The sequence below is a fragment of the Burkholderia sp. YHN3-13 genome (assembly GCF_055810675.1).
Genome location: NZ_JBVVNQ010000013.1, coordinates 1 through 55,642, shown reverse-complemented (window position 1 = coordinate 55,642; position 55,642 = coordinate 1). Strand labels below are relative to the sequence as shown.

The following is a 55,642-nucleotide window of genomic DNA, read 5'->3' as shown; positions in this document are numbered from 1 at the left end:
CGCGATCGTTCGCACGGCGCGTAAGACGGCCGTGAAACTGGGCGACGGATTCGAAAACGGTCGCGCGGATACCCGGTAAAAGCAACAGTGCCGCAACCGCAACGGCAAGGGCGAAATAGGCGACGAGTGCGACGGCAATCAAGGAAATCCCCGGAAATTGGAATTGATTGTGTTTTGCAATGCTTGCTCTTAGAATCAGGCTGCTTCGAGAGGCCGGGCTATATTATCGCGGTGAATTAAACCAGGATTCAATGAGACGCTGAATGAGTGCGCCGGAAAATTCAAATTCGAAAACTCCGCCCAGCCTGCTGTCCGATACTAAACCGGCAGGCGAGGGAGGACCTCAGCAGTCGCGCATTCTCGCGAATCTGGAAGGACGTGTCACGCCGCCCGCCGAACCGCCGCGCCGTTCGCTGAAGGCGCCGATCGCCGCCGTCGTCGCACTGGTGGTTGCCGTCGGCGGCTGGGGTGCGTGGCGCATGCAGCAGCACTCGGGCGAACCGGTCGCCGCCGTGACGGTCGCCGCCGAGCCCGCGGCCGCCGCGCCGGCCAAGGCCGTACCGGCCAGCAACGCCGTCGCGCAAGTCGCGCAGAATGGCGCATCCGCCGCGTCCGCCGTGCAACCGGCCACGATCGTCAACGACGATTCGGCATCCCAGGCCGTTGCCTCCGCATCGTCCGCGTCCGCCGCTGACGGCAGCCGTCTGTCGCGCGCACTGGCCAATGGCGCCGACGACGCATCGGGCGCAGCCACGGCCGGCGCGGCTGCAGCCGCCACGGCCGCAGCAGCCGCGACGACGAAGACCGCGAAGGCCGACGCCACGAAGAGCACGAAGGTCGCGGCGCACGGCAAGGCCGACACCAAGGCCGAGGCCCGCAAGCATCGCAAGGAACAGGAGGCGGAGCTCGCGCAGGCGAAGAAGCGCCGCGACGCGGCCGCGACCCGTACCGCGAAGGCGGCCGGGAAGGACGATCCGGATGCCGACCTGCTCGCGGCGCTCGTCGCGCGCACGAAGCCGGCCGACAAGAAGCTCGCCGCGCAGAAGGGCCAGGCCGTGCCGACCAAGACGGCCGCGACGTCCGGCTCGCTCGCGTCGCGCGTGAAGGAATGTTCGGAGCGCGGCTTCTTCGAAGATCAGCTGTGCCGCTGGCGTGTGTGTGACGGCCACTGGGGCAAGGACCCCGCGTGCCCGAGCGCCGCACAGTCGGAGACGCGGCAGTAACGCGCGTTGCGCCTGCCGCCGCGCTTGGTCCGCGCCGCCCGTTGGGCGGCGCGTTGCTTTTGGGGGCGAGCAAGCTGCCGGTATGATGCGGCCTGATGCTGTCACGAGCGCGTCACGCCCGTCGGGCATACGTCTCCATTCCTTTCCCGGCGCGGGCCCGCGACCCGCGATGTGCGGCGCGTCGCGCGCCGCACGACCTTCGACACGATGGACCTGATCGTACAGACTTACGGCGCCGATACGTCCGGCATGGTGTGCGGCTTCCGCTTCGTGCCCGGCGGCGCCGGCGCGACGCTCGACGCCGACGCGGCCGCCGCGTGGCTGCGCACGTGCCGCGAACACGGCACAGGCGCGTCGGGCGATTTCGTCTGGCTGCATTTCAATCTCGCGCATGGCGCGAGCGAGCGCTGGATGCGCACCCATCTCGGGCTGCCCGACAGTTTCTTCGAATTTCTCCACGAGGGGTCGCGTTCGACGCGCATCGAGCAGGAAGACGGCGCGCTGCGCGCGGTCGTCAACGACGTGATGTTCAACCTCGAGCTGACGCCGTCGGAGATCGCGACGCTGTTCGTCCACGTCGAGCAGCGCATCATGGTGACGGCGCGGCTCAAGCCGCTGCGCTCGGTGGACACGCTGCGCGCGTGCGTGCGCGACGGCGAGCGGTTCAGGTCGCCCGCCGAACTGCTCGTGCACCTGCTGCGCGACCAGGCCGACCTGCTGATCCAGATCATGCGGCGCACGAGCGTCGACGTCGACCGCATCGAGGATCGCTTCCTGTCGCAGCGGCTCACGTCGAGCCGTATCGAGCTCGGCGCGATGCGCCGCACGCTGACGCGCCTGCAGCGCATGCTCGCGCCGGAACCCGGGTCGATCTTCCGGCTGCTCGCGAAGCCGCCCGCGTGGCTGCACCTGGAAGACGTGCAGGAGCTGCGCGAATCGACCGAAGAGTTCTCGCTCGTGCTCGCCGACCTGGCGGGGCTCAACGAGCGGATCAAGCTGCTGCAGGAAGAGATCGGCTCGCGTCTCGACGAGCAGAACAACCGGACGCTGTTCACGCTGACGCTCGTGACCGTGATCGCATTGCCGATCAACATCGTTGCCGGCTTCTTCGGGATGAACGTCGGCGGCGTGCCGTTCTCGGAAAACAAGCACGGCTTCTGGCTGATGGTGCTGCTCGTCGCGGGCTTCACCGCGCTCGCCGCCTGGTGGGCATTCCGGCGTCGCGACGACCGCTAGCGACGCATCGGCGCCGCGGCGCGGTCGCGCGTGCGTCGGGCGGACGAAAAAAGGGCCTCGCATGCGAGGCCCGTCAAAGGTCGGAGAAGCCGGTACGCCGTCCGGCGCCGCAGGCTGCGCGGCGCCGGACGGCTGCGCACCGTTACTGCGTCACTAACTTGCGCGGCTTGAAGATGCCCTGGTATTGCAGTGCCGGGCGTTCCTTCGTCGTCAGCTCCACGCCGCCGAAGGTCGGCGTCTGGCGCAGCTTCATCGCGGCCGGCGAAGCGACCGAGCCGATCGACGTCGAGCGCGAAGCCGGCGCGAGATTGTTCGCGACGAGCAGCGCGGCTTCGCTTTTCAGGTTCGCCAGCAGTACCGGATCGGTCGAGCCGTTGACCTGCGTGAGCAGCCCGCTCCAGGCCGCGTCGCTGTAGTTCACGACGTAGTAGTCGAGACCGCTCGGGTCGGCGACCACGCCCGTGCAGCCGTCGATCCGCGTCTGCGTCTGCGTGTCCTTCAGCGCGAGCGTCGTGCGTTTCGCGAGACCCTGGCCGTACGCGAGCGTGATCGGCACCGTCCACTGCAGGCCCGGATACGCGTTCTTGTTCGGGAACGGCTGCTGTTTCAGCGTGACGATGGTCTGGTTCTTCGTCAGGTCGCACTGCGTGTCGAGCGAGATCAGCGGCACGCCGGTCTGACGCACGTAGCTGTCGCCGATCGGGCCGACCGCCTGGCCGCTTTCCTTCGACAGGGCATCCCACAGGCGCTTCGGCGTACCGTTGCCGAACGAGTAGTCGACCAGGTACTGCTGCAGACCCTTGCGCAGCGTCTGCTCGCCGAGATAGTTCTCGAGCGTCTTCAGCACGTGACCGCCCTTGTCGTACGTGAACGCGCTGGCGCTCAGCACGAAGTCGTTCGACGCCCAGCCGTTGAAGTTCGGCGCGACCGGGAATGCGTTCGGGCCGATGTCACGATTGATCACGCGGTACTTGTTCTTCACCTGGTCGAGCCAGCTGAACTCGTCGGGGAAGAACTGGATCGTGGTCTTCGTTTCGAAGAACGTCGCGAACGATTCGTTGAGCCACACGTTGTCCCACCAGTCGGTCGTGACGAGATCGCCGAACCACTGGTGCGCGACTTCGTGCGTCAGCACCTCGTTGCCGTAGTGCGACATCGGCTGGCCCGGCTGCGGCAGGATGTCGTCGGCGAACTCGAGGATCGACCCCCAGTTCTCCATCCCGCCGAAGTTCAGGTCCTTCTGGTCCTTGAACGCGTCGTTCGCGGCCACCGTGTCGAACTTCGTGAGCGGCAGCGCGATGCCCGTGTAGCGGTAGTAGAAGTCGAGCGCCTGCTTGGTGCGGTCCATCGCCGGCTTCGCCCACTCGCTCATGCCCGGCGGCGTGAACACGCGCAGGTGCAGGCCGCCCTTGCCGCCCGGCAGCGGGCTCGTGAAATCGTCCTCGTAGGTGTCGAACATGCCGCCGCCGAAGAACAGCAGGTACGACGGCATCGGCGGGGTCTTCTCGAACTGCACGAGCTTGTAGCCGCCGCCGACGTTGGTCGACGGCTTTTCGGCCGCGTTCGACACGACGCGCCAGCTCGACGGCACTTCGGCCGTCACTTCATAGGTCGGGCGGAAGGCCGGCTCGTCCCAGCCCGGGAACCACTGGCGCGCCAGGTTGGTTTCGCCCTGCGTCAGGATCGCGCCGCTCGTCTTGCCGTCGGTGCCCTTCAGGTCGACGCGGAACACGCCTTCCGCGGCCGAGCAGCCCGGATACGGATCGTCGCCGCAGCTGCCGCCCGTCTTCGTGCCCGGATCGTCGTACGACTTGAAGTTGATGATGCCCGACCACTCCATGTGCAGCGAATAGGTGCCCGGCGAGATCGTGCCGCTCACGGGCCGCAACTGATAGAAGTCACCCTTGTCCTGCGGCGTCGCAATCAGCTGGATATTGCCCGGCTGCAGCGTGATGCGGCCGTTCGTGAACTTGATCCGGTGGCCGGCGATCACGATGTTGTTGACCGGCTTCAGCACCTTGATTTCGACGTCGGCGCGGCCGTCGAACGCGTTCAGCGCGTCGTTCGGGCGGAACCACAGCCGGTAGTTCACGGGCACCACGGTGTCCGGCAATTCGACAGGCGATACGCTCTTGTCGACGTTCGATGCGCTCGGCGGCGCGGTGACGGCGGGCGACGAGCCTGAATGCGGCGTGCCGGCGGAGCTGAGCGCGGAAGCGGAGCCCGCACCGCCGTCGTCGCCGCCGCACCCGGCGAGTGCCAGTGCGGCGACGAGCGGCAGATAACGCATCTTGCGAATATGGATCGACATGACTGAAACCTCGATTGTTGAAGGAATCGTTCAGTGCTGCGAAAACGCCGGCAAAAACCTTCCCCTCGCCGTTAATCAACGGCGAAAAAATGGCAATGACGGATTATTCGAAAAGACGGTAGCCGACTACGTGAAGGTAATCATGGTTTACTGCCCCCTCTGGATTTCCGGATATTGGTTAACTTGCCAGTTCAAAATGGCCGGACGCGTGTTGTACTGAATTGATTTCGCGCGCACGACACCGGGCCGCGCGCCCGGCGGGGCGCGCAATCCCTTTGAACCGACGACCTACGGGGCTGGCCGGGCCAGGCCGCAGGACGGAAGGAAGGCGGGTTGCCATTCCGTAAATGCGCCGTCATGCGGCTTCAAGGTTTGTCGGCTTGCTCCAAGGATGCGTAAATATACTTGATGGTTTTGGGTAAAGGAAACGAAAAATTTAGAAAGAGCATCTATTGAATTCTCCGCGCTTCATTGAATGCTGGAAGTCATTAATTCGCTTTCCGTTTAGCTGATGATTTCGTAGTTTTAATCTATTAACGATCTTGGGCTGCCGCGAAAACTACGAAATCCGGCGTGGAGCGGCACGCTCGGTACAATGCATCGACGACCCGCTCACCGATCGCCGCGAGGAGGCCCTTCCATGCCACGTACCCTGTTCCGTTTCGCGCCGCTGCGCGCCGTGCCGATGCTGTTCGCCGCCGTGCTGCTGCTGCTCGGCGGTTGCGCGGGGCTGACGCGCGACCCCGTGCGCGTGTCGGTCGCGGGGCTCGACCCGCTCGTCGGGCAGGGGCTCGAGATGCGCTTCAACCTGAAGCTGCGCGTGCAGAACCCGAACGATGCGCCGATCGAGTACGACGGCATCTCGGTGTCGCTCGACCTGAACGGCACGCCGTTCGCGAGCGGCGTCAGCGATCGCGCGGGCACCGTGCCGCGTTTCGGCGAAGCGGTACTCGACGTGCCGGTGTCCGTGTCCGCCTTCGCCGCCGCGCGGCAGGCGTGGAACCTGCCCGGCGCGGCCGCGAACGGCGAACTGCCGTATGCGCTGCGCGGCCGACTCGCCGGCGGCGTGATCGGCACCGTGCGCTTCAACGACGCGGGCACGCTGCGCATGCCGGTCATGCCGGGGTGGGGCGGGTAGGCCATGCGGTTTCCGGTAACGTCGCTCAAATGTCAACGAAAATTGACGATTTGACGGTCTTCAATGCTTATCGTCGCGTGAGGTCGATTTTTGCGGGCGTTGCCCCTACACTTGCCGATGTCCGAGGGCCGGACATTCTTCCAGGAGCAAACCATGGCGGCAAAATTCGAGATCAAGAAAGCCACGAACGGTCAGTACTACTTCCACCTGAAGTCGGCGAACGGCGAGATCATTCTCGCGAGCGAGCGGTACGAAGAGAAGGGCAGCGCGAAAAACGGGATCGCATCCGTGCGGGAAAATGCGCCGCTGGACGAGCGCTATGAGCGCAAGCTCGCCCACAACGGCGAGCCGATGTTCAACCTGAAGGCGGCCAACCATCAGGTCATCGGCACGAGCGAAACTTACAAGAGCGTGCAGGGCCGCGAGAACGGCATCGCGGCCGTCAAGCGCGATGCGCCCGGCGCGGAAGCCATCGATCTCGCCTGACGGTCGATCGCGCCGCGACGCATGCTTTCGGGCGGGTGTCGCGGCGCCTGTTTTGCCGGTCCGGGCAAAGCGCGGTATGGTGTGGTCCGCGCGGTGAATTCCCGCCGCCATCGATGCCAACCGTAACCGAGTTCGCGTGACCGATTTCCCCGTTTTCCACTGGACCGACGCCGACGGCGCCGATCATGCCGTGCGCTGGCGCTCCGAAGCCGGCGTGCCGCCGCCCAAGCGTGCGGTGCCCGCCGACGATCGTCTTGCCGCCGACGCGGCTTACCGCCTTGCTTGCGAGGGCACCGCGCTCGTCTGGCAGGGTGATTTCCAGAATGCGCGCCAGCTCGTGCAGGCGATGGCGCGCCGTGTCGAGCGCAAGCCGAAGAAGGCGAAAGCCGCGGCCGGCGTCGACGCATTCAACCTGCATCGTCTCGCGCAGTCGCAGCGTGCGCGCACGCTCGGGATGCTGCTGATCCCGCTCGACGCCGACTACACGATCCCGCTGCGCCGTGCGCCCGACGTGCGTGCCGCCTGCGAGGAGGCGTATGGCCCCGGCGGCGCGCCGTCGGTCGTGTCGCTGCGCGAACTGCTCGGTCTCGTCGGCGCGCATGAGTGGCGCAAGAAGGGCGTACCGATTCCGGCGCTCGGCGGCGCGCCGATCCACCCGCACTATGGCGTGTTCTCGCCGGTGCGCGGCGAATACGTCGACCTCGTCGCGCGCGCGCCGCTGCCGGCGACATCGCTCGCGTTCGACATCGGCACCGGCACCGGCGTGCTGGCGGCCGTGCTTGCGTCGCGCGGCGTCGAGCGCGTCGTCGCGACCGACCAGGATCCGCGTGCGCTGGCGTGCGCACGCGAGAACGTCGCGCGGCTCGGCCATGCGAGCCAGGTCGACGTCGTCGAAGCCGACCTGTTTCCGCCCGGCCGCGCGCCGCTCGTCGTCTGCAACCCGCCGTGGGTGCCGGCCCGGCCGAGCGCGCCGATCGAATACGCGGTCTACGACCCCGACAGCCGCATGTTGCGCGGCTTCCTCGCGGGGCTCGCCGCGCATCTCGAGCCGGGCGGCGAGGGCTGGCTGATCCTGTCCGATTTCGCCGAGCATCTCGGCCTGCGGCCGCGCGAAACGCTGCTGCAATGGATCGACGAAGCCGGCCTCGTCGTGCTCGGCCGCGACGACATCCGCCCCGCCCACCCGAAGTCGACGGACGCCGACGATCCGCTGCACGCGGCACGCCGCGCCGAAGTCACGTCGCTGTGGCGGCTCGGCGCACGAGCCTGACCGCGCATTTTCGGTAAACTGTCGCCATTCCTCACGAATTCCCGCCGCCGGGCCGTGGTCGACCGACCGTGGCCCGGCGCCGCATCACGATGTCGAACAAGACCCACGAAATCCGTCCGGAGCAGTCCGTCGAGCTGCTGAAGGAACTGCACATCCTCACCCGCGACGGGAAGCTGAACCAGGACAGCCGCCGCAAGCTGAAGCAGGTCTACCACCTGTTCCAGTTCATCGAGCCGCTGCTCGCCGGCGTGCAGGCCGACCAAGGCAACGTGACGCTCGTCGATCACGGTGCCGGCAAGTCGTATCTCGGCTTCATCCTGTACGACCTGTTCTTCAAGCAGCAGCCGGGGCACGGCACGCCGGCGTTCGCGTCGCACGTGTACGGGATCGAGACGCGCGAGGAGCTCGTCACGCGCTCGACCGAGCTGGCCGCGCGGCTCGGGTTCGGCGGCATGTCGTTCCTGAACCTGTCGGTCGCCGACTCGATCACGTCGCCGCGGCTGCCCGAAACCGTCGACGTCGTCACCGCGCTGCATGCATGCGACACGGCGACCGACGACGCGATCCGCTTCGCGCTCGCGAAGCGCGCGCAGCACATCGTGCTGGTGCCGTGCTGCCAGGCGGAAGTCGCGGGCGTGCTGCGCAAGAACAAGGGCAAGTCGCTCGCGAACGCGCTGACCGAGGTGTGGCGGCATCCGCTGCATACGCGCGAATTCGGCAGCCAGATCACCAACGTGCTGCGCTGCCTGCAGCTCGAGGCGCACGGCTACCAGGTCAGCGTGACCGAACTGGTCGGCTGGGAGCATTCGATGAAGAACGAGCTGATCATCGCGCAGTACAAGAACCTGCCGCGCCGGCGGCCCGGCGAGCGGTTGAACGAGATCCTCGGGATGTTCGGCCTTGCCGAACTGAACGAGCGCTTCTTCGTGGCGCAAGCCGCGGGAGCAGGCGGCGAGGCCGCCGAGCCGGCCGAAGGCTGACGCACGGCCCGCGCGGCGCGTCAGACGTCGTCGCCCGGCCTGCGCATCCATTCGCGCCAGCCGTCATGGCCGAGGCGGCGCAGCGTTTCCTGATTCTTTTCGTAGATCGCGGACGCGTCGGGAAACGCGTCGACCGCGCGTGCGATGCTGTCCTCGCGCAGCAGATGCAGGATCGGGTACGGCGCGCGGTTCGTGTAGTTCTCGATGTCGTCGGGCGCGGTGCCTTCGAATCGGTATTGCGGGTGGAAGCTCGCGATCTGCAGCACGCCGTCGAGCCGCAACTGCTGCACCAGCCGTTCGGCAAAGAACAGTGCGTCGTTGTAATCGACGAAATCGGCAAACGCATGCGGGAAGATCAGCAGCGTCGTATCGACCTGCCGCGGGTCCGCCGCATCGAGCGCGCGCAGCTCGGTCTCGAGTTCGGCGAGCGCATCTTCCAGCGTCGTCGCGTCGCTGATCGCGTAGCGCACCTGTTCCTTCACGTAGACGCTTTTCGCGAACGGGCACAGATTGAGCCCGATCACCGCGCGCGCGAGCCAGTGCCGGGTGGCGGCGAGGATGTCGTCGTGCGATTCGGGGCGGGTGTCGGTCATCGTGAAACCAGTCGGGCGGAAGAACGGCGAGGGCCGCATTGTAGCGGGCGCGCCGCGCGCCGGCGCATGCGCCGCGTCAAGCGCAGGCGGCTTCGATCAACTGCGTGACGAGCGCGGGCGCGGCGCCGATCGGCGTTTCGCCGTGCCGGTACGTCTGGCTCGCCGCATAGATGCCTTCGACCACCAGCGCAAGCGCGTCGGCCAGCGCCTTCGGCTGCCGCGCGCCGGCGCCTTCGCATAGCGAGACGAGCCGTTTCATCAACTGTTCCTTGTTTTGCGCGACGCGCTCGCGCGCCGGGTGCGACGCATCCGGGAATTCGGCGGCCACGTTGACGAACGGGCAGCCGCGATAGTCCTTCTGCGTCGCGCGCTCGGCAAGATCGACGAAATACTGGATCAACTGCGCCTTCGGCTGCCCCGGGTGCTTCGCGGCGCTCGTGTCGAGCCGCTCGAAGAAGCATGCGTCCATCCGTTCGAGATACGCGAGGATCAGCTCGTCCTTCGACGAGAACTGGCGGTACAGGCTCATCTTGTTGACGCCCGCGCGCTCCACGACCGCCTCGACGCCCACCGTTCGCACGCCTTCCCTGTAAAACAGCTCCTCGGCGGCACGCAGCAGGTGCTCCTGTGCGGTGGCGCCGTCGATCGGCCGGCGCGTACGCCGCGCCGGCGGTTTGTCGATCTCGATGCCCGACATGATGACCCTCGACTACGTGATGAATTGCTTGACATGTTACCGACTGGTAACTACGATCGCAACACACTTGTGACCGGTCGGTAACAATCGCGCCGGATCGACAGACGAATGCCAAGCGTCGGCCCGGGTCAGCCGACGTTGCAATGCGCGGCGGAGGTGGCCTGATCGGGGCGGAGCAGGTGCGATGGCGCCGGAGCCGCCAACTGGAGAACGCGAAGATGAACTGGGCAGTGACACGAATCAGCGGGCGCTTCCACTACGGATGGCTCGCGGCGGCGGTGGTATTCCTGATCCTGCTGGCGGCAGCCGGCACGCGTGCGACGCCGAGCGTGCTGATGGTGCCGCTCGAGCGCGAGCTCGGCTGGAGCCGGGCGGCGATTTCGCTGGCGATCTCGGTGAACATCGCGCTGTACGGCCTGACGGGCCCGTTCGCGGCCGCCGCGATGCAGCGCTTCGGGCTGCGCCCGACGATCCTCACCGCGCTGGTGACGATGAGCGCGGGCGTCGCGCTGTCGTCGATGATGACGCAGAGCTGGCAGATGGTGGTGATCTGGGGGCTGATGGTCGGCTGCTCGACGGGCGTCGTCGCGCTGACGCTGTCCGCGACCTTCGTCACGCGCTGGTTCCATGCACGGCGCGGCCTCGTGATGGGGATCCTGACCGCGAGCACGGCCACCGGCCAGCTCGTGTTCCTGCCGATGCTCGCGGCGATCGCGCAGCGCCACGGCTGGCGGCCGGTCGTGCTGGTCGTCGCGGTGGCGGCCGCGATAGTGATTCCGCTGGTGGCGTTCCTGTTGCCCGAGCGGCCGGCCGACGTGAAGCTGCGCCCGTACGGCGAGCCGGCCGACGCGCCGCCCGCGCCCGACGCGACGAAGGAGAACCCGCTCGCGGTCGCGTTCCGCACGCTGCTGATGGCGAGCCGTTCGCGCGACTTCTGGCTGCTGTTCTTCAGCTTCTTCATCTGCGGCGCGAGCACCAACGGCTACGTCGGCACGCACCTGATCGCGATGTGCAGCGACTACGGGATGACCGAAGTGCAGGGCGCATCGCTGCTTGCGGCGATGGGGGTGTTCGACCTGTTCGGCACGACGCTGTCGGGCTGGCTGTCCGACCGTTACGACAACCGCGTGCTGCTGTTCTGGTACTACGGGCTGCGCGGGCTGTCGCTGATCTATCTGCCGCATGCGTTCGGGATCGATTTCTTCGGGCTGCCGCTGTTCGCGATGTTCTACGGGCTCGACTGGATCGCGACCGTGCCGCCGACCGTGCGGCTCGCGACCGATGTGTTCGGCAAGGCCGCGGCGCCGGTCGTGTTCGGCTGGATCGTCGCCGGCCACCAGCTCGGCGCGGCGTTCGCGGCGCTCGGGGCCGGGCTGCTGCGCGCGAGCCTCGGTACCTACACGGTCGCTTCGATGATCTCGGGCGGGCTGTGCATCGCCGGCGCGCTGATCGTGCTGCGGATCAACCGCGGCCCGTCGCGCGCGGCCGCGCAGGCAGCCTGATCGCGGTGAACGCGGCCGGCCGCGCAGCCTGCGGCCGGCCAATGCACGCACGGAGATTTGCATAGCGCGGCGGGAGCGGGCGCACCGCCGCTCAAGCGGGTATGCTTGCGGTTCGCCGGGCGTTCGCGCCCCTTCATCGATGTCAGCGAGGAACCGCATGTCCGTCAAACCTGCTCCCACCACTGTTTCGATTCACGATCTGATCGCAGGCCGCTGGAGCCCGCGTGCCTATTCGGACGAGCCCGTCAGCGCCGGCGATCTGCACGCCGTGCTCGAAGCGGCGCGCTGGGCGCCGTCCGCGTACAACGCCCAGCCGTGGCGTTTCATCGTATTCGATCGCGCGCATGACGAAGACGCATTCAAGCGCGCGTTCGCGACGCTGGTGCCGTTCAACCAGGGCTGGAATGCGCCGGCGCCCGTGCTGATCGCGGTGACCGCGCACACGTTGACGCCGAAGGGCGAGCCGGCACCGACCGCGTCGTACGACGCGGGCGCCGCCGCGATGTCGCTGGTGCTGCAGGCGCATGCGCTCGGCCTCGCGGCCCACCAGATGAGCGGTTTCGATACGAAGGCGTTTCGCGACGCGTTCGCGATTCCGGCCGACGTCGCGATCCTGTCGATCATCTCGCTCGGCCACTACGGCAACGTCGACAAGCTCGATCCGGTGCTGCGCGATCGCGAAAAGGCGCCGCGTACGCGCCATGCGATCGGCGAAGTCGTCTATGCGGGCGCGTGGAAGAAGGGCTTCGACGCGGCAGCCTGACCCCGCAGGCGGCGGGCTGCGTCCTGCATCCCGCCCGTGTGTGTCCCTGGCGCGCCGCGGCGCGCGCCGTCGCCTGCCGCGCCCGCCGCGCGGCACCGGTGGCCCTCCCCGGTTGTGATCCAGCGGGCTTCATGTTAAAAAGCCCGTCCTTTCCGTTTTCGCGCCGGCCCTGCTGCGGCAATTTCCCATGACTTACTGCGCGATCGATTTCGGCACGTCCAATTCCGCCGTGGCGCTGCCCGACGGCGACGGCATGCGCCTCGCGCCCGTCGAAGGCGACCACCTGACGCTGCCCACGGCGATCTTCTTCAACAACGACGAGGAAACGGTCGAATACGGCCGTGCGGCGCTGGCTTCCTATATCGACGGTTTCGACGGCCGGCTGATGCGCTCGATGAAGAGCATCCTCGGCTCGCCGCTCGCGGAGACGACGACCGATCTAGGCGACGGCAGCGCGATCGCGTACACCGAAATCATCGCGCGCTTCCTGACCCACCTGAAACGCAAGGCCGAAGCGCGCGCGGGCGCGCCGATCGGCCGCGCGGTGCTCGGCCGGCCCGTGTTCTTCGTCGACGACGATCCGCGCGCCGACCGTCTCGCGCAGGATCAGCTCGCGGCGGCCGCGCAATCGGTCGGTTTCGCGGACGTTCACTTCCAGTACGAACCGATTGCCGCCGCGTTCGACTACGAATCGCGCCAGCAGGCCGAGCGCCTCGTGCTCGTCGCGGACATCGGCGGCGGCACGTCCGACTTCTCGCTGGTGCGCGTCGGGCCCGAGCGGATGGCGCGGCTCGAGCGCAAGGACGACGTGCTGGCGCACCACGGCGTGCACGTCGCGGGTACCGACTACGACCGGCGTGTCGAACTGGCGGCGATCCTGCCCGCATTCGGCTACCGTTCGCTCGACCCGGAAGGGCGCGAACTGCCGAACAAGATCTACTTCGATCTCGCGACCTGGCACCTGATCAACACGGTCTACACGCCGAAGCGGCTCGGCGAGCTGAAGCTGATGAAGCACCTGTACCAGGACGTGCGGCAGTACGACCGGCTCACGAGCGTGGTCGAGCAGCGGCTCGGGCATGCGCTGATGGCGCGCGCGGAAGAGGCAAAGATCGGCGTCGCGGCGGGCGGGGAGACGATGATCGACCTGAACGACGTGGAAGAAGACCTGCTGATCGCGTTCGACGCCGATCGCCTCGTCGATGCGAGCCGTGACGACACCACACGCATCGTCGACGCCGCGCGCGAGACGGTGCGGCTTGCGGGCATCGCGCCGCGCGAGGTCGGCGCGCTGTACTTCACCGGCGGTTCGACCGGGCTCGCGTTCCTGTCGGGTGCGCTCGCGGGCGCGTTTCCGGAGGCGCAACCGGTATTCGGCGACCGCCTCGCGAGCGTCGCGACGGGCCTCGGCATTCACGCGCAGCGATTGTTCGGTTGAATGGCGGCAGGCGGAAGGGCGTAGCTGCCATCCCGCATCGGCGCCCAAAAACAAAAAGCCCCGCCGAAGCGGGGCTTTTTTACACGAATTATCGCGCCAAGCTTAGACCGGACGGATGTTCGCAGCTTGCAGACCCTTCGGGCCCGTCTTCACTTCGAATTCAACCTTCTGGTTTTCTTGCAGCGTCTTGAAGCCTTCGACGCGGATTTCCGAGAAGTGCGCGAACAGATCGTCGCCGCCGCCTTCCGGGGTGATGAAGCCGAAGCCCTTTGCGTCATTGAACCACTTGACGGTACCGGTTGCCATGTTACTTGTTCCTAAAAAGATAAAACGGGGCCGAAGCCCATGGGGTGCGGAAAATCAAGGAAGGGGTAATAGGACCACCGGAGTACCGTTGATGGGCGAACTACGAAAGAACCAATTCACTCGCCACCTGAAATCCTGCGAAGTCCTTTATACGGCTAATCGCGCTCATGGTCAACCGTATTCCCATGCTCTCAGGGTTATTGCGTATATCAGGTTTACAAAGCTTGCAGGCGATGCGAATTTTTTGTAGGGGCCGAACGATTTTGGCGGCACGTTCGAGGTGCAACCGTTAAACTACGCGCCGCGCGGACGGGTTGCCCCGATCGGATGACTCGTCCCCCCAAGAATGCGTGCGCGGTGCTGTCCGAGCCGATCCCGGACCGCGGGCCGACCATGCTTTTTGAGACACAGGAGAGGATGTGAAGAGTTCTATTCAACGGAACATCGGCCCGTTTGCATTGATGCTGACGGGGCTGGGTTCGATTATCGGCTCGGGCTGGCTGTTCGGTGCCTGGAAAGCCGCGAAGATCGCCGGTCCGGCGGCGATCTGCGCATGGATCATCGGTGCGGTCGTGATTCTTGCGATTGCACTGACGTACGCCGAACTGGGCGCGATGTTCCCCGAGTCGGGCGGCATGGTGCGCTACGCGCGCTACTCGCACGGTTCGCTGGTCGGTTTCATCAGCGCATGGGCCAACTGGATCGCGATCGTTTCCGTGATCCCGATCGAGGCCGAAGCGTCGATCCAGTACATGAGTACGTGGCCGTATCCATGGGCGCATGCGCTGTTCGTGAACGGCGAGTTGACGACACCCGGCCTGCTGCTGTCGGCCGTGCTGGTCGTCATCTACTTTATGCTGAACTACTGGGGCGTGAAGGCTTTTGCCCGGGCGAACACCGCGATCACGATCTTCAAGTTCCTGATCCCGGGCGCCACGATCCTCGGCCTGATGCTGACGAGCTTCCATTCGGAGAACCTCGGCACCGCGTCGAATGCGAGCTTCGCACCGTATGGCTGGTCGGCCGTGCTGACCGCGGTCGCGACGAGCGGCATCGTGTTCGCGTTCAACGGTTTCCAGAGCCCGGTGAACCTGGCGGGCGAAGCGCGCAATCCTTCGCGCAGCGTGCCGTTCGCGGTGATCACGTCGATCCTGATCGCGCTCGTGATCTACGTGCTGCTGCAGATGGCGTACATCGGTTCGGTGAATCCGGCTGACGTCGCGCAGGGCTGGGCGCACTTCAATTTCTCGTCGCCGTTCGCGGAACTCGCGATCGCGCTGAACCTGAACTGGCTCGCGATCCTGCTGTACATTGACGCGTTCGTCAGCCCGAGCGGCACCGGCACGACCTACATGGCGACGACCACGCGGATGATCTACGCGATGGAGCGCAACAACACGATGCCGAAGATGTTCGGCAACGTGCACCCGATCTACGGTGTGCCGCGCCAGGCGATGTGGTTCAACCTGCTCGTGTCGTTCGTGTTCCTGTTCTTCTTCCGCGGCTGGAGCTCGCTCGCGGCGGTGATCTCGGTTGCAACGGTGATCTCGTACCTGACCGGCCCGATCAGCCTGATGGCGCTGCGCCGCGCGGCGACCGACATCGAGCGCCCGCTGTCGATCCCGCTGATGAAGCTGATCGCACCGTTCGCGTTCGTGTGTGCGTCGCTGATCCTGTATTGGGCGAAGTGGCCGCTCACGGGCGAAATCATCCTGCTGATGATCGTCGCACTGCCGGTGTACTTCTACTTCCAGGCGAAATCGGGCTGGACCGGCTGGGGCGCCGACCTGAAGGCTGCCTGGTGGCTGGTCGCGTACCTGCCGACGATGGCCGTGCTGTCGCTGATCGGCAGCAAGGAATTCGGCGGTCACGGCTACCTGCCGTACGGCTGGGACATGCTGATCGTCGCGGCGATCTCGCTGGTGTTCTACTTCTGGGGTGTGAATACCGGTTACCGGACCCAGTATCTCGACGAGCGCGAGTCGCACGACGAGATCCTCGAAGGGGTCGGTGCCTGACGCATGACCTGTCGCCGGATTCGGCGGCGGCGGGAAGCAGCGGAAAAAGCCCGCCCGAGCGATGCTCGGGCGGGCTTTTTGTTTGCGTCGGCGATGGCGTCGCGGCTCAGGCGTTGGCGCTCGCGAACACGTAGTTCGTCATCGCGAGCACGCGCTGGTAGGTGCCGAGCGACTGGATGCCGAGCTGGTAATCGTCGTCCGCCGCGCCGAGCGCCGTGAAGACCGGCAGCAGATGCTCGTCGGTCGGATGCATCAGCACCGCGTGCGGCGCCTGCCGGCGGTAGTCGAGCAGCGCATCGACATCGCGCGCGGCGAGCTTCGCCTCGAACCAGTCGGTGAATTCCGCGACGCGCGGGTCCGCATCCTCGGGCGCGGCACCGAAATCGGCCGCACGCAGGTTATGCGTGATCTGGCCCGAGCCGATCACCATCACGCCTTCGTCACGCAGCGGCCGCAGCGCACGGCCGAGCGCGAAGTGGTGCGCCGCATCCGCGCGCGGCTGGATCGACAGCTGCGCGACCGGCACGTCCGCCTCCGGGAACATCAGCAGCATCGGCACCCACGCGCCGTGGTCGAGGCCGTGCTCGGTCGTCGCGGTCGCGATGCCGGCCGCATTCAGCAGCGTGGCCGCGCGTTCGGCGACGTCGGGCGCGCCCGGCGCCGGATAGCGGATGTCGTACAGCGCCTGCGGGAAACCGTAGAAATCGTGAATCGTTTCCGGATGCGCGGCGACGCTCGCGACCGGCCGTTGCGTGCCCCAGTGCGCGGACAGCATCAGTACCGCGCGCGGGCGCGGCAATTCGGCGCCGAGATGCGTGAATGCGCCGGACGGCAGCGTCGGATCGATCGGCAGCGTCGGGGCGCCGTGGGACAGGTACAGCGAAGGCAAGCGGTTCATGGTGGTGGCCTGCAAAAAGGGTTTGCCTGTGACTATAGGCGCGCACCGCGTATTGATAAATCCGCATGGCGGAATTTGATTGACGCTTGGTTGTTGATAATCGGCGCAACTTAATGCGTGACGGTGTGCGAAATCGTCAGTGCGCGTGCAATCGAGTGAATTGCCGTGAAAATCGGCGAAGATGAGCGAAGAAGGGGGGCTTACTGCGCGTGCCGGATGCCGGCCCAGGGTGTCGTCTGCGGCGCGCTGAGCGCGAACAGGTCAAGGACGCGCGTGACGGTCTGGTCGACGAGTTCCTCGATCGTCTTCGGCATCGCGTAGAACGCGGGCAGCGGCGGAAAGACGATGCCGCCCATCTCGGTGACGGCGGTCATGTTGCGCAGATGCGCGAGGTTGAACGGCGTTTCGCGCACCATCAGCACGAGACGGCGGCGTTCCTTCAGCGTGACGTCGGCCGCGCGCGTGATCAGGTTGTCGGACAGCCCGTGCGCGACGCTCGCGAGCGTCTTCATCGAACAGGGCGCGATCACCATCCCGTCGGTCGCGAACGAACCCGACGCGATCGTCGCACCGACGTCGCGCACCGAGTGCACGACGTCCGCTCGGCGTTCGACCTCGGCCTTCGGCAGCTTCAGTTCATGCTGGATGTTGAGCCAGCCGGCGTTCGAAATCAGCAGGTGCGTTTCGACGCCGCCCGCGGCGCGCAGCAGATCGAGCAGCCGGACGCCGTAGATCGCGCCGGTGGCGCCGGTGATCGCGACGATCAGCCGGCGTGGCGGCGCGCTGGGAGAGGCCATCGAAAGGGCAGCGGCTGCCGCGTGTCAGGCGGCGGCGAACAGTTGCTGCAGTTCGCCCGACTGGTACATCTCCATCATGATGTCCGAGCCGCCGATGAACTCGCCCTTCACGTAGAGCTGCGGAATGGTCGGCCAGTTCGAGAATGCCTTGATGCCCTGGCGGATTTCGTCGTCTTCCAGCACGTTGACCGTCTTGAACTGGTCGACGCCGCAGGCTTTCAGCACCTGCACGGCGCGGCCCGAGAAGCCGCACATCGGGAATTGCGCGTTGCCCTTCATGAAGAGCACGACCTGGTTTTCGTCGACGATTTGCTTGATGCGTTGTTGGGTGTCCATGACTGACCTTGCGTTTGCGGGGCGTTAGAACGAAATGATAGCGGATTTCAACCGGGCGAGCCGGGCGTCAGCCCGGCCGCCGGCCGCCTGTCGTGCGTTCGATCGCGGCGAGATCGGCGAGCGATTCGACCGCGACGAAGCCGTGCGAGGCGAGAATGTCGCGGACGGCTTCGGCCTGATCGTAGCCGTGCTCGATCCAGAGCGTGCCGCCCGGTTTCAAATGGGCGCCGGCGCCCGCGACGATCGTGCGGATCGCGCTGAGGCCGTCGGCGTCGTCGGTGAGTGCGCCGCGCGGCTCGAAACGCAGGTCGCCCTGCGCGAGATGCGGATCGTGCCGCGCGATGTACGGCGGGTTGCTGACGATCGTGTCGAACACGAGCGCCGGATCGAGCGCCGCGTACCAGTCGCTCTGCAGCCACTGCAGCGGGCCGCCGGGGCGGCCTGCGTCGAGCAGCTTGCCTGCGTTGCGCTGCGCGACGACCAGCGCGGCCGGCGAGCGGTCGAGCGCCCACACGCGTGCATCGGGACGCTCGGCGGCGATCGACACGGCAATCGCGCCGCTGCCGGTGCCGAGATCGAGCACGGCCGGATGCGGCAGCCCGTCGATTGCATCGAGCGCGGCTTCGACGAGCAGTTCGGTCTCGGGGCGCGGGATCAGCACGTCGGGCGTCACGTCGAACGGGCGGCCGAAGAACTCGCGGATCCCGACCAGTTGCGCGACGGGTTCGCCGGCGACGCGGCGCGCTTCGAGCGCGCGGTAGCGTTCGACCGCGGCCGCATCGAGCGGCGCATCGCCGCGCGTGATCAGCTGTGTGCGGGTCCAGCCGAGCGCGTGCGCGAGCAGCACGCGTGCGTCGACCGCGTCGAGCGGTGACGCGCGCAGCAATTCGGCGGCGGTGGTGTCGGGCATCGCGGCCTCAGTCGGCTTCGCCGAGCGACGCGAGCAGCTCGGCCTGGTGCTCGCTGACGAGCACGCCGATCAGTTCGTCGAGATCGCCGTCCATGATCGCCTCGAGCCGGTACAGCGTCAGGTTGATCCGGTGGTCGGTCATCCGGCCTTGCGGGAAGTTGTACGTGCGGATCCGTTCGGAACGGTCGCCGGAGCCGATCAGGCTCTTGCGCGTCGCGGCTTCCTTCGCGTGCTGCTCGTGATACTGCTTGTCCTTGATGCGCGCGGCGAGCACCTTCAGCGCGCGGTCCTTGTTCTTGTGCTGCGAGCGGTCGTCCTGGCATTCGACGACGATCCCGGTCGGGATGTGCGTGACGCGCACCGCCGAATCGGTCTTGTTGATGTGCTGGCCGCCCGCGCCGGATGCGCGGAACGTGTCGATCCGCAGGTCGGCCGGGTTGATCTCGACTTCGCCGATTTCGTCGGCTTCCGGCATCACCGCGACCGTGCACGCGGACGTATGGATGCGCCCCTGTGTCTCGGTCGCCGGCACGCGCTGCACGCGATGGCCGCCCGATTCGAACTTCAGGCGCGAAAACGCGCCCTGGCCCGCGATCCGCACGATCACTTCCTTGTAGCCGCCGAGATCCGACGCGCTCTCCGACATCATTTCGACCTGCCAGCGCTGGCGTTCCGCGAAGCGCAGGTACATGCGCAGCAGGTCGCCCGCGAACAGCGCCGATTCGTCGCCGCCCGTGCCCGCGCGGATTTCGAGGAAGATGTTGCGATCGTCGTTCGGATCCTTCGGCAGCAGCATCTTCTGCAGCTCGGTCTCGAGGCGCGCCATATCGTCGCGCGCGCTGCGGATTTCGTCTTCGGCGAAGTCCCGCATCGACGGGTCGGCGAGCAGTTCCTGCGCGGCCTTCTCGTCGCTGCGCGACTGGCGCCACAGCGCGTATTGCTCGACGACCGGGCCGAGTTCCGCATGTTCACGCGTCAGCTTGCGGTACTGGTCGAGGTCGGCCGTGACGTTTTCGCGGCTCAGCAGGTCGTTCAGTTCGGCCAGCCGTGTGGACAGCTGGTCGAGCTTGCGTTGCATGCTCGTTTTCATGGTGTGGAGCGGCGCTCCCGGGCAAGGGGTATTCGGAAAGGATAGGCCGGCGCGCGGCCGGCGGCAGGGCGACCGGGCGGCGCTAGTGGCCGGACTGGTCGTTCGAGCGCGGCGCGTGCTGGTAGAAGCCGCGCATCAGGTCGATCAGCGAATCGCGATCGGCGCCGTTCACGCGGTTGAGCGCGCTCGTCGGGCCGTGGATCAGCTTGTTGGTCAGCGCCTGGGACAACGCCTCGAGTACGGCGGCCGGATCGTCGCCGCGTGCGAGCAGCTTCTGCGCCTTGTCGACTTCGGCGCGGCGCAGCGCGTCGGCCTGCGTATGCATGTGACGAATCACCGGCACGACGCTGCGCGTGTCGAGCCATTGCATGAAATTCTGCACGCGCGTCTCGATGATCGCTTCGGCCTGCGCGACCGCGGCCTGGCGCGATGCGTTGCCTTCGCGCACGATCGCGCCGAGATCGTCGACGGTGTAGAGGAACACGTCCTTCAGCTTGCCGACTTCGGGCTCGATGTCGCGCGGCACCGCGAGGTCGACCATGAAGATCGGGCGGTGGCGGCGTGCCTTCACCGCGCGCTCGACCGCGCCGAGGCCGATGATCGGCAGCGTCGATGCGGTGCACGACACGATGATGTCGAATTCGTGCATGCGGGTCGGCAGGTCGGCCAGCGGCATCGCGCGGCCGTTGAAGCGTTCGGCGAGCCGCTGGCCGCGTTCGGCCGTGCGGTTCGCGACGACGAGTTCGCGCGGGCCTTGCGCGGCGAAGTGCGTCGCGCACAGCTCGATCATCTCGCCGGCACCGATGAACAGTACGCGCTGATCCGACACCTTTTCGAAGATCCGCTGCGCGAGGCGCACCGCGGCGGCGGCCATCGACACCGACTGCGTGCCGATTTCGGTCGTGCCGCGCACTTCCTTCGCCACCGCGAACGTGCGCTGGAACAGCTGGTTCAGATAGGTGCCGAGCGCGCCGGCTTCCGTCGCGGTGCGGACCGCGTCCTTCATCTGGCCCAGAATCTGGGTTTCGCCGAGCACCATCGAATCGAGGCCGGACGCGACGCGGAATGCATGCCGGACCGCTTCCGACTGCGGCAGCGCGTACACATGCGGGGCGAGCTCGTCGACCGGAATCCGGTGATACTCCGACAGCCAGCGGACCGCGCCTTCGCGCGCCGCGCGATCGTCGGTCGCGCAATACAGTTCGGTGCGGTTGCAGGTGGAGAGGATCGCCGCTTCGGGCGTATTGGGTGCCTGGGGGCCGAGAAACACGTTCTTGAACGTGACGAGAGCCGGCTTGATCTGCTCGAGCGGAAACGCCACGCGTTCGCGCAAGGCGACAGGCGCAGTGTGGTGATTGATTCCGATCGTGAGGAGTTGCATATCGAGGGCTATCGTTTAGCCCCATATTATAGCGTTTCAGCGATTTCCTCACTCGCGGCATACCGAGCATCAGCGTGGCGGGGCCGGGAATTTGGGGGTTCGATCGGCACGCGGTCGAGCTGATAGCCGTAGCCGTAGAGCGGCAACAGCCGGTAGCCGCGCTCCGGGAGCAATTGCAACTTGCTGCGCAGCCGGGATGCGTGCGTATCGAGCGTGCGCGACTTCATGTCGCGGCGGCGCCCCCACACGGTTTCGAGGATATGGGCGCGCGACACGGGCCGCGACAGGTTCGTGAACAGCAGCTGGGCGAAACGGAATTCCTTGGGCGTCAGTGAAACGATTGCGTTGCCGAAGCGCACGAGGTCGTGCGTTGCGTCGAATGCGTATTCCCCATACATTTCGCGCGAGCGGGTCGGCGGCCGGCGTACGCCGGCGCGCCGGCTCAGTGCGTTGACGCGCGCAAGCAGTTCGGGGCCGCTCACGGGCCGCGCGAGGCAATCGTCGGCGCCCGCGTGCAGGCACGAGACGATTTCGCTTTCGCGCGGCGACTGCATCACGGCGATGGCCGGCAACCCGGGCAGGACCGTCTGCGCGCGCGGAATGACTTCCTCGGCGGGCTGATCGCCGGCCCAGTGGCCGGTGATCAGCATGTCGCAGGTGTTGTCGGCCGCGAGCCACGCGAAGAAGGCGGTGCTGGACGGAAACGCGTGGCACACGTGACCGCCCGCGAAGAGCAGCCGGTTCAGGAGCGCGGCGCGACGCGACTCGGGATCGATCAGAGCGATTCGCATGAGAGTTTCTTCATTACGGTAGCCGGTGCGCGCTTGCCATAACGTCGAGTCGGCCCCTACACTCGAACGTTCGCGGCACCCGGCTGGTCTCGGGTTCGATGGATGAATCGATGCTAGCCGCTGGTAACGTTCACGCCTATGGGACGAATCTGAATTTATAGAAGGCGTCGAATGAACTGGTTTGGAATCATTGTCCTGGGAGCGGCCGTCGGGCTGTTCGGCCGCTGGCTGCATCCGATGCGGCGCATGAGTCGGCCGGCGTGGTGGATCGCGGTGCTCGCCGGCATCGTCGGTGCGGCCGCCGCCCGCATGGCCGGCAATCTCTCGGGACTGTTTTACGATGGCGAGACGCTCGAATGGCCGGTCTGCACCGGCGTCGCGTTCCTTGCCGTAGCCGTGACGGTCGCGCTGTCGGCCCGTCGCTGAATGCTCTCAGGTGAAATCATGAATGCCCGTCTTCCCGAAGTCTCGCCGGTGCCGGCCCGCCTTGCGCTGTTGCGCGGTGCCATGGCCCGCGAGGACCTGGCCGCCTATCTCGTGCCGTCCGCCGATCCCCATCTGTCCGAGTATCTGCCCGAGCGCTGGCAGGCGCGCCGCTGGCTGTCCGGCTTCACGGGCTCGGTCGGCACGCTGGTCGTGACCGCGGATTTCGCGGGGCTGTGGGTCGACAGCCGCTACTGGGTGCAGGCCGACGCCGAGCTGGCCGGCACGGGCGTGCAACTGATGAAGATGACGGGCGGCCAGCAGAGCGCGCCGCATGTCGACTGGCTGGCGCAGAACGTGCCGGCCGGCGCGACGGTCGGCGTCGACGGCGCGGTGCTCGGCGTCGCGGCGGCGCGCGGGCTGACGGCCGCGCTGAGCGCGCGCGGCATCGCGCTGCGCACCGATCTCGACCTGCTCGACGCGATCTGGCCGGAGCGGCCGGGGTTGCCCGGCGACGCTGTGTTCGAGCACACGGCGCCGCAGGCCGACACGACGCGCGCGAGCAAGCTGGCCGAGGTGCGCCGCGCGATGCACGCGCAGGGCGCGCAGTGGCATTTCGTGTCGACGCTCGACGATCTCGCCTGGCTGTTCAACCTGCGCGGCGCCGACGTCAACTTCAATCCCGTGTTCGTTGCGCACGCAATGATCGGCGCCGATCGCGCGACGCTGTTCATCGCCGACGGCAAGGTGTCGCCGGCGCTGGCCGAGTCGCTCGCGCGGGACGGCGTCGACGTCCGTGCGTACGGCGACGCGCGCGCGTCGCTCGCGGCGTTGCCCGCCGGCGCGACGCTGCTGATCGACCCGCGCCGCGTGACGTTCGGCACGCTCGAGGCCGTGCCGGCCGGCGTGAAGCTCGTCGAGGCGGTGAATCCGTCGACGTTCGCGAAGTCGCGCAAGACGTCCGCCGAGATCGAACACGTGCGCGTGACGATGGAACACGACGGCGCCGCGCTCGCGGAATTCTTCGCATGGTTCGAGCAGGCCGTGAACCGCGAGACGATTACCGAGCTGACGATCGAGGAGAAGCTCACGGCCGCACGCGCACGGCGCCCCGGCTACGTGTCGGCGAGCTTCGCGACGATCGCGGGCTTCAACGCGAACGGCGCGATGCCGCACTACCACGCGACCCGCGAGTCGCACGCGACGATCGCCGGCGACGGCCTGCTGCTAATCGATTCGGGCGGCCAGTACATGACGGGCACGACCGACATCACGCGCGTCGTGCCGGTCGGCACCGTCAGCGACCTGCAGCGGCGCGATTTCACGATCGTGCTGAAATCGATGATGGCGCTGTCGCGCGCACGCTTCCCGCGCGGCATCCGCTCGCCGATGCTCGACGCGATCGCGCGCGCGCCGATGTGGGCGGCCGGGCTCGATTACGGCCACGGCACCGGGCATGGCGTCGGCTATTTCCTGAACGTGCACGAAGGCCCGCAGGTCATCTCGCACTACGCGCCGGCCGAGCCGTACACGGCGATGGAAGAAGGCATGATCACGTCGATCGAGCCTGGCGTATACCGTCCGGGCCAGTGGGGCATCCGGATCGAGAACCTGGTCGTGAACCGCGCGGCCGGAAAGACGGAGTTCGGCGATTTTCTCGCGTTCGAGACGCTGACGCTGTGCCCGATCGACACGCGCTGCGTGCTGATCGAGATGCTGCACGACGAGGAACGCGCATGGCTGAACACGTATCACGCGACGGTGCGCGAGCGCGTCGGCAGGCACGTGAGCGGCGATGCGAAAGCGTGGCTCGACGCGCGCACGCAGCCGATCTGACGCCGCCGGCGGCAACGGCCGGACCATAAGCCGACATAAGCCGAACGACAGAACCGAGGGCAAGCCATGACGGACACCGCAGTGATCGTGATCGACATGCAGCGCGGGCTGGTGGAGCGGGCGCGGCCTGCCTACCGGCTCGACGAGGTCGTGTCGGGCATCAACCGGTTGACGGCGGCCGCGCGCGCGGCCAACGCGCCCGTCTGTTTCGTGCAGCACGACGGCGATGCGGACGACGACATCGTGCCCGGCACGCCGGGCTGGGAGCTGCATGCGGGGCTGGTCGTCGGCGGCGACGACTGGCGCGTGCGCAAGCAGGTGAGCGATTCGTTCCACGACACGCCGCTCGCGGCGCAGCTCGATCGGCACGGCATCCGTTCGGTGCTGATCTGCGGTTATGCGACGGAGTTCTGCGTCGATTCGGCCGCGCGCCGCGCTGCTCGGCTACCGGACGACCGTCGTGTCCGACCTGCACACGACGAACGAGCGTGCGCACCTGTCGGCCGCGCAGATCGTCGCGCACCACCACTTCATCTGGAACAACAACTCGCTGTCGGGCAACGCGGTGACGCCGCGTCTGCTCGCGGAAGTCCTTGCTGCGGAGTTTGCATGACGATCAAGGCCGTGGTGTTCGATTTCGGCGGCGTGCTGATCGACTGGAGCCCCGAGTACCTTTACCGTGAGCTGATTCCAGACGAAACCGAGCGTCGCTGGTTTCTCACGCACGTGTGCGCGATGGACTGGGTGATCCGCCAGGACGGCGGGCAGACGATCGAGGAAGGCACGGCCGAGCTCGTCGCGAAGTTTCCGGAGCACGAGGCGCTGATCCGCGCGTTCTATGCGCGCTGGCACGAGATGATCCGCGGCGTGCTGGAAGAGGGCGCCGCGCTCGTCGACCGGCTGGACGCGCAGGGGATGCCGCTGTTCGGCCTGACGAACTGGTCCGCGCAGACGTTTCCGTACGCGTGGGACAACTTCCCGGTGCTGCGGCGATTCAGGGACATCGTCGTGTCGGGCCGCGTGAAGCTCGTGAAACCCGATCCGGCGATCTATCGCGAGATGCATGCGCGGATCGTGCCGCACCTGCCGGGTATCGCGCCGCACGAGCTCGTGTTCATCGACGACAACGCGAAGAATGCGCAGGCCGCGACGGCGCTCGGCTGGCACGGCATTCATCACACGAGCGCGGCGGCGACCGAGGCACGGTTGCGCGAACTGGGCGCGCTCGCGTAAGCGACAGCGGGCGACCGCGCGGCGATAAAAAAAGCGGGCCACGGGCCCGCTTTTTCGTTCTGCCGATCCGGAGGCGGCCGCCTCGGGCATTCGGCCTCGCGTTGCCGCGGTGCCGGATGCCCAGGCCGGCGTGCCGGTCAGCGGCTGATCGGCTTGTAGCGCAGACGCTTCGGCTTCGCGGCTTCCTCGCCGAGGCGCGCACGCTTGTCGGCTTCGTACTCCTGGTAGTTGCCGTCGAAGAACGTGACCTGCGAATCGCCTTCGAACGCGAGGATGTGCGTCGCGATCCGGTCGAGGAACCAGCGATCGTGCGAGATCACCATCACCGAGCCCGCGAATTCGAGCAGCGCGTCTTCCAGCGCGCGCAGCGTTTCGACGTCGAGATCGTTCGACGGTTCGTCGAGCAGCAGCACGTTGCCGCCCGAGATCAGCGTCTTCGCGAGGTGCAGACGGCCGCGTTCACCGCCGGACAGGTTGCCGACGATCTTCTGCTGGTCGCCGCCCTTGAAGTTGAAGCGGCCGATGTACGCCCGCGACGGCGTTTCGTACTTGCCGACCGTCAGCACGTCGGCGCCGCCCGAGATTTCCTCGAACACCGTCTTCGAGCCGTCGAGCGCGTCGCGGCTCTGGTCGACGTACGCGAGCTTCACCGTCGGGCCCATCACGACTTCACCCGAATCCGGCTGTTCCTTGCCCGTGAGCATCTTGAACAGCGTCGACTTGCCGGCGCCGTTCGGGCCGATGATGCCGACGATCGCGCCGGCCGGAATCTTGAAGCTCAGGTTGTCGATCAGCAGGCGGTCGCCGAACGACTTGCTGACGTTCTTGAACTCGATCACTTCATTGCCGAGGCGTTCGCCGGCCGGAATGAAGATTTCCTGCGTTTCGTTGCGCTTCTGGTATTCCTGGCTGCTCAGTTCCTCGAAGCGCGCGATACGCGCCTTCGACTTCGCCTGACGGCCCTTCGGGTTCTGGCGCACCCACTCCAGTTCCTTCTTGATCGCCTTCTGGCGTGCCGATTCCGATGCTTCTTCCTGCTTCAGGCGCTCTTCCTTCTGGTCGAGCCAGCTGCTGTAGTTGCCCTTCCACGGAATGCCGTGGCCGCGGTCGAGTTCGAGAATCCACTCGGCTGCGTTGTCGAGGAAGTAGCGATCGTGCGTCACGGCGACGACCGTGCCCGGGAAGCGCACCAGGAACTGCTCGAGCCAGTCGACCGATTCGGCGTCGAGGTGGTTGGTCGGTTCGTCGAGCAGCAGCATGTCCGGTTTTTCGAGCAACAGCTTGCACAGCGCGACGCGGCGCTTTTCACCGCCCGACAGATGCTCGATCTTCGCGTCCCAGGGCGGCAGGCGCAACGCGTCGGCCGCCACTTCGAGCTGCTGCTCGGGGCTGCCGCCGTCGCTCGACGCGAGGATCGCCTCGTACTTCGCCTGCTCGGCCGCGAGTGCGTCGAAATCGGCGTCCGGTTCCGCGTAGGCCGCGTAGATTTCTTCCAGCTTCTTGTTGGCCTGGAACAGGTCGCCGAGGCCTTCCTCGACGGCTTCGCGCACGGTCTTCGTCGGATCGAGCTGCGGTTCCTGGGGCAGGTAGCCGATGTTCAGGTTCGGCATCGGCGTGGCTTCGCCCTCGATGTCCTTGTCGACGCCCGCCATGATGCGGATCAGCGTCGACTTGCCCGAGCCGTTCAGGCCGAGCACGCCGATCTTCGCGCCGGGAAAGAACGACAGCGAGATGTCCTTCAGGATCTGGCGCTTGGGCGGCACGATCTTGCCGACCCGGTTCATCGTGAAAACGTATTGGGCCATTTCGGTGTGAAAGTCAGAAGTGGTTGAGACGGCCGCGCAGCGTGCGGGCGTGGCGGCGTCGGGTGATTCGGTACGGAGCGTGCCGCGCGGGGCGCGGCGGCGGCGCCGCGTGTCGGCGGCGCGAACGCGTATTGTACTTCGCCGCCGGCTGCCGCTGGCGCCGCGCAGCCGTCCGGATGCGTCGCGTTACAGCCACGCGGCGACGCCGCCGTGCCCCGAGCACGTGCCGCGTCGATGGCGGCTGAAGCTGTACGTGCCGTCGCGGCAGCGCGCGCTCGCCCCGTCCGGCACGCGGCCCGATTTCGAATGCGCGGGCGCGTGCACGGTCTCGCCGTCGCGGTTGCGATACGTGTCGTGACGGTCGAGATCGGCTTCGTTGCCGTAGCCGGGCGATGCGCGGTACGCGTGTGCGGGGTGGGGCAACGCGGCGCAGGTGACAAGGAAGACGGCGGACAGTGCCGCGATGCGTGTCGCGCGGCGGAACAGGGCAGGCATGGTCTCTCCCGGTCGGTTTGTTGTTATCGATGTCGGGCGGATCGCCCGCGCCGCATGTTAACGGATCGGCGTCCGACCGGTGCCGGCGCCGCGCGGCGGCGCGACGCTACGCCGCGCCGGACATCGACGCCGCGCCGTCCGCCTGCGCGGCCTCGAGAATCCAGCGGCGGAACGCGGCGACCTTCGGCCGCTCGGCGTGATGCGGCGGATAGACGAGGTAGTACGCGAAATCGTCGAGCCAGGCGACCTCAGCAAGCTGCACGAGTCGCCCGCTCGCCAGCTCTCCGCGCACCATCGCGGCCGGCAGCAGCCCGGCGCCCTGGCCGGCGACGATCGCCTGCAGCAGCAGGCCCGAGTCGTCGAACGCGGGGCCGCGCGGCGGCCCGAAATCGTCGATCCGCTGCGCGCCGAACCAGATGTGCCAGCCCTTGCGCTCGGCGTCGTGCAGGTGCGGCCAGCCGACGAGGTCGGCCGGCGTCGCCGGCCTGCCGAGCCGCGCGACGAGTTCGGGCGACGCGAGCGCGACGATCTCCACCGTCAGCAGGCGCTCGCTGCACAGCCCGATGTAGCGCCCGAGGCCGTGACGGATCGCGACATCGACGCCGTCGCGCGAGAAATCCGCGAGCGCGTGGCTCGTGACGACCTGCAGGTCGACGTCCGGGCACGCGTGCCGGAACTGCGCGAGGCGCGGGACGAGCCACGCGGACGCGAAGAACGGCGTGACGCTCACCGTCAGCGCGCCGCTGTCGGCGGCGCCCGACACGCGCTGCGACGCGTCGGCGATCTGCCGGAACGCGTTGCGCACGGGCGGCAGGTAGTCGCGGCCGGCGGCCGTCAGCAGGATGCCGCGGTTCACGCGCTCGAACAGCTGCACGCCGAGATGCGCCTCGAGCGTGCGGATCATCTGGCTCACCGCGCCGGGCGTGACCGACAGCTCTTCGGCGGCCGACTTCACCGACAGGTGGCGGGCGGCAGCTTCGAAGGCGCGCAGGGCGTTGAGTGGCGGAAGGCGGGAACGATTCATTCAGTTTTTCTAAAGCGAAAGGCCGACGAAATATCGTTTGAGGCCGCGTGTATGCGCGAGTACCGTTGATGTATCGGATCACACGTTGCGTGACCGCGTTTCGGTAGCGGATGCGATCAACATAGTTCATCTATATCCATGAGGCAATCCGGGCGCTGCCTGGCGGCCGGTGGAACCTGAGAGGAGCATCGTCATGAACCGCCCGGGCGCACCGCGCCTCTTCTACGGCTGGTACGTGGTCGCGGCCGCGTTCGCCGTCACGTTGGTCGGGTTCGGCAGCGCGTATACGTTCAGCGCGTTCGTCGAGTCGCTGCAGCGGGATTTCGCCGCGTCGCGCGGGCAGATTTCGCTTGTGTTCTCGCTCGCCGGCTTCCTGTATTTCGGTTTCGGCATCGTCAGCGGGCCGCTGGCCGATCGCTTCGGCTCGCGGCGGCTCGCCGTCGCCGGGATGTTGCTGACCGGCGCGGGGCTCGCGGCGGCCGGCGCGGCGCACACGCTGCTGCAGGTCTATGTCGCGTACGGGCTCGGGGTCGGACTCGGCGTCGGCTGCGCGTACGTGCCGGCCGTCGGTGCCGTGCAGCGCTGGTTCGTGCGCCGGCGCGGCTTCGCATCGGGGCTCGCGGTCGCGGGGATCGGCGTCGGCACGCTCGTGATGCCGCCGCTCGCGTCCGCGCTGATCGCGCATGCCGGCTGGCGCGGCGCGTATTTCACGCTCGCCGTGATCGCGGTCGTGCTGGGCGCAGGCATGTCGCTGCTGATCGAGAACGATCCGCGCGGGCGCGGACTGCTGCCCGATGGCGATGCGGCCGACGATGACAGCCGGCATGCCGGTGCCGCCTCGGCCCGTGTGAAGGTGCAGGCCGGGGCGACCGTGCGCGAAGCCGTCACGTCGCGGCCGTTCGCGAGCCTCTACGCGGCATGCCTCGTGTGCTCGTTCGGCGTGTTCGTCCCGTTCGTTCACCTCGTGCCGTACGCGCTCGATCACGGCGTCGCGCCGCCCACGGCCGTGCTGCTGCTCGGGGCGATCGGCGTCGGCAGCACGGCCGGGCGTTTCTTCCTCGGCGGCCTGGCCGACCGCTTCGGCCGCCGCGCATCGCTGCTGGCGATGTTCGCCGGCATGGCCGTGGCGCTCGTCGCATGGGCGGGGGCAGGCACCGTCGCGACGCTCGCCGCGTTCGCGCTCGTGTTCGGCGTGTTTTATGGCGGCTGGGTCGCCGTGCTGCCGGCGGTCGTGATGGACTATTTCGGCGGGCGCAACGTGAGCGCGATCATCGGCATCCTGTACACGAGCGTCGCGTTCGGCACGCTGATCGGCCCGGCCGCTGCCGGCTTCATCTTCGACGCGGGCGGCGGTTATCTCGTGCCGATCCTCGCGAGCGCCGCCGCGAATGCGATCGCGTTCGCGATCGTCGCGACGACCGGACGGGCGCCGGCGGCCGCGCGCGCAACCGGCGGATAGGCGCATCCGGCTGGGCGTGCCGCGCGATTTCCGGTAGCGTGGCCGGACCGGCAACCATCGGCCCACGGTCAGGGAGGCATCGTGACATTCGACGACGTCCGGCAGATCGCGCTCGCGTGGCGCGGTGTCGAGGAGGGCACGTCGTACGGCACGCCCGCACTCAAGGTGAAGGGCAGGATGCTCGCGCGGCTGCGCGAGGACGGCGACACGCTTGTCGTGAAGGGTGTCGGTCCCGACGAGCGCGCCTGGCTGATCGAATCGGAACCCGACGTGTATTACGTGACCGATCACTATGCCGGCTGGCCGATCGTGCTGGTCCGCCTGTCGGTCGCGCACCCCGACGCCGTGAAAAACCTGCTTCTGCGCGAATGGCACGCGATCGTCCCGGCCAGGTGGCGGGACGAAGCGGCGCACTAACGGCGCGGAATCCGGCACCACGCCGGATCAAGCGTTGCATCGGTTCGCATCGATGCAACGAGTGGTTCCATCGAAATTCTTCAATTGGTTCTTAGTGACGAACCGTTTGATGCTTACACTCCTTCGCTTCGAAGGCGGCTGACGACAGCCGATGGAAAGGGCGCACGCGATGCGCCGGCGTCTTGCACGCCGCATCGCACCCGCAGCTTCGCAGACTGCGTGGGCGCACCGACCCGAACGGCCCCACCTGGCCTCACGCCCGCGTGCGACGCACGCACGGCCGCAGCCGGAATCAAGAACGACAACGCCCCGCGCCGCCTTCACGCGACACCCGGTCATACCGGAACCGTTTTTTGGAGAGAGACAGATGAATGGAAGCAACACGGGCCTCGGCACGGGCCTGAAGCAGCGTCACGTGACGATGATGTCGATTGCCGGCGTCATCGGCGCGGGCTTGTTCGTCGGCTCCGGCCACGCGATCGCGGAAGCCGGTCCGGCATCGATCCTCGCGTATGCGATCGCGGGCGTGCTGGTCGTGCTGGTGATGCGCATGCTCGGCGAAATGGCCGTCGCGCATCCGGACAGCGGGTCGTTCTCGACCTATGCCGATCGCGCGATCGGCCATTGGGCCGGCTTCACGATTGGCTGGCTGTACTGGTGGTTCTGGGTGCTCGTGATCCCGATCGAGGCGACGGCCGCCGCGACCATCCTCAATGCATGGTTCCCGGGCGTCGCGACGTGGATCTTCGCGCTCGGCATCACGCTGCTGCTTACCCTCACCAACCTCTTCTCCGTCAAGAACTACGGCGAATTCGAATTCTGGTTCGCGCTGATCAAGGTCGTCGCGATCGTCGTGTTCCTGTGCATCGGCGGCGCGGCGATCGTCGGAATCATCCCGGCGCCCGCCGTATCGGGCGTGTCGAACCTGTTCGCGCACCACGGCTTCATGCCGAACGGCGCCGGCGCGGTGCTGGCGGCGATGCTGACGACGATGTTCTCGTTCCTCGGCACCGAGATCGTGACGATCGCGGCCGCCGAATCGGACAACCCGCAACGCCAGATCGTGCGCGCGACCAACTCGGTCATCTGGCGCATCACGCTGTTCTATCTCGGCTCGATCCTGATCGTCGCGGCCATCGTGCCGTGGAACGACCCGCTGCTGCCGAAGCACGGCTCGTATCAGCGCGCGATGGAACTGATCGGCGTCCCGAACGCGAAAGCGATCATCGACGTGATCGTGCTCGTGTCGGTCGCCAGTTGCCTGAATTCGGCGCTGTACACCGCGTCGCGGATGCTGTTCTCGCTGTCGAAGCGCAAGGACGCGCCGGCGTTCCTGCATCGCACCGATTCGACCGGCACGCCGCGCGCGGCCGTGCTCGCGTCGACCGCATTCGGCTTCGTGACCGTGATCGCGAACTACCTGATGCCGGAGCAGGTGTTCGGCTTCCTGCTCGCGACGTCGGGCGCGATCGCGCTGCTCGTGTATCTGGTGATCGCGATCTCGCAACTGCGGATGCGCAAGACGCTCGAATCGACCGGCGCCGACCTGACGCTGCGCATGTGGCTGTTCCCGTGGCTCACGTGGGCGGTGATCCTGTTCATCTGCGGCACGCTGACCGTGATGTTCGTCAGCGAGGAGCATCGGATGGAAGTGGGGGCGACGGCCGTGCTGGCGTTGATCGTGCTGCTGGCGTCGTGGCTGAACAAGCGTGGGCGCGATGCGCAGGCGAGCGCGGGGCGGCGGGTGTCGGCGACCTGATGTCATGACGAAGCGGCGGCGGACGCACGGCGTTCGCCGCTGGCTGGCGGAACGTCCCGCAATGAAAATGGCCCGACGGCGCTTGCCGTCGGGCCATTCGTTTTTCGTGCCGGGCACGTGTTGCGCGATGCCGCGTGATTCACACGGCATCGGTCGATGCAACGCTCAGACGTTGAACAGGAAGTTCATCACGTCGCCGTCGTGCACGACATATTCCTTCCCTTCTGCGCGCATCTTGCCGGCTTCCTTCGCACCCTGTTCACCCTTGTACGCGATGAAGTCGTCGAACGCGATCGTCTGCGCGCGGATGAAGCCGCGCTCGAAGTCGGTGTGGATCACGCCGGCTGCCTGCGGCGCCGTGTCGCCGATATGGATCGTCCACGCGCGCACTTCCTTCACGCCCGCGGTGAAGTAGGTCTGCAGGCCGAGCAGCGTGAAGCCCGCGCGGATCACGCGGTCGAGGCCCGGTTCTTCCATGCCCATGTCGGCGAGGAACGCTTCCTTGTCCGCATCGTCGAGATCGGCGATTTCCGCTTCGATCGCCGCGCACACGGCAACCACCGGCGCATTCTCGCTTTCCGCGTACTTGCGCACCGCCTCGAGGTGCGGGTTGTTCTCGAAGCCGTCGTCCTTCACGTTGGCGACGTACATCGCCGGCTTCGCGGTGATCAGGCAGAACGGCTTGAGCAGCGCCGCTTCGTCGTCCGACAGCGCGAGGCCGCGCACGGCCTTGCCCTGGTCGAGCTGCGCGCGCACTTTCTCGAGCACCGCGACGAGCTTCGCCGCTTCCTTGTCGTTGCCCGACTTCGCGGCCTTCGAATAGCGCGTGAGCGCCTTCTCGACGGTGCCGAGGTCGGCCAGCGCGAGTTCGGTGTTGATCACTTCGATATCGTCGATCGGGCTGACCTTGCCGGCGACGTGAATGACGTTCTCGTCCTCGAAGCAGCGCACGACGTGCGTGATCGCGTCGGTTTCGCGGATGTTCGCGAGGAACTGGTTGCCGAGGCCTTCACCCTTGCTCGCGCCCGCGACGAGGCCCGCGATGTCGACGAATTCGACGACGGCCGGCACGACACGCTCCGGCTTGACGATCTCGGAGAGCGCCTTCAGGCGCGTATCGGGCACTTCGACGATGCCGACGTTCGGTTCGATCGTGCAGAACGGGTAGTTCTCGGCGGCGATGCCGGCCTTGGTCAGCGCATTGAACAGGGTGGACTTGCCGACGTTGGGCAAGCCGACGATGCCGCATTTGAGACTCATGGAATCCTTCGGACGGGTAAGGCGGCGCGGCCGGACAGGGCACGGCGGCGCGGGAAAAAAAGGGCGGCCGGCGCGTGGAGCGCGGCGAGCCGACGGTCAAAGACGCTATTGTACCGTGCCGACGCCCCGGATTCCGGGGTTGCGCCGAACGGCCGATGCGACGGGCCGCCCCGCCGCATCGGCCGCCAGCGATTCTGCTGATTTCCCGCAAAGTCCGGCCGCGTAAGGGTTTGGCCCCGCGGCTATAATGCCCGCCATGACTGCCCACCACTCCTTCGACGTCGCCGTGGTCGGCGGCGGGCTCGTCGGCAAGACGGCCGCGCTCGCGCTGACCCAGTCCGGCTACAAGACCGCCTTGCTTGCCCAGCCGGCCACGCCGCGCCCCGCCGATCTCGCGTTCGACACCCGCGTCTACGCGCTGTCTTCCAGTTCGCAGGCGCTGCTCGAGCGGCTGCGGGTCTGGCAGGCGCTCGACCACGGCCGGCTCGCGCCCGTCTTCGACATGCGCGTGTACGGCGACGCGCATGCGGAACTGCATTTTTCCGCCTACCAGGCCTCCGTGCCGCAACTTGCATGGATCGCCGAATCGTCGCTGGTCGAGACGTCGCTCGACGCCGCCCTGCGGTTCCAGCCGAACCTCACGTGGTTCGACGCGCGCGCACAGGGCTTCGACGTGCGCGACGACGCGGCCGTGCTCACGCTGTCGTCGGGACAGGTGCTCGAAGCCGATCTGGTCGTCGGCGCCGACGGCGCGCATTCGTGGGTGCGTTCCCAAATGGGGGCCCGGGTCGAACGGCGCGATTACCGGCAGACGGGCGTCGTCGCGAACTTCAAGGCGTCGCTGCCGCACCGCGAGACGGCCTACCAGTGGTTCCACGAGGGCGAGATCGTCGCGCTGCTGCCGCTGCCGGACGGCCACGTGTCGCTCGTGTGGTCCGCGCACACCGCGCATGCCGATGAATTGCTCGCGCTCGACCCCGCGCAGCTCGCGGCCGAGGTCGAGCGCGTGTCGCACGGCCAGGTCGGCACGCTCGAATGCGTGACGCCGGCCGCCGGTTTCCCGCTGGCGCTGCAGACGGTCGACAAGCTGATCGCGCCGCGCGTCGCGCTGGTCGGTGACGCCGCGCACCTGATCCACCCGCTCGCCGGGCAGGGGATGAACCTTGGGCTGCGCGACGTCGCGGCGCTCGTCGACGCGATCGCGGGCAAGGAAAGCTTCCGCAACCTCGGCGACACGGTGCTGCTGCGCCGCTACGAGCGTTCGCGCCGCGAGGACATCCGCGCGCTGATGGTCGCGACCGACGGCCTGCAGCGGCTCTTCGCGGTGCCGGGCTCGCTCGCGAAAGCGGTGCGCAATGCGGGCATGGCCTTCGTCGGTGCGCAGCCGCTCGTGAAGCGCTGGCTCGTGTCGGCCGCGCTCGGCTGAACGAACCTTCCGCCGCTTCGCCGGTCGGAGACGGTTCCGTTACGGCGTACACTGTGCCGTGCACACCGATTGAGCTGAAGGAAGATTTCGATGAAAAAAACGATCCGCATCGCGTCGCTGGCGCTGGCCGTCACGATGGCGACGCTTGGCTGCACCGCGCAGGCCGACCAGACCACCGACAAGCTGAAGGCCACGCTGCAAGCCCGTCTCGGCAACGATGCGCCGATCAAGAGCGTGTCGAAATCGCCGGTCGCCGGCCTTTACGAAGTGAACCTCGGCTCGCAGATCATCTATAGCGACGCGGCGGGCGACTACGTGCTGCTCGGCGATCTCGTCGACACCAAGACGCACAAGAACCTGACCGACGCACGCCTGTCCGAAATCAACAAGATCGACTTCGCGAGCCTGCCGTTCGCGAACGCGATCAAGGTCGTCAAGGGCAACGGCGCCCGCAAGATCGCGGTGTTCTCCGATCCGAACTGCCCGTATTGCAAGAAGCTCGAGACGACGCTGCAGTCGGTCGACAACGTCACCGTCTACACGTTCCTGTACCCGGTGCTGTCGCCGGATTCGACCGTGAAGTCGAAGGCGATCTGGTGCGCGACCGACCGTGCGAAGACGTGGGAAGGCTGGATGCTCGACCACCGCACCCCGTCCGGCGCCGGCACCTGCGATACCACCGCGCTCGACAAGAACCTCGCGCTCGGGCGCGGGATGAACGTCACGGGCACGCCGACGATCTTCCTGCCGGACGGCCGCCGCCTGCCGGGCGCGGTCTCGGCCGACCAGCTCAATCAGGCGCTCGCCTCGAGCAAGTAACCGACTACACGCCGGGCACATGGCCCGGCGAGCGAGGGGCGCCCGCATGATCTGCCGGCGCCTCTCTTCGTTTTCGCCGCCGTATTCGACCGACCGATTGCCACGATGACCCAGCCGATCCGCTATTCGATTGTCCCGAAAGATCTTGCCGCGCACCTGTTCGAAGTATCGGTGACGGTCGCCGATCCCGATCCGGAAGGCCAGCGCTTCTCGCTGCCGGTATGGATTCCGGGCAGCTACCTCGTGCGCGAGTTCGCGCGCAACATCGTGACGCTCGGTGCGTTCAACGACGCGGGCCGCAAGGTGCGCATCGCGAAGACCGACAAGCACACGTGGCAGGCCGCGCCCGTGACCGGCGCGCTGACGCTGCGCTACGACGTGTACGCGTGGGACCTGTCGGTGCGCTCCGCGTATCTCGACGAATCGGGCGGCTTCTTCAACGCGACGGCCGTGTTCCTGAGCGTCGCCGGCCGCGAGGCCGCGCCGTGCGAGGTCGACATCGCGAAACCGGCCGGCGCGGCGTTCCGCACGTGGCGCGTCGGCACCGCGCTGCCCGAAGCGCGCGGCACGAAGCGCTACGGTTTCGGCGCGTATCGCGCCGCGAACTACGATGAGCTTTCCGACCATCCGGTGACGATCGGCGAATTCGCGCTCGCGACGTTCGACGCGCATGGCGTGCCGCACGACATCGTGATCGCCGGGCGCGTGACGCAGCTCGACATGGAGCGGCTGCGCACCGACCTGAAGCGCGTGTGCGAAGCGCAGATCGCGCTGTTCGAGCCGAAGTCCAAGAAGGCGCCGATGGACCGCTACGTGTTCATGACGCTCGCGGTCAGCGACGGCTACGGCGGCCTCGAGCATCGTGCGTCGACCGCGCTGATCTGCAACCGCACCGACCTGCCGGTGAAGGGGCGGCCGGAAACGACGGAAGGCTATCGCACCTATCTCGGCCTCTGCAGCCACGAGTACTTCCACACGTGGAACGTGAAGCGCATCAAGCCCGCGGCGTTCGTGCCGTACGACCTGACGCGCGAGAACTACACGTCGCTGCTGTGGCTGTTCGAGGGTTTCACGTCGTATTACGACGACCTGATGCTGGTGCGCAGCGGGCTGATGTCGCAGGACGAATATTTCGCGGCACTGGGCCGGACGATCGGCGGCGTGCTGCGCGGCACGGGCCGGCTCAAGCAGAGCGTCGCGGAAAGCTCGTTCGACGCGTGGATCAAGTACTACCGCCAGGACGAGAATGCGACCAACGCGATCGTCAGCTATTACACGAAGGGTTCGCTCGTCGCGCTCGCGTTCGATCTCGCGATCCGCGCGCAGACGCGCAACCGGAAGTCGCTCGACGACGTGATGCGTCTGCTGTGGCAGCGCTACGGCCGCGACTTCTACCGCGGCAAGCAGGCGGGCGTCGAGGAGAACGAAGTCGACGCACTGATCGAGGAAGCGACGGGCGTCGCGCTCGGCCGCCTGTTCACCGATGCCGTGCACGGCACGCGCGACCTGCCGCTCGCCGAGCTGTTCGCGCCGTTCGGTGTGACGCTGGCGCCTGATGTCGCGAACGGCGCGGCCGCGAAGCCGACGATCGGTGCGCGTCTGCGCGGCGGCACGGACTGCACGTTCGCGGCGGTCTACGAAGGCGGTGCCGCGCATCGCGCGGGGCTGTCGGCCGGCGATACGCTGATCGCGGTCGACGGGCTGCGCGTGACGGGCACGAACCTCGATGCGCTGCTCGCGCGCTACCGGCCGGGCGACAAGGTCGAGGTGCACGCATTCCGCCGCGACGAGCTGCGTACCGCGAAACTGAAGCTCGACGGCCCGGAAGTCACGCGCTACCGGCTGACGGCGGCCGCGAAGCCGGTCGCGGTCTCCAGGGCCCGGGAAACCTGGCTGAAGGGGTGAACGTAAGAAGACGGGTATCGGGGCGCGATCACGGATTGTTCTGCTGCTGCAACAATCCGTCGCCCTGAACCCGCTTTTTCACGGTCATGCGGCCACGCACAATGGCGTCACTCGCGCTACCGAAGCGCAACCCCACCGGAGCCTGACATGACGACCATTCTGCAAATCAATTCCGCTGCGCGTTCGCAAGGTGCGCAATCCACGCTGCTGGCCAACGAACTGACGGCAAAGCTGCAACAATCGAACCCCGGCGCGAAGGTCGTGGTTCGCGACCTGCTGGCCGATGCGCTGCCGCACCTCGACGAATCGGTGCTCGGCGCGTTCTTCACGCCGGCCGACAAGCGCACCGCGGAGCAGAATGCGATCGTCGCGAAGAGCGATGCACTGATCGCCGAGCTGCAAGCCGCCGACGTCATCGTGATCGGCGCCCCGATGTACAACTTCGGCATCTCGTCGCAACTGAAGACGTACTTCGACTGGATCGCCCGTGCCGGCGTCACGTTCCGCTACACCGAGAACGGTCCGGAAGGCCTGATCAAGGGCAAGAAGGTTCACGTCGTGACGGCCCGCGGCGGCAAGTACGCCGGTACGCCGAACGACAGCCAGACGCCGTACCTGCGCACCTTCCTCGGCTTCATCGGCCTGACCGACGTGAGCTTCATCTTCGCCGAAGGCCTGAATCTCGGCCCGGATGCGCAGAGTGCCGCGCTCGCGAGCGCGCGCGAAGCGATCGCCGCCGCGTAAGGAAGGCCGCTGCGGGTGCGACGCACCTGCTGCCTCTGCGTCGCCCGAAAAAAACGCCGCGTTCCCGAAAGGGGCGCGGCGTTTTTGCGTGCTTGCCGGCACGAAGGAACCGGCAGCGCGTCAAGCGAGCGTTTCGGCGACTTCCGGCAGGCGCCAGTCGATCGGCTCGCGGCCCGCATCGACCAGATAATCGTTCGCGAGCGCGAAATGGCGGCAGCCGAGGAAGCCGCGGTGTGCGGATAGCGGCGACGGATGCGGCGCCTCGAGCACGCAATGCGCGCTCGCGTCGAACAGCGCGCGCTTCGCCTGCGCGTGTGCGCCCCACAGCATGAACACGAGCCCGCGATGACGGCCGGCGAGTTCGCGGATCAGCGTGTCCGTGCATTGCTCCCAGCCGCGCTTCGCATGGCTGGCGGCCGCGCCGCGCTCGACCGTCAGCACGGTGTTGAGCAGCAGCACGCCCTGGCGCGCCCATGTGTCGAGACAGCCGTGGCGCGGCGTGTCGTGACCGAAGTTCGCGGCGATTTCCTTGAAGATGTTGCGCAGCGACGGCGGCGTGCGGACGGCCGGCGGCACCGAGAACGCGAGGCCGTGCGCCTGCGGCGTGCCGCGATCGTCGCCATGGTACGGATCCTGGCCGAGGATCACGACTTTCACGTCGTCGGGGCTCGTCAGGCGCAGCGCGCGGAACACGTCGGTCGGGTAGACCGTCTTGCCGGCTGCGCGCTCGTCGTCGACGAAGCGGCACAGCGGCGCGTACGCGTCGCTGTCGGTGAACGGCTTCAGCACGTCGCGCCAGACGGCCGGCAGCGCGTCGAATTGCGCGGCGAGATGCGGAACGTCGGCGGCGGCGGGCTGCGGTGCCGCCGCGGCGGGGGCCGGTGCCGCGGTTTTCTTCGCGGGTTTGCGCTCGGCCGCGGGCGGCTTGGAAGCCGCGGACGGTATATCGGCCGGTGCCGTTTCCGGCACGGGATCGTCGAACAGCGACGCCTGTTGCGGCGCGCGGGAAGTCTTGCGGGTTGCCATGCGTGATGCGTGTTTATTGCGCGCGCAGCCGGTAGCCGCGCTGCGCCTTGCTGATGTTTTCGGGAGCGAGGCCCGGCAGCGCCTGCTGCAGTTCGGCGGCAAGCGTCGAGAGCGCCGCTTCCGGGCCGTCGATCAGTTCGAGTTCGATTTCGCTGATCGGTTCGCGGCGCGTTTCGTGTTCCGCCTGGACGACGATCTCGCCGAGGTCCACCGCGGCCTCGACGGTCGCACCGCCGATCGCGACGCGCCACAGCGTACGCGAAAAATCCGTGCGGAACAGCGCATGCAGCGCGCCGGCCGCATTATTCAGCGCGGCGGCCGCTTCCGGCACGTCGCAGGCCGCGACGAGCGCGTCGATCTCGAGCGCGTCGCCGGCGACCGGCAGTTCCCATTCGTGGCGGCGATGCAGGCCGCCTTCCGCACTGCCGACCGTCTTGAAGGTCTGCAGCCAGCCGTGCGGCGTGCGACGCACGCGCACCGCGCTCTTCGAGCGCGCCAGCGCGAGATCGGGTGTGTCGTAGTAGACGTTCGCGAGCGTGACGTCGCGGCCGGGTTCGCCGGTCAGCGTCTCGAAGAAGCGTCGCGCGGCGTCGGCCTGACCGGCCGGCAGCGCGAGCTTGATTTCCTTTTCGATCGCCATCAGAAGAACATCCGCGCGAGTTCCTCGCCCGGCTGCTCGGCGCGCATGAACGCTTCGCCGACGAGGAACGTGTTCACGTTCGCCGCGCGCATCGTGTCGACGTCGGTGCGCGACAGGATGCCCGATTCGGTCACGACGATGCGGTCCGCCGGAATCATGTCGAGCATGTCGAGCGTGGTCTGGATCGACGTCTCGAACGTGCGCAGGTTGCGGTTGTTGATGCCGAGCAGCGGTGTCTTGAGCGTCAGCGCCTGTTCCATCTCGTTGCGGTCGTGCACTTCGACCAGCACCGCGAGGCCGAGCGAGTGCGCATACGCCTCGAGGTCCTGCATCAGCGGCGTATCGAGCGCGGCGGCGATCAGCAGGATCGCGTCGGCGCCCATCGCGCGGGCTTCGACGATCTGGTACGCGTCGACGATGAAGTCCTTGCGCAGCACCGGCAGCGTGCAGGCCGCGCGTGCCTCTTCGAGGTAGCGGACGCCGCCCTGGAAGAATTGCTCGTCGGTCAGCACCGACAGGCACGCGGCGCCGTGCACCGCATACGAGCGTGCGATGTCGGCCGGCACGAAGTGCTCGCGCAGCACGCCCTTCGACGGGCTGGCCTTCTTGATTTCGGCGATTACCGCGGCGTCGCCGGCCGCGTGCTTCGCACGCAGCGCGCCGACGAAGTCGCGCAGGTCGCGCGCGGAGGCGTCCAGCTTCAGTGCCTCGAGCGGCGTGCTGCGCATGGCCGCCGCGACTTCTTCGCGCTTGACGGCGATGATTCGGTCGAGAATGTCGCTCATGGGGATTCCTGCTTGATTCGTAAGGGGAGTCAGCGCTTGAACTGCTGCGTGAAGCGCACGAGTTCGTCGACTTTCGCGCGCGCCTTGCCGCTCGCGATCGCTTCGCGGGCGAGCTGGATGCCGTCCGCGATCGATTCGGCGACGTTCGCCGCATACAGCGCGGTGCCCGCGTTCAGCGTGACGATCTCGCGCGCGACGCCCGGCTGGTTGTCCAGCGCGCCGAGCAGCATCGTGCGCGACTCGTCGGCATTTTCCACCTTCAGCGTGCGGTTCGACACCATCTGCAGGCCGAAATCCTCCGGATGGATCTCGTATTCGTGCACCTTGCCGTCGCGCAATTCGCCGACGAGCGTCGCGGCGCCGAGCGACACCTCGTCCATCCCGTCCTTGCCGTATACGACGAGCACGTGCTGCGCGCCGAGGCGCTGCATCACGCGCACCTGGATACCGACGAGGTCGGGGTGGAACACGCCCATCAGCTGGTTCGGCGCGCCGGCCGGATTGGTCAGCGGGCCGAGGATGTTGAAGATCGTGCGCACGCCGAGTTCGCGCCGCACGGCCGCGATGTTCTTCATCGCCGGGTGATGGTTCGGCGCGAACATGAAGCCCATGCCCGTTTCGGCGATCGACGCGGCGACCTGCTCCGACTGCAGGTCGATGTTCACGCCGAGCGCCTCGAGCACGTCGGCGCTGCCGGACTTGCTCGACACGCCGCGGTTGCCGTGCTTCGCGACCTTCGCGCCGGCCGCGGCCGTGACGAACATCGACGCGGTCGAGATGTTGAACGTATGCGAGCCGTCGCCGCCGGTGCCGACGATGTCGACGAAGTTCGAGTTGTCCTGCACCTCGACATGGTTCGCGAATTCGCGCATCACGGTCGCGGCGGCGGCGATCTCGCCGATCGTCTCCTTCTTCACGCGCAATCCGGTGATGATCGCCGCGGCCATCACCGGCGACATGTCGCCGCGCATGATGAGCCGCATCAGGTGCAGCATCTCGTCGTGGAAGATTTCGCGGTGCTCGATCGTGCGCTGCAGCGCTTCCTGCGGAGTAATCGTCATCGTGGGGCTCCCGTCACGCAGCCTGTGCAGCCGCGGCGCGGGCCTGCTTCAGGAAATTCTCGAGCAGCGCATGGCCGTGCTCGGACAGGATCGATTCCGGATGGAACTGCACGCCTTCGACCGGCAGCGTCTTGTGGCGCACGCCCATGATTTCGCCGTCGTCGGTCCAGGCGGACACTTCGAGGCAGTCCGGCAGCGATTCGCGCTCGATCGCGAGCGAGTGGTAGCGCGTGACGTCGAAATGCTTCGGCAGGTCGGCGAACACGCCGCGGCAATCGGTTTCGATCCGGCTCACCTTGCCGTGCATGATGGTCTTCGCGCGCACCACGCGGCCGCCGAATGCCTCGCCGATCGCCTGGTGGCCGAGACACACGCCGAGGATCGGTTTCTTGCCGGCGAACTCGCGCAGCACGTCGAGCGTGATGCCCGCATGTTGCGGATTGCTCGGGCCCGGCGACAGGCAGATCGCGTCGGGATCCAGGCGCGCGATCTCGTCGAGCGTGATTTCGTCGTTGCGGTAGGTACGCACGTCCTCGCCGAGTTCACCGAAGTACTGGACCAGGTTGTAGGTAAACGAGTCGTAGTTGTCGATCATGAGCAGCATGGTCAGTCTCCGGTCAGAAGTCGCTATCGAGGCCGTCCTGGACCTGTTCGGCCGCACGCAGCACCGCGCGCGCCTTGTTCTCGGTCTCTTGCCATTCGGATTCGGGTACCGAATCCGCGACGACGCCGGCCGCCGCTTGCACATACAGGTTGCCGTTGTGGATCAGCCCCGTGCGGATCGCGATCGCGAGATCCATCTCGCCCGAGAACGACAGGTAGCCGACCGCGCCGCCGTACAGCCCGCGCTTGACCGGCTCGAGCTCGTCGATCAGTTCCATCGCGCGCACCTTCGGCGCGCCGGACAGCGTGCCGGCCGGGAACGTCGCGCGCAGCACGTCGTAGTTCGTCATGCCGGGCTTCAGCTTGCCTTCGACCGAGCTGACGATATGCTGCACGTGCGAGTACTTCTCGATGACCATCTTGTCGGTCACCTGCACCGAGCCGATTTCGGCAATACGGCCGACATCGTTGCGCGCGAGGTCGATCAGCATCACGTGCTCGGCGATCTCCTTCGGATCGTTGAGCAGCTCGGTCGCGAGTTCCGCATCGCGCTCGGGCGTGTTGCCGCGCGGGCGCGTGCCGGCGAGCGGGCGGATCGTGACGATCTGATCCTCGCCGCGCTTTTCCTGGCGCACGAGGATTTCCGGCGACGCACCCACCACGTGGAAATCGCCGAAGTTGTAGTAATACATGTACGGCGACGGGTTCAGCGAACGCAGCGCGCGATACAGCGACAGCGGATTGTCGCGGTACGGCTTCGTCAGCCGCTGGCCGACCTGGATCTGCATCAGTTCGCCGGCCGCGATGTATTCCTTCGCCTGGCGCACGGCGGCCAGATAGTCGTCCTTCTTGAACTCGCGGAACGTCTCGGTGCGCACGCTGGCCGACGTGACGGGCGGCTGCACGGTCGTGCGCAGGCGCTGCTTCAGCTCGCGCAGGCGCTGTTTCGCCTTTGCGTAGGCTTCGGGCTGGCCCGGGTCCGCGTAGATGATCAGGTACAGCTTGCCGGCGAGGTTGTCGATGACCGCGACTTCCTCGGTCAGCAGCAGCTGGATGTCGGGCAGGCCGAGATCGTCGCGCGGCGCGGTGTTCGCGAGCTTCTTCTCGATATAGCGCACCGCGTCGTAACCGAAGTAGCCGGCGAGACCGCCGCAGAAGCGCGGCAGGCCCGGGCGCTGCGCGACCTTGAAACGCGCCTGGAACGATTCGATGAACTGGAACGGGTCGCCGTCGTGCGTCTCGACGACCTGGCCGTCGCGCACGACTTCCGATACGCCGTTGCGGGTGCGGACGAGCGTGCGGGCCGGCAGGCCGATGAACGAGTAGCGGCCGAAGCGTTCGCCGCCGACCACGGATTCCAGCAGGAACGAGTTGGCGCCCGCGCGTTCGGGCTGGGCCAGCTTCAGGTAGAGGGACAGCGGCGTTTCGAGATCGGCAAGGGCTTCCGCGATCAGCGGGATGCGGTTGTAGCCTTCGTTCGCGAGCGATTGGAATTCGAGTTCGGTCATGTTCCGGTCCTGTTCGGGACGAGCGGCGCGTGCGCCAGGGATCACTTGACGCTGCGCGGGTTGCCGTCGGCGAAAGGGCGGTCGATCGAGAAGTGCCTGTTGCCGGCCGGCATTCCGGGCGTGAACGTCGCGAGCCTGCGGCCGATCCTGAACGCAAGCGTTCGGACGCGGTGGAACTCGAGGTGGTGCGACGATCGGCGCGCGGATGCGCAGCGAGATAAAAAACGGCGCTGAAGACGTGCTTCAGCGTACCTCATCGAAGAGGTTAGCGCGACCAGCGACGCCAGGGCCAGGCTCCCCGGTCGATGCTGCTCAGACTCCGTTTTTTATTCAGAAACATGCGGATGGAAGAAATAATCAGACGGTTGGCCGGCCGGCGTTGTGCGCGGAAATTGCGCGAGCCGCGACCAGCAACGAATCGACTATACCATCCGAATTTATCGTTTGTATAGCTTTGCCGTGGTTGTAGCCGTACGGCACCGTCAGCGTCGCCATTCCGGCCGCGCGGCCGGCCAGCGCGTCGTTTTCCGAGTCGCCGATCGCGACCGCCGCGTCCGGCGGGACGCCGAGCGCGTCGCAGGCCGTCAGCATCGGCAGCGGATCGGGCTTCTTGCGTGCGACGCTGTCGCCGCCGAGCACGATGCCGAAGCAATCGGCCAGCCCGTATTGTTCGAGCAGCTCGACCGCGAAGCGGTGCGGCTTGTTCGTCACGCACGCGAGCCGGATCCCGGCCGCGCGCAGCGCGTCGAGGCCGGCGGCCACTTCCGGATAGAGGCGCGCATGGCGGCCGTTGATCTTCGCGTATTCGGTCTGGTAGATCGCCAGCGCGTCGTCGAAGCGCGCGTGCGCTTCGTCGGCCGGGAGGCGCGGCTTCAGCACGCTCTGGATCAGGTGTTCGGAGCCCTTGCCGACGTAGCCGATCACCTCGTCGCGCGACGTGGCCGGCGCGCCGAGCCGCGCGAGCATCCCGTTCAGGCCGGCCGTGAAATCGTCGGCCGTGTCGACCATCGTGCCGTCGAGGTCGATCAGCGCGGCTTCGATACGCGGCGCGGCAAAGCGGATCGGGGCGGCGTGCGTGGCGTCCGCGGTGGCCCCGGCCGGCGCGTGGCCGGCAAGCGACGAATCGGCCACGGCGTCAGCTCCGCTCGACGGTGGCGAGCGCGGCGCGCATCTCGTCGATCACCTTGCGGTAGTCGGGCTTGCCGAAGATCGCCGAACCCGCGACGAACGTGTCGGCGCCGGCCGCAGCGATTTCCGCGATGTTGTCGGCCTTCACGCCGCCGTCGACCTCGAGCAGGATCTCGCGGCCCGTGCGCTCGGTGTACGCGTCGATGCGCGCGCGTGCTTCGCGCAGCTTGTTCAGCGTTTCCGGAATGAACGACTGGCCGCCGAAGCCCGGGTTGACCGACATCAGCAGCACGAAGTCGAGGCGGTCCATCACGTGGTCGAGGTAGTTCAGCGGCGTGGCCGGGTTGAACACGAGGCCGGCCTTGCAGCCGTGGTCGCGGATCAGCGACAGCGTGCGGTCGATGTGATCGGAGCCTTCCGGGTGGAAGCTGATCAGGTTCGCACCGGCCTTCGCGAAATCGGGCACGATCCGGTCGACCGGGCGCACCATCAGGTGCACGTCGATCGGCACCTGCACGTGCGGGCGGATCGCTTCGCACACGAGCGGGCCGATCGTCAGGTTCGGCACATAATGGTTGTCCATCACGTCGAAGTGGATCCAGTCGGCGCCGGCGGCGACGACGTTGCGGACTTCTTCGCCGAGCCGTGCGAAATCGGCCGACAGGATACTGGGAGCGATACGGAATTGGGTCATGGCAGGGAAGCGGGGACGTTGCGGCGCAAAACCGTCATTCTACCGTCCGGCGACCCGGTGCGCGGCGGCGGGCCGTGCGGCCGAGGCCCGATTGCGCATAGAATGCCGAACCAATGCGGCGCGCCCGCGGCCCCGTTGCCCATGCCGGCACGGACAGTCACCTTCCACCGGAAACATCATGAGTCAGTATCAGTTCACCGTTTCGGTGAAAACCAGCTACCTGCCGGAACAATCCGACCCCGATCACCGTCAATACGCATTCGCGTACACGCTGACGATCCGCAACACGGGACAGGTCGCGGCGCAGCTGATCGCGCGTCACTGGATCATCACGGACAGCGAGAACCACGTGCAGGAAGTGAAGGGGCTCGGCGTCGTCGGGCACCAGCCGCTGCTGCAGCCGGGCGAACACTTCGAATACACGAGCTGGGCCGTGATCGCGACGCCGGTCGGCACGATGCGGGGCGCGTACTTCTGCGTGGCGGAAGACGGCGAGCGTTTCGAGGCGCCGGTCGACGAGTTCGCACTGCACATGCCGCGCACGCTGCATTGAGCGTGCGAAGCGCGTCAGCGCGGCTGGCGGTCGTTGTTGCCGCGGGCGTGCTTCTTTCTGCCCGACGACGTCCACACGACGATGAAGATCAGCAGGGCAAGCGCTACGAAGGCTTCGAGCGCGAAGATGAGCATCGGATATTGGTCGAGAAAATCTGACATGGCGGTTTCCATCAAGAACGGACATTGTATGTGGTTTGGGCCCCGGTTGGCCGGGTGGGTGGCAGCGGCCGCGGCGGCTGCGCTGCTTGCCGCGTGCGGCAGCGCACCGACGCGGACGTCGTCGCTGAAGCCGCCGACCGGCGCGGCGATCGTGCCGGGGCAGGTCGCCGCGAAGCGGCTCACGCCGGTCGCGTGGCAGCAGGTGCCGGGCTGGCAGGACGATTCGCTGATCGGCGCGACGGCCGCGCTGCGGCAGAACTGCGTGCGGCTCGCGCGCCAGCCGGCCTGGGCGCGCGCGTGCGCGGCCGCCGACCGGCTCGACGAGCTCGACGTCGGCAGCGCGCGCACTTTCTTCGAAACGTATTTCACGCCGTTCCAGCTCGCGAACACCGACGGGACGCTCGACGGGCTCGTGACCGGTTATTACGAGCCGCTGCTGCACGGTTCGCGCGTGCGCCGCGGCCCGTATCAGTACGCGCTCTATCGCTGGCCGGCCGGCTATCGCGCGGGGGCCGCGCTGCCGGCACGCGCGCAGCTCGAGCGCGCCGGGATCCTGAACGGCAACGAACTCGTGTGGGTCGACGATCCGATCGAGGCCTTCTTCCTGCAGGTACAGGGCTCGGGGCGCGTGCTGCTCGACGACGGTTCGGTGATGCGGGTCGGCTTCGGCGGCACCAACAACCAGCCGTACCGTTCGATCGGCAAGTGGCTGCTCGATCGCGGCGAGCTGACGCCCGCCCAGGCGACGATGCAGGGCATCAAGGCATGGGCGAAGGCGAACCCGACCCGCGTCGACGCGTTGCTCGACACGAATCCGCGGTTCGTGTTCTTCCGCGACATGCCGACCAAGGAAGATGCGCCGCACGGCGGCGCGGACGGCCCGATCGGCGCGCTTGGCGTGCCGCTGACGCCGGAGCGTTCGATCGCGGTCGACCCGTCGGCGATTCCGCTCGGCACGCCCGTGTTCCTGCAGACTACGCGTCCGCTGACGAATACGCCGATGAACCGGCTCGTGTTCGCGCAGGATACGGGTTCGGCGATCAAGGGCGGCGTGCGGGCTGACTATTTCTGGGGGCTCGGCGACGACGCGGGCGATCAGGCCGGCCGGATGAAGCAGGTCGGCCGGATGTGGCTGCTGTTCCCGAATTCGTGATGCGCAGCGGCGCGGTTGTTCCAGGCGGAATGCCCCACGTGACGTGACTTGACGGGCCGTGCCCCGGGACAAAACAGTCCGACCGGCTCTGGCCGATTCGGACTGTTTCTTTTTGGGGCGGCGCGATGACCGCTCCGCGTCGCTGACCGGCGGCGTCCGGTGTTATCCCTTGCGCTTGTCGACGACGCGGCGTGCCTTGCCGACCGAGCGCTCGATCCCGTTCACGGGCAGCACGTTGATCACGGCCGTCACGCCGATCAGCGACTTGATGTCGTGCGCGAGCGCCTGTTTTGCCGCGTGGATCGCCGCCGTATCGGGTGCGGAGTCGGGGCAGGGCTCGACGTTGAGCGTCAGCACGTCGAGCGGGCCTTCCTTCGTCAGCACGATCTGATAGTGCGGCGCGAGCGCGCGCTGCTTGAGCAACTGCTCCTCGATTTGCGTCGGGAATACGTTGACGCCGCGCACGATCATCATGTCGTCCGAGCGGCCGGTGATCTTCTCCATCCGGCGCATCGTGCGGGCGGTGCCGGGCAACAGGCGCGTGAGATCGCGGGTGCGATAGCGGATGATCGGCAGCGCTTCCTTCGTCAGTGACGTGAACACGAGTTCGCCGAGCTCGCCGTCCGGCAGTACTTCGCCGGTTTCCGGGTCGATGATTTCCGGATAGAAATGGTCTTCCCAGATGGTCGGGCCGTCCTTGGTCTCGACGCATTCGGACGCGACACCGGGCCCCATCACTTCCGACAGCCCGTAGATGTCGACCGCGTCGATGCCCATTCGCTGTTCGATCGCGACGCGCATGTCGTTGGTCCAGGGCTCCGCGCCGAAGATACCGATGCGCAGCGAGCTCTGCACGGGATCGAGACCCTGGCGTTCGATTTCGTCTGCGATCGACAGCATGTAGCTCGGCGTCACCATGATGATGTCGGGCCGGAAATCCTGGATCAGCTGCACCTGCTTTTCGGTCTGGCCGCCGCCGAACGGGATCACGGTCAGCCCTGCGCGTTCGGCGCCGTAATGCGCGCCGAGCCCGCCCGTGAACAGGCCGTAGCCGTAGCTGACGTGTACCTTGTCGCCGCGGCGTGCACCGGCGGCGCGGATCGAACGCGCGACGAGGTTCGCCCACGTGTCGATGTCGCCGGCCGTATAGCCGACGACCGTCGGCTTGCCGGTCGTGCCCGATGACGCGTGGATGCGCGAGATCCGGTCCTGCGGTACCGCGAACATCCCGAACGGGTAGCTGTCGCGCAGATCGCCCTTCGTCGTGAACGGGAAGCGCGACAGGTCGGCGAGCGTCTTCAGGTCGTCCGGATGCACGCCCGCGTCGTCGAACTTGCGACGATAGACGGGCGAGTGGTCATACGCATGCCGGAGCGACCACTTGAGGCGTTCGAGCTGCAGTGCGATCAGCTCGTCGCGTGAGGCGGTCTCGATCGGCTCGAGCGGTAGCGGGGTAGTCATGCCTGTCTCCAGTGTTTGTTATGTGCGGGCCGTCGGCGTCAGCGGTCTTCCGGGATGACCGTGCCCTTGATCTGGGCGGATTTGCCGCGAAACATCGCGACCGTTTCACCGGTCTGGTTCGTGACGCGGATGTCGTAGATGCCGTGGCGGCCGGCGCGCGCCTGTTCGATCGCCTCGGCCGTCAGCACGTCGTCGCCGTGCACCGGGCGCAGGAATTCGATCGAGCAGCCGGCCGCGACCGTGTTCAGGTTGTACGAGTTGCACGCGAATGCGAAGGTCGAATCGGCGAGCGTGAAGATGATCCCGCCGTGGCAGGTCTGGTGTCCGTTCAGGAATTCGGGCCGCACGCGCATCCGCAGGCGGGCGTAGCCGGCGCGAACTTCGGCGATTTCCATGCCGAACGCGCGGCTGCAGGCGTCGGCTTCGTACATGGCCTGCGCCGTGGCGCGGGCCAGCGAATCGGGGTCGAGCGTGGGGGTGGCGTGCGTCATGTCAACGCCCCTCGAAGCGCGGTGCGCGCTTCTCGATGAACGCCGTCACGCCTTCCGCATAGTCGTGCGACTGGCCGAGCTTGCGTTGAAGGTCGCGTTCCAGGTCGAGCTGCTGGTCGAGCGTGTTCGTGACGCCGTCGCGCATCGATTGCTTGATCGATGCGATCGCGAGCGTCGGCTGTTGCGCGAGCTGGGTGGCGAGCTGACGGACCGTCGCGACGAGTGCGTCGTCGTCGACCGCACGCCAGATCAAGCCCCATTGCTCGGCCTGCTCGGCGCCGAGCTTGTCGCCGGTCAGCGCGAGCCCCAGCGCGCGAGCCATGCCGACGCGCTGCGGCAGGAACCACGTGCCGCCCGAATCCGGCACGAGCCCGATCTTGACGAAGGCCTGGATGAAATTGCTCGAGCGGGCGGCAAACACGAGATCGCATGCGAGGGCGAGATTCGCGCCGGCGCCGGCCGCCGTGCCGTTGACGGCGGCGATCACCGGAATCGGCAGGCGCTGCAGGCGGCGGATCAGCGGATTGAAGTGCTCGTCGATCAGCGTGCCGAGGTCGGTGGACGCGCCCGGCGTGAAGTCGAGGTCGGCCAGATCCTGGCCCGCGCAGAAGCCGCGCCCCGCCCCTGTCAGAATCAGCGCGCGCGCGCCGGCCGCTTCGACTTCATCGAGTGCCGACTGCAGTTCGCGATGCATCGCCCGCGTGAAGCTGTTCAGCTTGTCGGGGCGGTTGAGGGTGATCGTGGCCACGCGCGCGGCCTGATCGATATCCAGCTGAATCGCCTGATAGGACATGCAGTGTCTCCTTCATGACTTCGTTATAGGCGCGCGGCGGGGCGGTTACACGCGTTCGATCGCGAGGGCGATGCCCTGGCCGACGCCGATGCACATCGTACAGAGCGCAAAGCGGCCGCCCGTACGTTCGAGTTGATGGAGCGCCGTGGTCACGAGCCGGGCCCCCGAAGCGCCGAGCGGATGGCCCAGCGCAATCGCGCCCCCGTTCGGGTTCACGCGCGGGTCGTCGTCGGCGACACCGAGCATGCGCAGCACCGCGAGGCCCTGCGACGCGAACGCCTCGTTCAGTTCGATCACGTCGAACTGGTCGATGGTCATGCCGAGCTGGCGCAGCAGCTTTTGCGTGGCCGGCGCGGGGCCGATGCCCATCACGCGGGGTTCCACACCGGCGGTTGCCATGCCGACGACGCGCGCGCGGCGGCGCAGCCCATACTGGTCGGCAGCCTGCGCATTGGCGAGCAGCAGCGCGCACGCGCCGTCGTTGACGCCCGACGCGTTGCCGGCCGTGACGGAGCCGTCCGGACGCACGACGCCCTTCAGCTTCGCGAGCGTGTCGAGCGATGTTTCACGCGGATGCTCGTCGCGCGACACGACCACCGGATCGCCCTTCTTCTGCGGGATCGTGACCGACACGATCTCGTCGGCCAGCGTGCCGTCCTGCTGCGCACGCGCGGCCTTCTGCTGGCTGCGCAGCGCGAACAGGTCCTGATCCGCGCGGCTGATGTGGTAGTCGACCGCGACGTTCTCGGCTGTTTCCGGCATCGAGTCGACGCCGTACAGCTGTTTCATCAGCGGATTGACGAAACGCCAGCCGATCGTCGTATCGAAGATGTCGGCCTGGCGCGCGAATGCGCTCGCGGCCTTGCCCATCACGAACGGCGCGCGCGTCATGCTCTCGACGCCACCGGCGATCATCAGGCGCGCTTCGCCCGACTTGATCGCGCGCGCGGCCGTGCCGACCGCGTCCATTCCGGAGCCGCACAGGCGGTTGATCGTCGAACCCGGCACGCCCTGCGGCAGGCCCGCGAGCAGCGCGGACATGCGTGCGACGTTGCGGTTGTCCTCGCCGGCCTGGTTCGCGCAGCCGTAGATCACGTCGTCGATCGCCGTCCAGTCGACGTCGCGGTTGCGCTCGACGAGCGCCTTGAGCGGCACCGCGCCGAGGTCGTCGGCGCGGACGTCTTTCAGGGCGCCGCCGTAGCGGCCGATGGGGGTGCGAATCGCGTCGCAGATGTAGGCGTCTGTCATGGGCGTATCGATGAGTAACGAACCCGCCGGGCGGCGGATTCGTTCATGGTAGAGAACGTGGCGGCGTTTGCACGTCGGCCATTCGGGTTATGCCGTCTGGCCGGCTTCCGCGGGGACTGCTTTCGGGGCAACATGGACGCGGCTTTGCACCACGCGGAAGCGGTTGGCGACGAACGCCGGGTCGGCCAGCGCCGCGTTAGCCGCCGGGTTCGCACCGGTGCCGTGGAAATCGGAGAACGCGGCCGACTGGTTGACGAATACACCGCCCGTCAGGTTGATCGACAGCGCGACACCGCCGCGTACCGCCGCGTCGTGCGCGGCCTCGACGATCGCGTCGTCGGTGCTGTAGACGGAGAGCGTCAGTGCGCCATGTTCCGCCGCGATTTCACCGGCGAGGTCGAGCGACTGAGCGGTCGAGTCGGTCGCGATCACGAACGAGATCGGGCCGAACCATTCCTGCGTGAATTTGGCGCGATCGGCCACGTCGAGCTGCAGTACGAGCGGCGTACGCACGCGGGCGTCAGGGAAGACCGGATGCTGGAGGGTCTGGCTGTCGGCGAGCACGAGGCCGAGCTGGCGGGCGTCGTCGATGCGCGCGGTCACGCCTTCGTTCTGGATCGCGCCGATCAGTTCGACCGCGCGTGCCGGGTCGCCGGTGAGTTTTTGGACGGAAACGGCGATGGCCTGTGCGACCTCGTCGAAGCTCGCGTGACCGTCGGCCGTCCGGATCCCGTCGCGCGGCACGTAGATATTTTGCGGCGCCGTGCACATCTGGCCGGAGTACAGCGCCAGCGAGAACGCGATGTTCCTGGCGGCGGCCTTCAGGTCGTCGGTCGAGTCGATCACGATCTGGTTGACGCCCGCCTTTTCGGTATAGACCTGTGCCTGGTGGGCATGGCGTTCGAGCCACGTGCCGTTCTGTGTGCTGCCGGTAAAGTCGATCAGCTTGATCTCGGGGCGCAGCGCGAGGTCCTGGACGAGGGCGCCGTCGTTGGGCTCGGTCGCGAGGAGCGTGACGACGTTCGGATCGAATCCGGCCTCGCGCAGTACGTCGCGGGCGATCCGGACCGTGATCGCGAGCGGCAGGATCGCACCCGGATGCGGTTTGACGATCACGGTGTTGCCGGTTGCCAGGTCGGCGAACAGGCCCGGGTAGCCGTTCCAGGTCGGGAACGTGCAGCAGCCGAGCACGAGCCCCGTGCCGCGCGGGACGATCGTGTAGCGCTTGTGCATCGCGAGCGGCGGGTTCTTGCCTTGCGGTTTTTCCCAGTGCGCGTCGGCGGGGATGCGGCGCAGTTCGTCCCATGCATAGGCGACGGCCTCGAGCGCGCGATCCTGCGCGTGCGGGCCACCGGCCTGGAACGCCATCATGAATGCCTGCCCGGTGGTGTGCATCACGCTGTAAGCGATCTCGAAGCTTGCGCGGTTCAGGCGCGCGAGAATCTCGAGGCTGACGCCGATCCATGCGCTCGGGCCGGCTTCGCGCCACGTGCGTTGCGCGGCGGCCGCGGCGGCGATCAGTGCGTCGGGCGTCGATTTCGGATACCGGATGCCGAGCGCGATGCCATAGGGCGACTGCTCGGCACCGACCGTTTCGCCGGACGCCGGCTGGTCGAGTTCGAACGTTTTGTCGAGGTGGGACTTGAATGCGGCCTCGCCATCGGCGTTCGCGCTTTCCCCGTACACTTTGGGGCTCGGCATTTCGGCGAACGGGCTCCAGTACCCGCGGCTCTCGATGGCGGCGAGTGCGTGCTTCAGCGTGTCTTCGTGCTTCGTGAACAGTGCATGGGTCATGGCGGCGGCCTGATGGACATTGAGAGGGGTTGGATCGATTAATTAACCGACCGGTTGGTCGGAGAATGGTAGCATCAAACTATTCGCATGTGCGAGGCGTTTCTCATTTCATTGATCGAGGAGAAATAGATGGCTTACGAGAACATCCTGGTGGAGACCCGGGGGCGTGTCGGGCTGGTTACGCTGAACCGTCCGAAGGCGTTGAATGCGCTGAACGATGCGCTGATGGATGAGTTGGGCGCCGCGCTGAAGGCGTTCGATGCGGATGACGGCATCGGCGCGATCGTCGTGACGGGGAGCGAGAAGGCATTCGCGGCCGGCGCGGATATCGGCATGATGGCGACCTACTCCTATATGGATGTTTATCGGGGCGACTACATCACGCGCAACTGGGAGACGGTCCGCGAGATCCGCAAGCCGATCATTGCGGCGGTTTCGGGCTTCGCGCTGGGAGGCGGCTGCGAGCTTGCGATGATGTGCGACATCATCTTTGCGGCGGATACGGCCAAGTTCGGTCAGCCGGAGATCAAGCTGGGCATCATGCCGGGCGCTGGCGGTACGCAGCGGCTGCCGCGCGCGGTGTCGAAAGCGAAGGCGATGGACATGTGTCTGACGGCACGCTTCATGGACGCCGCCGAAGCCGAGCGGGCCGGGCTCGTGTCGCGCGTGCTGCCGGCCGACAAGTTGCTCGACGAGGCGCTTGCCGCCGCGGCGACGATTGCCGAGTTCTCGCTGCCGGCGGTCATGATGGTCAAGGAGTCGGTGAACCGCGCGTACGAGACGACGCTGGCCGAGGGCGTCCACTTCGAGCGTCGGCTGTTCCATTCGCTGTTCGCGACCGAAGACCAGAAGGAAGGGATGGCGGCTTTCGTCGAGAAGCGGAAGCCGGAGTTCAAGAACCGCTGATCGGGTGCTGCCGCGCGCGGTGTCCGACGGCCTGTTGGGCGCCTGTTGTCAGCACGGCCGGTCGTCGCCCGTCGAACCCCCAGCTCCCGTGCGCGGCAGCGCACGGGAGCTTTTTCAAACTTTTTTCACAAAGGGCTTGCGCGGGCGGCGCGAGGTGCATAGAATCACGCCTCTTTCGCGCTCACGGAAACGCGGCGCGGAAGGAAGGGAAGCAGTGCGGTTGGGGCCCGGCAGGAGCGGCCTCGGCGGTACGGAAGTTGAGCCCCGCGGTCGCAACGACGTAGTGCAAAAAGTTGTTGACGAGCTGCGAAACACGGTTCATAATCTCGCTTCTCTGCTGCTGAAAACGCAGCGCTGCCGGGAAACACGATGTTCCTCGCAGATTGCTCTTTAAAAATTAACAGCCGATAAGTGTGGGCGCTTGATGGCAGCGAGCTGATCCTCGGATCAGATAGCGAAAGTATCAAGAGTCTCACACTAAAGTAAGTCAGGTTTATGAAGTGATTCATATTCCTGTCAGCTTTGAGTGAGCGACCGGTTCTTAACCGAACCGAAAACAGTAACAGGTTTAAACTGAAGAGTTTGATCCTGGCTCAGATTGAACGCTGGCGGCATGCCTTACACATGCAAGTCGAACGGCAGCACGGGTGCTTGCACCTGGTGGCGAGTGGCGAACGGGTGAGTAATACATCGGAACATGTCCTGTAGTGGGGGATAGCCCGGCGAAAGCCGGATTAATACCGCATACGATCTACGGATGAAAGCGGGGGACCTTCGGGCCTCGCGCTATAGGGTTGGCCGATGGCTGATTAGCTAGTTGGTGGGGTAAAGGCCTACCAAGGCGACGATCAGTAGCTGGTCTGAGAGG

53 protein-coding genes, 1 rRNA gene and 1 pseudogene (1 of these 55 cut by a window edge) are annotated in these 55,642 nt (G+C 67.0%); 26 read left to right on the top strand and 29 right to left on the bottom strand.

What is annotated here, in order from left to right; genetic code table 11:
- Positions 1-142, bottom strand: the beginning of a protein-coding gene (locus AC0KUR_RS25715; RefSeq protein ID WP_034187513.1) for a M15 family metallopeptidase. The gene continues 704 nt to the left of window position 1, outside the view; 142 of the gene's 846 nt are visible here — the first part of the coding sequence; its start codon is at positions 140-142; its stop codon lies off the left edge, out of view.
- A gap of 121 nt (positions 143-263) precedes the next feature.
- On the opposite strand from AC0KUR_RS25715, the gene AC0KUR_RS25710 reads away from it, so the two are divergent.
- Both AC0KUR_RS25710 and AC0KUR_RS25705 read left to right on the top strand, forming a co-directional pair.
- The gene (locus tag AC0KUR_RS25710; RefSeq protein ID WP_473376574.1) at positions 264-1,223 is read left to right on the top strand and encodes a phage tail protein; all 960 of its coding nucleotides are present in this window, start codon (positions 264-266) and stop codon (positions 1,221-1,223) included.
- Positions 1,224-1,430: 207 nt separating this feature from the next.
- Positions 1,431-2,459: a transporter gene (locus AC0KUR_RS25705; RefSeq protein WP_034187535.1), complete on the top strand. Its 1,029-nt coding sequence runs from the start codon at positions 1,431-1,433 to the stop codon at positions 2,457-2,459.
- A 142-nt stretch (positions 2,460-2,601) separates the two neighbouring features.
- Here the strand turns inward: AC0KUR_RS25705 and AC0KUR_RS25700 are convergent, their stop codons facing one another.
- Positions 2,602-4,770 carry a M1 family metallopeptidase gene (locus AC0KUR_RS25700; RefSeq protein WP_473376573.1) on the bottom strand — a complete coding sequence of 723 codons (2,169 nt, stop codon included), beginning with the start codon at positions 4,768-4,770 and terminating at the stop codon, positions 2,602-2,604.
- Between AC0KUR_RS25700 and AC0KUR_RS25695 the strand changes: the two genes are divergently transcribed.
- From AC0KUR_RS25695 to AC0KUR_RS25675, 5 genes are all read left to right on the top strand, one after another.
- Positions 4,769-4,990 carry a hypothetical protein gene (locus tag AC0KUR_RS25695; protein ID WP_185733117.1) on the top strand — a complete coding sequence of 74 codons (222 nt, stop codon included), beginning with the start codon at positions 4,769-4,771 and terminating at the stop codon, positions 4,988-4,990. The genes AC0KUR_RS25700 and AC0KUR_RS25695 overlap by 2 nt on opposite strands.
- Positions 4,991-5,410: 420 nt before the next feature.
- Positions 5,411-5,908: an LEA/WHy family protein gene (locus AC0KUR_RS25690; RefSeq protein ID WP_034187510.1), complete on the top strand. Its 498-nt coding sequence runs from the start codon at positions 5,411-5,413 to the stop codon at positions 5,906-5,908.
- 153 nt (positions 5,909-6,061) lie between these two features.
- A complete protein-coding gene (locus tag AC0KUR_RS25685; RefSeq protein WP_034187509.1) occupies positions 6,062-6,394 on the top strand; it encodes a YegP family protein in 333 nt (110 codons plus the stop codon).
- A 136-nt stretch (positions 6,395-6,530) separates the two neighbouring features.
- Positions 6,531-7,664: a methyltransferase gene (locus AC0KUR_RS25680; RefSeq protein WP_034187508.1), complete on the top strand. Its 1,134-nt coding sequence runs from the start codon at positions 6,531-6,533 to the stop codon at positions 7,662-7,664.
- A gap of 89 nt (positions 7,665-7,753) precedes the next feature.
- Positions 7,754-8,644: a class I SAM-dependent methyltransferase gene (locus AC0KUR_RS25675; protein ID WP_124609921.1), complete on the top strand. Its 891-nt coding sequence runs from the start codon at positions 7,754-7,756 to the stop codon at positions 8,642-8,644.
- Between the two features lie 20 nt (positions 8,645-8,664).
- Here AC0KUR_RS25675 and AC0KUR_RS25670 read toward each other — a convergent pair whose 3' ends face one another.
- Together AC0KUR_RS25670 and AC0KUR_RS25665 are read right to left on the bottom strand one after the other, a co-directional pair.
- Entirely contained in the window at positions 8,665-9,237 is a 573-nt protein-coding gene (locus tag AC0KUR_RS25670) for a DUF1415 domain-containing protein (protein WP_034187507.1), read from the bottom strand.
- 76 nt (positions 9,238-9,313) lie between these two features.
- Positions 9,314-9,934 carry a TetR/AcrR family transcriptional regulator gene (locus AC0KUR_RS25665; RefSeq protein ID WP_175027139.1) on the bottom strand — a complete coding sequence of 207 codons (621 nt, stop codon included), beginning with the start codon at positions 9,932-9,934 and terminating at the stop codon, positions 9,314-9,316.
- A gap of 218 nt (positions 9,935-10,152) precedes the next feature.
- On the opposite strand from AC0KUR_RS25665, the gene AC0KUR_RS25660 reads away from it, so the two are divergent.
- The 3 genes from AC0KUR_RS25660 to AC0KUR_RS25650 all read left to right on the top strand — a co-directional run bounded on the left by AC0KUR_RS25660 (position 10,153) and on the right by AC0KUR_RS25650 (position 13,637).
- On the top strand, positions 10,153-11,436 hold the full coding sequence (locus AC0KUR_RS25660) for an MFS transporter (protein WP_034187533.1): 1,284 nt from the start codon (positions 10,153-10,155) through the stop codon (positions 11,434-11,436).
- Between the two features lie 157 nt (positions 11,437-11,593).
- Entirely contained in the window at positions 11,594-12,199 is a 606-nt protein-coding gene (locus AC0KUR_RS25655; protein ID WP_034187505.1) for a nitroreductase family protein, read from the top strand.
- 187 nt (positions 12,200-12,386) lie between these two features.
- The gene (locus AC0KUR_RS25650; RefSeq protein ID WP_034187504.1) at positions 12,387-13,637 is read left to right on the top strand and encodes an Hsp70 family protein; all 1,251 of its coding nucleotides are present in this window, start codon (positions 12,387-12,389) and stop codon (positions 13,635-13,637) included.
- A 102-nt stretch (positions 13,638-13,739) separates the two neighbouring features.
- Here the strand turns inward: AC0KUR_RS25650 and AC0KUR_RS25645 are convergent, their stop codons facing one another.
- Positions 13,740-13,943, bottom strand: coding sequence for a cold-shock protein (locus tag AC0KUR_RS25645; protein WP_006477070.1), 204 nt, complete (start codon positions 13,941-13,943; stop codon positions 13,740-13,742).
- Between the two features lie 419 nt (positions 13,944-14,362).
- Between AC0KUR_RS25645 and AC0KUR_RS25640 the strand changes: the two genes are divergently transcribed.
- The gene (locus AC0KUR_RS25640) at positions 14,363-15,961 is read left to right on the top strand and encodes an APC family permease (RefSeq protein ID WP_034187503.1); all 1,599 of its coding nucleotides are present in this window, start codon (positions 14,363-14,365) and stop codon (positions 15,959-15,961) included.
- Positions 15,962-16,067: 106 nt separating this feature from the next.
- Here AC0KUR_RS25640 and AC0KUR_RS25635 read toward each other — a convergent pair whose 3' ends face one another.
- From AC0KUR_RS25635 to AC0KUR_RS25605, 7 genes are all read right to left on the bottom strand, one after another.
- Positions 16,068-16,859, bottom strand: a complete 792-nt coding sequence (locus AC0KUR_RS25635; RefSeq protein ID WP_069705996.1) for a DODA-type extradiol aromatic ring-opening family dioxygenase — start codon at positions 16,857-16,859, stop codon at positions 16,068-16,070.
- 200 nt (positions 16,860-17,059) lie between these two features.
- Positions 17,060-17,656 carry a UbiX family flavin prenyltransferase gene (locus AC0KUR_RS25630; RefSeq protein WP_034187501.1) on the bottom strand — a complete coding sequence of 199 codons (597 nt, stop codon included), beginning with the start codon at positions 17,654-17,656 and terminating at the stop codon, positions 17,060-17,062.
- A gap of 24 nt (positions 17,657-17,680) precedes the next feature.
- Complete coding sequence (gene grxD / locus AC0KUR_RS25625; RefSeq protein ID WP_006477066.1) at positions 17,681-17,992, bottom strand: Grx4 family monothiol glutaredoxin; 312 nt, start codon at positions 17,990-17,992, stop codon at positions 17,681-17,683.
- A 67-nt stretch (positions 17,993-18,059) separates the two neighbouring features.
- Positions 18,060-18,902 (bottom strand): peptide chain release factor N(5)-glutamine methyltransferase, encoded by an 843-nt coding sequence (gene prmC / locus AC0KUR_RS25620; protein ID WP_069705995.1) that lies wholly within the window; start codon positions 18,900-18,902, stop codon positions 18,060-18,062.
- A 7-nt stretch (positions 18,903-18,909) separates the two neighbouring features.
- Positions 18,910-19,992 carry a peptide chain release factor 1 gene (gene prfA / locus AC0KUR_RS25615; RefSeq protein WP_473376572.1) on the bottom strand — a complete coding sequence of 361 codons (1,083 nt, stop codon included), beginning with the start codon at positions 19,990-19,992 and terminating at the stop codon, positions 18,910-18,912.
- A gap of 82 nt (positions 19,993-20,074) precedes the next feature.
- The gene (gene hemA, locus AC0KUR_RS25610) at positions 20,075-21,373 is read right to left on the bottom strand and encodes a glutamyl-tRNA reductase (RefSeq protein WP_011350794.1); all 1,299 of its coding nucleotides are present in this window, start codon (positions 21,371-21,373) and stop codon (positions 20,075-20,077) included.
- A gap of 26 nt (positions 21,374-21,399) precedes the next feature.
- Positions 21,400-22,164: a response regulator transcription factor gene (locus AC0KUR_RS25605; RefSeq protein WP_034187498.1), complete on the bottom strand. Its 765-nt coding sequence runs from the start codon at positions 22,162-22,164 to the stop codon at positions 21,400-21,402.
- A 171-nt stretch (positions 22,165-22,335) separates the two neighbouring features.
- On the opposite strand from AC0KUR_RS25605, the gene AC0KUR_RS25600 reads away from it, so the two are divergent.
- The 4 genes and pseudogenes from AC0KUR_RS25600 (at position 22,336) to AC0KUR_RS25585 (ending at position 25,656) form a co-directional block, all read left to right on the top strand.
- The gene (locus tag AC0KUR_RS25600; protein ID WP_473376571.1) at positions 22,336-22,590 is read left to right on the top strand and encodes a hypothetical protein; all 255 of its coding nucleotides are present in this window, start codon (positions 22,336-22,338) and stop codon (positions 22,588-22,590) included.
- Positions 22,591-22,608: 18 nt separating this feature from the next.
- Complete coding sequence (locus AC0KUR_RS25595) at positions 22,609-24,423, top strand: aminopeptidase P family protein (protein WP_034187496.1); 1,815 nt, start codon at positions 22,609-22,611, stop codon at positions 24,421-24,423.
- Positions 24,424-24,489: 66 nt separating this feature from the next.
- Positions 24,490-25,036, top strand: a pseudogene (locus AC0KUR_RS25590) (cysteine hydrolase family protein).
- Complete coding sequence (locus AC0KUR_RS25585; RefSeq protein WP_049028997.1) at positions 25,033-25,656, top strand: HAD family hydrolase; 624 nt, start codon at positions 25,033-25,035, stop codon at positions 25,654-25,656. The pseudogene AC0KUR_RS25590 and the gene AC0KUR_RS25585 overlap by 4 nt, the downstream one beginning before the upstream one ends.
- Before the next feature lie 137 nt (positions 25,657-25,793).
- On the opposite strand, the gene ettA is transcribed toward AC0KUR_RS25585, so the two are convergent.
- From ettA to gcvA, 3 genes are all read right to left on the bottom strand, one after another.
- Positions 25,794-27,461 (bottom strand): energy-dependent translational throttle protein EttA, encoded by a 1,668-nt coding sequence (gene ettA, locus AC0KUR_RS25580; protein ID WP_006494122.1) that lies wholly within the window; start codon positions 27,459-27,461, stop codon positions 25,794-25,796.
- Between the two features lie 186 nt (positions 27,462-27,647).
- A complete protein-coding gene (locus AC0KUR_RS25575) occupies positions 27,648-27,956 on the bottom strand; it encodes a DUF3761 domain-containing protein (protein WP_069705994.1) in 309 nt (102 codons plus the stop codon).
- Between the two features lie 106 nt (positions 27,957-28,062).
- Complete coding sequence (gene gcvA, locus AC0KUR_RS25570; RefSeq protein WP_473376570.1) at positions 28,063-28,980, bottom strand: transcriptional regulator GcvA; 918 nt, start codon at positions 28,978-28,980, stop codon at positions 28,063-28,065.
- A 193-nt stretch (positions 28,981-29,173) separates the two neighbouring features.
- Here gcvA and AC0KUR_RS25565 point away from each other — a divergent pair, with 193 nt between their 5' ends.
- The 3 genes from AC0KUR_RS25565 (at position 29,174) to gabP (ending at position 32,615) form a co-directional block, all read left to right on the top strand.
- Positions 29,174-30,439, top strand: coding sequence for an MFS transporter (locus AC0KUR_RS25565; protein ID WP_473376569.1), 1,266 nt, complete (start codon positions 29,174-29,176; stop codon positions 30,437-30,439).
- 81 nt (positions 30,440-30,520) lie between these two features.
- Entirely contained in the window at positions 30,521-30,856 is a 336-nt protein-coding gene (locus tag AC0KUR_RS25560) for an MmcQ/YjbR family DNA-binding protein (protein ID WP_034187490.1), read from the top strand.
- Positions 30,857-31,223: 367 nt separating this feature from the next.
- The gene (gene gabP, locus AC0KUR_RS25555; RefSeq protein WP_473376568.1) at positions 31,224-32,615 is read left to right on the top strand and encodes a GABA permease; all 1,392 of its coding nucleotides are present in this window, start codon (positions 31,224-31,226) and stop codon (positions 32,613-32,615) included.
- Between the two features lie 165 nt (positions 32,616-32,780).
- Here gabP and ychF read toward each other — a convergent pair whose 3' ends face one another.
- Positions 32,781-33,875 carry a redox-regulated ATPase YchF gene (ychF, locus tag AC0KUR_RS25550; protein ID WP_473376567.1) on the bottom strand — a complete coding sequence of 365 codons (1,095 nt, stop codon included), beginning with the start codon at positions 33,873-33,875 and terminating at the stop codon, positions 32,781-32,783.
- Between the two features lie 247 nt (positions 33,876-34,122).
- On the opposite strand from ychF, the gene AC0KUR_RS25545 reads away from it, so the two are divergent.
- The 4 genes from AC0KUR_RS25545 (at position 34,123) to AC0KUR_RS25530 (ending at position 38,769) form a co-directional block, all read left to right on the top strand.
- On the top strand, positions 34,123-35,301 hold the full coding sequence (locus AC0KUR_RS25545) for a UbiH/UbiF family hydroxylase (RefSeq protein ID WP_034187487.1): 1,179 nt from the start codon (positions 34,123-34,125) through the stop codon (positions 35,299-35,301).
- Between the two features lie 90 nt (positions 35,302-35,391).
- Positions 35,392-36,120 (top strand): DsbC family protein, encoded by a 729-nt coding sequence (locus tag AC0KUR_RS25540; protein ID WP_034187486.1) that lies wholly within the window; start codon positions 35,392-35,394, stop codon positions 36,118-36,120.
- Between the two features lie 105 nt (positions 36,121-36,225).
- Positions 36,226-38,025, top strand: a complete 1,800-nt coding sequence (locus AC0KUR_RS25535; protein ID WP_034187485.1) for a M61 family metallopeptidase — start codon at positions 36,226-36,228, stop codon at positions 38,023-38,025.
- 147 nt (positions 38,026-38,172) lie between these two features.
- Positions 38,173-38,769: an FMN-dependent NADH-azoreductase gene (locus tag AC0KUR_RS25530; RefSeq protein ID WP_034187484.1), complete on the top strand. Its 597-nt coding sequence runs from the start codon at positions 38,173-38,175 to the stop codon at positions 38,767-38,769.
- A gap of 120 nt (positions 38,770-38,889) precedes the next feature.
- Here the strand turns inward: AC0KUR_RS25530 and AC0KUR_RS25525 are convergent, their stop codons facing one another.
- From AC0KUR_RS25525 to rpe, 8 genes are all read right to left on the bottom strand, one after another.
- Positions 38,890-39,795 carry a uracil-DNA glycosylase gene (locus AC0KUR_RS25525; protein ID WP_367190152.1) on the bottom strand — a complete coding sequence of 302 codons (906 nt, stop codon included), beginning with the start codon at positions 39,793-39,795 and terminating at the stop codon, positions 38,890-38,892.
- Positions 39,796-39,808: 13 nt separating this feature from the next.
- On the bottom strand, positions 39,809-40,435 hold the full coding sequence (locus AC0KUR_RS25520) for a CYTH domain-containing protein (protein ID WP_069705988.1): 627 nt from the start codon (positions 40,433-40,435) through the stop codon (positions 39,809-39,811).
- Positions 40,435-41,220, bottom strand: coding sequence for an indole-3-glycerol phosphate synthase TrpC (gene trpC / locus AC0KUR_RS25515; protein WP_473376566.1), 786 nt, complete (start codon positions 41,218-41,220; stop codon positions 40,435-40,437). Before trpC ends, AC0KUR_RS25520 begins: the two co-directional genes overlap by 1 nt.
- A gap of 29 nt (positions 41,221-41,249) precedes the next feature.
- Entirely contained in the window at positions 41,250-42,281 is a 1,032-nt protein-coding gene (gene trpD, locus AC0KUR_RS25510; protein WP_027788472.1) for an anthranilate phosphoribosyltransferase, read from the bottom strand.
- 13 nt (positions 42,282-42,294) lie between these two features.
- Complete coding sequence (locus tag AC0KUR_RS25505) at positions 42,295-42,885, bottom strand: aminodeoxychorismate/anthranilate synthase component II (protein ID WP_049030266.1); 591 nt, start codon at positions 42,883-42,885, stop codon at positions 42,295-42,297.
- Between the two features lie 13 nt (positions 42,886-42,898).
- Positions 42,899-44,392 (bottom strand): anthranilate synthase component I, encoded by a 1,494-nt coding sequence (gene trpE, locus AC0KUR_RS25500; protein WP_011546531.1) that lies wholly within the window; start codon positions 44,390-44,392, stop codon positions 42,899-42,901.
- Positions 44,393-44,749: 357 nt separating this feature from the next.
- The gene (locus AC0KUR_RS25495) at positions 44,750-45,523 is read right to left on the bottom strand and encodes a phosphoglycolate phosphatase (protein ID WP_473376565.1); all 774 of its coding nucleotides are present in this window, start codon (positions 45,521-45,523) and stop codon (positions 44,750-44,752) included.
- Between the two features lie 4 nt (positions 45,524-45,527).
- Positions 45,528-46,214 carry a ribulose-phosphate 3-epimerase gene (rpe, locus tag AC0KUR_RS25490; RefSeq protein ID WP_006482066.1) on the bottom strand — a complete coding sequence of 229 codons (687 nt, stop codon included), beginning with the start codon at positions 46,212-46,214 and terminating at the stop codon, positions 45,528-45,530.
- A 178-nt stretch (positions 46,215-46,392) separates the two neighbouring features.
- On the opposite strand from rpe, the gene apaG reads away from it, so the two are divergent.
- Together apaG and mltA are read left to right on the top strand one after the other, a co-directional pair.
- The gene (apaG, locus tag AC0KUR_RS25485) at positions 46,393-46,767 is read left to right on the top strand and encodes a Co2+/Mg2+ efflux protein ApaG (RefSeq protein WP_034187476.1); all 375 of its coding nucleotides are present in this window, start codon (positions 46,393-46,395) and stop codon (positions 46,765-46,767) included.
- Positions 46,768-46,848: 81 nt separating this feature from the next.
- Entirely contained in the window at positions 46,849-48,081 is a 1,233-nt protein-coding gene (mltA, locus tag AC0KUR_RS25480; RefSeq protein WP_034187532.1) for a murein transglycosylase A, read from the top strand.
- Between the two features lie 162 nt (positions 48,082-48,243).
- On the opposite strand, the gene paaK is transcribed toward mltA, so the two are convergent.
- The 5 genes from paaK to paaN all read right to left on the bottom strand — a co-directional run bounded on the left by paaK (position 48,244) and on the right by paaN (position 53,868).
- Positions 48,244-49,542: a phenylacetate--CoA ligase PaaK gene (paaK, locus tag AC0KUR_RS25475; protein ID WP_034187475.1), complete on the bottom strand. Its 1,299-nt coding sequence runs from the start codon at positions 49,540-49,542 to the stop codon at positions 48,244-48,246.
- A gap of 38 nt (positions 49,543-49,580) precedes the next feature.
- Positions 49,581-50,033, bottom strand: a complete 453-nt coding sequence (paaI, locus tag AC0KUR_RS25470) for a hydroxyphenylacetyl-CoA thioesterase PaaI (protein ID WP_034187474.1) — start codon at positions 50,031-50,033, stop codon at positions 49,581-49,583.
- Position 50,034: 1 nt separating this feature from the next.
- The gene (gene paaG / locus AC0KUR_RS25465) at positions 50,035-50,826 is read right to left on the bottom strand and encodes a 2-(1,2-epoxy-1,2-dihydrophenyl)acetyl-CoA isomerase PaaG (protein WP_473376564.1); all 792 of its coding nucleotides are present in this window, start codon (positions 50,824-50,826) and stop codon (positions 50,035-50,037) included.
- Between the two features lie 45 nt (positions 50,827-50,871).
- Positions 50,872-52,074, bottom strand: coding sequence for a 3-oxoadipyl-CoA thiolase (gene pcaF / locus AC0KUR_RS25460; protein WP_473376563.1), 1,203 nt, complete (start codon positions 52,072-52,074; stop codon positions 50,872-50,874).
- 87 nt (positions 52,075-52,161) lie between these two features.
- Positions 52,162-53,868: a phenylacetic acid degradation protein PaaN gene (gene paaN, locus AC0KUR_RS25455; RefSeq protein ID WP_473376562.1), complete on the bottom strand. Its 1,707-nt coding sequence runs from the start codon at positions 53,866-53,868 to the stop codon at positions 52,162-52,164.
- A 129-nt stretch (positions 53,869-53,997) separates the two neighbouring features.
- Here paaN and AC0KUR_RS25450 point away from each other — a divergent pair, with 129 nt between their 5' ends.
- Complete coding sequence (locus AC0KUR_RS25450) at positions 53,998-54,774, top strand: enoyl-CoA hydratase (RefSeq protein WP_034187470.1); 777 nt, start codon at positions 53,998-54,000, stop codon at positions 54,772-54,774.
- Positions 54,775-55,344: 570 nt separating this feature from the next.
- Positions 55,345-55,642, top strand: a 16S ribosomal RNA gene (locus AC0KUR_RS25445); the annotation flags it as partial.

Bases quoted from the DNA above. Each gene is read 5' to 3' on its own strand.
- mltA (WP_034187532.1), top strand. From the start codon at position 46,849: ATGAAGATCAGCAGGGCAAGCGCTACGAAGGCTTCGAGCGCGAAGATG.
- grxD (WP_006477066.1), bottom strand. From the start codon at position 17,992: ATGGACACCCAACAACGCATCAAGCAAATCGTCGACGAAAACCAGGTC.
- paaN (WP_473376562.1), bottom strand. From the start codon at position 53,868: ATGACCCATGCACTGTTCACGAAGCACGAAGACACGCTGAAGCACGCA.
- AC0KUR_RS25630 (WP_034187501.1), bottom strand. From the start codon at position 17,656: ATGGCCTCTCCCAGCGCGCCGCCACGCCGGCTGATCGTCGCGATCACC.
- AC0KUR_RS25670 (WP_034187507.1), bottom strand. From the start codon at position 9,237: ATGACCGACACCCGCCCCGAATCGCACGACGACATCCTCGCCGCCACC.
- AC0KUR_RS25690 (WP_034187510.1), top strand. From the start codon at position 5,411: ATGCCACGTACCCTGTTCCGTTTCGCGCCGCTGCGCGCCGTGCCGATG.
- rpe (WP_006482066.1), bottom strand. From the start codon at position 46,214: ATGACCCAATTCCGTATCGCTCCCAGTATCCTGTCGGCCGATTTCGCA.
- AC0KUR_RS25575 (WP_069705994.1), bottom strand. From the start codon at position 27,956: ATGCCTGCCCTGTTCCGCCGCGCGACACGCATCGCGGCACTGTCCGCC.
- AC0KUR_RS25650 (WP_034187504.1), top strand. From the start codon at position 12,387: ATGACTTACTGCGCGATCGATTTCGGCACGTCCAATTCCGCCGTGGCG.
- AC0KUR_RS25540 (WP_034187486.1), top strand. From the start codon at position 35,392: ATGAAAAAAACGATCCGCATCGCGTCGCTGGCGCTGGCCGTCACGATG.
- AC0KUR_RS25685 (WP_034187509.1), top strand. From the start codon at position 6,062: ATGGCGGCAAAATTCGAGATCAAGAAAGCCACGAACGGTCAGTACTAC.
- gabP (WP_473376568.1), top strand. From the start codon at position 31,224: ATGAATGGAAGCAACACGGGCCTCGGCACGGGCCTGAAGCAGCGTCAC.
- gcvA (WP_473376570.1), bottom strand. From the start codon at position 28,980: ATGAATCGTTCCCGCCTTCCGCCACTCAACGCCCTGCGCGCCTTCGAA.
- AC0KUR_RS25450 (WP_034187470.1), top strand. From the start codon at position 53,998: ATGGCTTACGAGAACATCCTGGTGGAGACCCGGGGGCGTGTCGGGCTG.
- paaG (WP_473376564.1), bottom strand. From the start codon at position 50,826: ATGTCCTATCAGGCGATTCAGCTGGATATCGATCAGGCCGCGCGCGTG.
- AC0KUR_RS25565 (WP_473376569.1), top strand. From the start codon at position 29,174: ATGAACCGCCCGGGCGCACCGCGCCTCTTCTACGGCTGGTACGTGGTC.
- paaI (WP_034187474.1), bottom strand. From the start codon at position 50,033: ATGACGCACGCCACCCCCACGCTCGACCCCGATTCGCTGGCCCGCGCC.
- paaK (WP_034187475.1), bottom strand. From the start codon at position 49,542: ATGACTACCCCGCTACCGCTCGAGCCGATCGAGACCGCCTCACGCGAC.
- hemA (WP_011350794.1), bottom strand. From the start codon at position 21,373: ATGCAACTCCTCACGATCGGAATCAATCACCACACTGCGCCTGTCGCC.
- AC0KUR_RS25660 (WP_034187533.1), top strand. From the start codon at position 10,153: ATGAACTGGGCAGTGACACGAATCAGCGGGCGCTTCCACTACGGATGG.
- prmC (WP_069705995.1), bottom strand. From the start codon at position 18,902: ATGCCCGACACCACCGCCGCCGAATTGCTGCGCGCGTCACCGCTCGAC.
- prfA (WP_473376572.1), bottom strand. From the start codon at position 19,992: ATGAAAACGAGCATGCAACGCAAGCTCGACCAGCTGTCCACACGGCTG.
- AC0KUR_RS25530 (WP_034187484.1), top strand. From the start codon at position 38,173: ATGACGACCATTCTGCAAATCAATTCCGCTGCGCGTTCGCAAGGTGCG.
- AC0KUR_RS25585 (WP_049028997.1), top strand. From the start codon at position 25,033: ATGACGATCAAGGCCGTGGTGTTCGATTTCGGCGGCGTGCTGATCGAC.
- AC0KUR_RS25705 (WP_034187535.1), top strand. From the start codon at position 1,431: ATGGACCTGATCGTACAGACTTACGGCGCCGATACGTCCGGCATGGTG.
- trpE (WP_011546531.1), bottom strand. From the start codon at position 44,392: ATGACCGAACTCGAATTCCAATCGCTCGCGAACGAAGGCTACAACCGC.
- AC0KUR_RS25700 (WP_473376573.1), bottom strand. From the start codon at position 4,770: ATGTCGATCCATATTCGCAAGATGCGTTATCTGCCGCTCGTCGCCGCA.
- AC0KUR_RS25520 (WP_069705988.1), bottom strand. From the start codon at position 40,435: ATGGCGATCGAAAAGGAAATCAAGCTCGCGCTGCCGGCCGGTCAGGCC.
- AC0KUR_RS25655 (WP_034187505.1), top strand. From the start codon at position 11,594: ATGTCCGTCAAACCTGCTCCCACCACTGTTTCGATTCACGATCTGATC.
- AC0KUR_RS25600 (WP_473376571.1), top strand. From the start codon at position 22,336: ATGAACTGGTTTGGAATCATTGTCCTGGGAGCGGCCGTCGGGCTGTTC.
- AC0KUR_RS25665 (WP_175027139.1), bottom strand. From the start codon at position 9,934: ATGTCGGGCATCGAGATCGACAAACCGCCGGCGCGGCGTACGCGCCGG.
- ettA (WP_006494122.1), bottom strand. From the start codon at position 27,461: ATGGCCCAATACGTTTTCACGATGAACCGGGTCGGCAAGATCGTGCCG.
- trpC (WP_473376566.1), bottom strand. From the start codon at position 41,220: ATGAGCGACATTCTCGACCGAATCATCGCCGTCAAGCGCGAAGAAGTC.
- apaG (WP_034187476.1), top strand. From the start codon at position 46,393: ATGAGTCAGTATCAGTTCACCGTTTCGGTGAAAACCAGCTACCTGCCG.
- AC0KUR_RS25710 (WP_473376574.1), top strand. From the start codon at position 264: ATGAGTGCGCCGGAAAATTCAAATTCGAAAACTCCGCCCAGCCTGCTG.
- AC0KUR_RS25605 (WP_034187498.1), bottom strand. From the start codon at position 22,164: ATGCGAATCGCTCTGATCGATCCCGAGTCGCGTCGCGCCGCGCTCCTG.
- AC0KUR_RS25675 (WP_124609921.1), top strand. From the start codon at position 7,754: ATGTCGAACAAGACCCACGAAATCCGTCCGGAGCAGTCCGTCGAGCTG.
- AC0KUR_RS25505 (WP_049030266.1), bottom strand. From the start codon at position 42,885: ATGCTGCTCATGATCGACAACTACGACTCGTTTACCTACAACCTGGTC.
- AC0KUR_RS25645 (WP_006477070.1), bottom strand. From the start codon at position 13,943: ATGGCAACCGGTACCGTCAAGTGGTTCAATGACGCAAAGGGCTTCGGC.
- pcaF (WP_473376563.1), bottom strand. From the start codon at position 52,074: ATGACAGACGCCTACATCTGCGACGCGATTCGCACCCCCATCGGCCGC.
- AC0KUR_RS25545 (WP_034187487.1), top strand. From the start codon at position 34,123: ATGCCCGCCATGACTGCCCACCACTCCTTCGACGTCGCCGTGGTCGGC.
- AC0KUR_RS25695 (WP_185733117.1), top strand. From the start codon at position 4,769: ATGACTGAAACCTCGATTGTTGAAGGAATCGTTCAGTGCTGCGAAAAC.
- AC0KUR_RS25525 (WP_367190152.1), bottom strand. From the start codon at position 39,795: ATGGCAACCCGCAAGACTTCCCGCGCGCCGCAACAGGCGTCGCTGTTC.
- AC0KUR_RS25535 (WP_034187485.1), top strand. From the start codon at position 36,226: ATGACCCAGCCGATCCGCTATTCGATTGTCCCGAAAGATCTTGCCGCG.
- trpD (WP_027788472.1), bottom strand. From the start codon at position 42,281: ATGACGATTACTCCGCAGGAAGCGCTGCAGCGCACGATCGAGCACCGC.
- AC0KUR_RS25595 (WP_034187496.1), top strand. From the start codon at position 22,609: ATGAATGCCCGTCTTCCCGAAGTCTCGCCGGTGCCGGCCCGCCTTGCG.
- ychF (WP_473376567.1), bottom strand. From the start codon at position 33,875: ATGAGTCTCAAATGCGGCATCGTCGGCTTGCCCAACGTCGGCAAGTCC.
- AC0KUR_RS25635 (WP_069705996.1), bottom strand. From the start codon at position 16,859: ATGAACCGCTTGCCTTCGCTGTACCTGTCCCACGGCGCCCCGACGCTG.